Here is a 57,671-nt window from a genome sequence, read left to right on the forward strand (position 1 = left end):
CGACATAGCGAATCCATCACCCGTTTCCTAGACTGTCAGAAAAAAAATTTGTTCTGAATGATTATTTAATCCCCGTCCCGAAATTGAACCGCCCCCTCATTTCTTGGACATTAGAAATGGGGGGCTTCTTTATGGACGGGAAAGTCGGACACGACGCCACGCCGAGGACTCTTGCAGCAGAGTTTTGCGACAGGGGATACGGGCGCACCGAAGGCCGAAGGGCGCCCGGACCCGGCCGGGGCCGGCGGCGCGCGAGGGCGAGCTCTTGCGACGGAGCTGCTGCCCGGGCGCCTGAAGGACGAGTTCTACAGGAACCGGACGTGGCGGAGCTTCGAGGAGTTCAAGCGGGACCTCCACGCCTACACCGTTCACTGGAACAAGAGGAGGCAGGTTAAGCAAAAGGGACTGACCCCGGAGGAGTTCCGGAATCAGTCCCCATGTGCGGCATAGGCCGCTAATTGACCCGTCTAAGTTTCGGGGCGCAGTTCATTTCAGCGCCGCCCGAGAAAGCTAAACGCCTTCTGACAGGTTGTCCCGGGCCGAGGGCGGCCACCTTGATCGCCCTCGGCCCTCACCCACCTCAACTGCTCCTCAATTACATAGAGCTGATTGAGGAGGGCGCAAGCTAGTGGGCGCCTTCCTCCTCGTCGTTGGGTCGGTAGGTGATGAACTCGATAACAAAGGCCAGGACGGCGGAGATGAGCGAGGCGATGATCGCGAAGATCATGTGGGAGATCCCGGCGCCACCAGGGGTCCCGTCGATGAAGTTGAGCAGGTTGAAGACGCCGAGGCCGCCCGAGATGTACATGAGAGCGCCAGTCATTCCCACGATAGCGCCGCCCACGGCGGAGCTCAGGCATGCCACGACGAACGCGCGCTTGTTGGGGAGGGCGATGCCGTAGATGCCCGGCTCGGTGACGCCGAAGAAGAAGGCGGAGATCATCGCGGGAAGGGCGATGCCGCGGAAGCGCTCGTCCTTGTTTCTGAGGTACATGGCAAAGATGACCGCTCCGAGTGCGAACCCGTGGCCGATGGTGGCGGCGAGCACGCTATCGTGGCCGAGGGTGTTCAGGTTCATGATGGAGATGGGGATGAGGCTCCAGTGGAAGCCGAAGATGACGAGGCACATCCACAGTCCGCCGACTAGGGCGCTGCCCAGGACGGAACCAACCACGGGGAGCTGGAAGATGAACGAGAACGCCGCGCTCAGCAGGTTGGTGATGAGGGTGGCCACCGGGCCGATGATGAGGTAGCCCAAGACGATGGAGACCGTCATCGTGGCGAGCGGGACAAGGAACATCTTGAGCGCAGCCGGCATCCAGCTCTTGAGCCAGCGCTCAAGGATAGAGCCGAACCACACCATGAGAAGGACGGGGATCACCGAGCTCACGTAGCCGGACACGGGCATGATGATGGGGAGCCCGAGGGCGGTGGCGTACCACGAGAACGTGCCGGCCACGCCGAGGTCGATGCTGCCGAGCGCCTCGCCCGAGGTCAGGGCGACCATCGTCGGGTAGAGGAGCGCCACGCCGATTGCCACGCCGGTGAACTCGTTCATGCGGAACCTGCGCGCGGCACTGAACGCCAGGGCGACGGGAAGGAAGTAGAAGAAGCCGTCAGCCACGGTGTAGAGCAGCGTGTAGAGGCCGTCGTTTGCAAAGGCCGGGACGAAGTAGGTGATGAGGGCAAGCAGTCCCTTCATGATACCTGCGGCGGCAAGCGGTCCCAGGATGGGCTGGAAGATGCCAGAGATGAGGTCGATGATGACGGAGGCAACGGTCTTATCGCCCTGGGGCTCGTCGTCGGCGCTTGCGCCGCCCGAGAAGTTGCCGGCCTCCAGGACCGCGTCGTAGACGTCCTCGACGATGTTGCCCACAACCACCTGGTATTGGCCGTTGGCCTGGATGACCTGGATGACGCCCTTGAGGGCCTCGATCTTGGCCGTGTTGGCGCGGGACTCGTCCTTGAGTTTGAAGCGCACGCGCGTGATGCAGTGCGCGACGCTGGCGACGTTCTCGGCGCCGCCTACGTTCTCGAGTATGGATCTGGCCAGGTCGTCGTATTTTTCTGCCATTATTTTCTCCTTAGTGATATTGCCCGGGTGGTTAGCCCAGGTCGCCTCCGTTGGTGGCGATGGCATGTTGATACCAGTAGAAGCTCTTCTTGCGCCTGCGCTCGAGCGTGCCGTTGCCCAGGTTGTCGCGGTCCACGTAGATGAAGCCGTAGCGCTTCTCCATCTCGCCGGAGCCCGCGCTCACGAGGTCGATCGGCCCCCAGGTGGTGTAGCCGAGCATCTCGACGCCGTCCTGCTCGATAGCGTCGCGCATGGCCTCGATGTGCTCGCGCAGGTAGGCGATGCGGTAGTCATCCTCGATCGTGCCGTCGGGAAGCACCTCGTCATAGGCGCCGAGGCCGTTCTCCACCACAAAGAGCGGCTTCTGGTAGCGGTCCCAGAGGTCGTTGATCGTGATGCGGAACCCCAGCGGGTCGATGACCCAGCCCCAGTCGCTCGTGCGCACGTAGGGGTTCTCTACGCCGGCGAAGGCGTTGCCCTCGGCGACGCCGCCCACGGAATCGGGGTCGCCCGCGGTACAGCGCGAGGAGTAGTAGCTAAACGAGATGAAGTCGACGGTGTTCTCCGCAAGGATGCGCTCGTCCTCGGCGGTCATGCCCACGTCGATGCCCTCGCGCTCGAGCATCTTGAGCGCGTAGCCGGGGTAGTGTCCGCGTGCCTGCACGTCCACGAAGAAGAGGTCCTCCTGGTTCTTGACCTGCGCTGCACGGACGTCCTCGGGACGACAGGAGTAGGGGTAGTAGCTTCCCGCGGCGAGCATGCAGCCAACCTTGTTCTCCGGGTCGACCTCGTGGGCGATCTTGGTGGCCCAGGCGCTCGCCACGAGCTCGTTGTGCGCGGCGCGGTACTCGGCCTCGCGGGCATTCTCCCCGGGCTCGAGGACGATGCCGGCACCCATGAAGGGACGGTGCAAGATCATGTTCATCTCGTTGAACGTGATCCACCAATGCACGAGGCCGCGGTAGCGGTTGAAGAGCACCTTCACGAGCCGCTTGTAGAGCTCGATGAGGGCGCGGTTTCGCCAGGCGCCGTACTTCTTGACGAGGTGGATGGGGCAGTCGAAGTGCGTGATGGTCACGAGGGGCTCGATCCTGTGCTCGCGGCAGCAGCGGAACACGTCCTCGTAGAAGGCGAGCCCGGCCTCGTTGGGCTCCTCCTCGTCGCCATTGGGGAAGATGCGGCTCCAGGCGATGGAGAGGCGAAAGACCTTAAAGCCCATCTCCGCGAAGAGGGCTATGTCCTCGCGGTAGTGGTGGTAGAAGTCGATGCCCGTCTGGGCCGGGTAGTAGTACCCGGGCTCAAAGTCGAGCATGCGCCTCAGGCCGCGACTTACGTCGTTGCGCTCCGACCCGTGTGGGATGACGTCGACATTGGCAAGGCCGCGGCCGCCCTCGTCATAACCTCCCTCGCATTGGTTAGCAGCGGTGGCTCCTCCCCAAAGGAACCCTTTTGGAAATGGCATGGTGCCTCCTTCTCTCTGGCGCCCCCACCTCTGCGGGGACGCTTTATAACGTCCTTGCGACCTCACGCGCCGGGCCCGTGGCCCTTTCCCTGATGCGCGCGGGCCGCCCGTGAATGGGTGACTAGCTGACGGCTTGTCCTGCGGCGGCGCGACGTGCCTCCCGGCCTCCAAGCAGGGAGGGGACCTGTGCCAGGCACACGCCGGCGAGGATGATGGCGACGCCCAGCCACTCGACGACGCCGAGCGGCTCGCCGAGGACGATCATGGCGATGAGCAGGCCGGCGGGGAGTTCCGCGGCGGCCATGACAGTGGAGAGACCCGCGGGCAGGTGCGGAGAGCCCATGCCGAAGAGCAAGACCGGGCAGAGCATGCCAAAGAAGCCGGCGATGACGGCAAAGGGCAGGATGCCCTGGGCGAGGACGCCCGAGACGACGTAGTCCGGGCACACCGTGAGCGACATGACCACGGAGCCCGCGCACACGATGACGCCGCGCTGCTCGGACGAGCAGGGGGCCTCGACCTTGCCGGAGAGGGTGACAAAGAGGGAGCAGGACACGGCCGCCCCCAGCGCGCAGAGCAGGGCCACGGGGTCGTACCCGGTGATGCCGGTCTTGTAAACGCCGCTCGCGAACACCGTCCCGAAGACGATGGCCAGGGCGGAGGCCACTTGGAGGGGCCTCGGCGGCCGGCGCGTCATGACGGTCTGCCACACGAGCCCCAGCCACGTGAACTGGAAGAGGAGCGTGAGCGCCACAGGGGCGGGCAGCACGCTCATGGCGTAGCAGTAGAGGATTGAGGTGAGGCAGGTGAGGGCTCCCAGGCCCATGAGCTTAAGGGCGAGCTTCCAGCCCACGCGCTGCCAGCGGTGCCCGAGTGCGTGCCCTGCGAGCGTGGCGAGGGCGAAGAAGAGGCAGCCGAGCCACGCTTGGCTCGCCACCACCTGTGCCGAGGTGAAGCCCGCGGCGTAGGCGAGCTTGTAGGTCGTGGCCATCGCGCCGTAGCAGGCGCCGCCCGCAAAGACCCGGAGCGCCGCCTTGGCCTGCCCCGCGCCCGTGGCTCCCGCCCCGGCGGCCTGTTGCTTGATTGTGTTTGTTCCTGCCATTATGCTCCCTTCCGCCTGCTGTCTTGCAGACGCACGTCTCGTGCGTCTGTTCCCTGCAGTCGGAAGGTGGGCTCGTGCGGTCTTCTGGCGGTGCATGTGGCACCTGCTGCCAAGACGAAAAAAGCCACGCAACCGACTGCTCGGTTGCGTGGCAAAAAGGTGGCTAGCGCCCAGAAAAGTCCACGCGTTTTTAGACTGGGACAATGTACTACAACAGGTGAGATTCCGTCAAGAAAAACCGAGGAAAAAAGTGAGCCTCTGCCCGCGTACCCGTGGCGGTCGTTCCCCGAACGGGGCGGTGCTGTTGGGGACTGTCTCGATCTGTAACAGTTGGGGCTAGTTTTGGTCGATGGATGTTACAGATTGAGATTGTTGAGGATGGGTGGGGGTAGCTAATTCGGACGGGGCTATTTTAAACATTGGGAAATCGAGCGTGGCAAGCACGAGTCTTCGGGGTATAAGACGGCTAATTGTATGCCGCCCTATGAAAGGAACCCTCATGCCCAGCGTTGCCGTTCTCGCCGCCGATGGCTTTGAAACTATTGAATGCCTGACCATGGTCGATGTCATGCGTCGCGGCGGTGTGCGTGCCACGCTCGTCTCGATCATGCCCACGCGTGAGGTCGTAAGCTCGCTGCAGATCCCCGTGACCTGCGATGCGCTCTTTGATGAGATCAATTTTGACGAGTACGACTGCGTCGTGCTGCCCGGCGGCCTGCCCGGTGCCACCAACCTGCGCGCCGATCAGCGCGTCTGCGACGTGGTCTGCGAGTTCGCCGCGACCAAGCACGTCGCTGCCATCTGCGCCGCCCCGTTTATCCTGGGTGAGCTCGACCTGCTCGAGGGGCGCCACGCCACTTGCTTCCCTGGCTTTGAGAAAAGCTTCCCCGAAGGCGCCTATACCGGCGAGAAGGTTACGCAAGACGGCAACATCATCACCGCCAGCGGCATGGCCCAGTCGCTCCCCTTTGCGCTTGAGCTGCTGCGCACGCTCGCCGGCGACAAGGCCGTCGAGAAGGTTGCCGAGGGCATTCAGCTATGATTTTGGCTTCGCAATCACCGCGCCGCATCGAGTTGATGCGCGAAGCGGGCTATGACATTCGCGTGATTCCAGCAGATATCGACGAGACGCCTTTTGATGGCGAAGCTCCGCTTACGCTCGTCGAGCGCCTGGCACGTGCCAAAGCCGCAGCCGTCGCCGCTGAACACGCCGAGCCCAACGAGCTGACCGTCGCTGCCGATACTATCGTCACGTTTGACGGTAGAATTTTGGGCAAGCCCGCAAATGAGGACGAGGCGCGCACCATGCTCCGCGAGCTTTCGGGCCGCACGCACCAGGTGGCGACCGGCGTCTGCATCGTCAAGGCCGGCGACGCCACGGCTCCGCACGCCGCCGAGAGCCTGTCCTTTGTCGATGTGACCGACGTGACGTTCTACGAGCTCAACGACGAACAGATCGAGCACTACGTCGCCTCGGGTGAGCCCATGGACAAGGCCGGCGCCTACGGCATTCAGGGCACAGGAGGACGCATGCTCGTGCATGATATATCGGGCGACTTCTATAACGTGGTGGGCCTACCCATCGCTCGCGTCGCGCGCGCGATTCAAAAACTCTCGTAATTGCACCTGGCGCTGGGTATCCCCCAGCGCCTACAATTTTGGCGTACCGTACGGATCCCGACCGGGCACATGGCGCGGCGGAAAACCGATAGGAGTTAAACATGGATACACTGCTCGAGGCCATTGACGTCTGCGATGTCGATGGCTTTTGCTATGGCAACTATACGGACGAGGAGGCCGGCACCGGTTGCACCGTAATCGTGGCACCCGAGGGCGCCACCGGCGGCGTTGACGTTCGCGGCGGTGCTCCAGCATCGCGCGAAACCGACCTGCTGCGACCCGAGAACACCGTCGACAAGGTCCACGCCGTCTGCCTTTCGGGCGGATCGGCCTTTGGTCTGGAGGCCGCAAGCGGCGTCGCCCGCGAGCTCGAGAGCCGCGGCATCGGCCTTCCCGTCGGCCCCACGCAGGTGCCTATCGTGTGCTCCAGCTGCATCTTCGACCTCGCCTTTGGCGATCCCACCGTGCGCCCCGACATAGAGGCCGGCATCGCCGCCGTGCGCGAGGCACTCGACAACACCCCCACCACACTCGAGCAGGGCAATGTGGGAGCCGGCACCGGCGCTACCGTAGGTAAGCTCATGGGCCCCGCCACCTGCATGAAGGCCGGCCTTGGCACTGCCGCCGTGGCGCTCGGTCCCGTTAAGGTAGGCGCCGTGGTTTCGGTCAACGCCTGCGGCAACGTCGTCGACCCGACCACGGGCGAGTGGGTGGCAGGCATGCGCGCAGCAGCCGATAGCGACCAGATCATCGATATGGAGCTCGCCGCTTTTGCCGCCGCCGGCTCTATGCAGATGCCGCTCGACCGCACCAACACCACTATCAGTTGCATCGTCACCAACGTGGAGCTCACCAAGGCCCAGGCCACCAAGGTCTCCCAGATGGCAGCAGACGCCTACGCGCACGCCATTCGCCCCACGCATACCACCAACGACGGCGACACCATCTACACCCTCGCCAGTGGCAAACTGGGCGCCCAGGCAAGCGCCGCCATTCCCCTAGACCTGCTGGGCATGCTCGCCGTAAGGGCGCTGGAAACCGCCATCGTAAACGGAGCCAAAACCGCCAAAACCTCCCACGGCATCCCCGGCGCCGCAAAGTAACCTCACCTGACCGGTTGCCCGGTAGGGCTTGGTTATGTTTGCTGCTCTACAGTCCTGGCTCGCACGAAGAGCACATTAAGTGCTCTTCGGCTCGTGCGGAACTCGCGACAAACATAACCAAGCCCCACCGGGCAACCTACTCAACCAGATCCCTTTCAGCCCAGGCCCCTGTGTACCGCGCGTCGAAGATCTTCAAATTCAAATCATCTGAAAATCGATACTTATAGCAGAGGTCCCTTGGCCTTTAGTTTGATACAAGTTCCGCACGAGCCGGAAAGCACTTAATGTGCTTTCCGTGCGAGCAGGACTGTCCGCAGTAGCAAACTAAAGGCCAAGGGGCCCAGTCAACCTAACAGAAGCGATTACTCGGCAGTTAGTTGAATTTGAAGATCTTTGAGGCAAGACGGTATAGGCCGAGTGTGGTTTTGTCCCCGGCCCGTCCGCGCAGGTTGGTAAAGAAGCCGACCACGCCGTAGCGAGCACGACGATACATGCGCTCGTCGTAGGACTTCAAATCGCCCCACAGCGTCTTCAGACGCTCATCGGCACAATCCTCATCGGAAAGCTTGGTAAGCACCGAGCAAATCGCCATCATCATGGTGAAATAGCCCATCATGTACGAGCGCAAACGCGACGACTCAACATCGCTGTACAGGTGGAACGATTCCATCATGATGCGCGTAACGCGGAACTGCTGGTCCAGGCGTTTAACCATCGTCGCCTCGTTGACGCTCTGGCCCTCGCGACCGATAAAGTAGCGGTAGAGGTCGATGTCGGCGTAATAGATAGTCTTGCAACGCGGCAGCGGCACGTAGGCGTAGATGTTGTCCACATAGAACGTGTGCGGCGGCATGGGAAGGTTGGACTCGCGCAGTACATCCGTGCGATAGCACAGGCTGTGCATGAGCAGGTTCTGGTCCAGGCGGAAATGACCGATCTGGTCCCAGGTAAAGATCTTTTTGCGCGGCAGGGCAAACTTGTAACCGATAGCGGTATGCGTGCCCTCGTAAACCTTCTCGTACACGTAGTTCGAGATAAACAGGTCCACGCGCTGGCGGCGCTCCTCAAAGCCGCGCAGGATCGAAAGCATGGTCGAAAGGGCTGCGCCGTCGAGCCAGTCGTCCGAGTCGACAACCTTGTAATAGGTGCCCTGTGCCTCGCGCAGGCCCGAAAGGACGGCGATACCGTGGCCGCCATTCTCCTGATGCACCGCGCGGATAATACCGGGGTAACGCGTCTCCCACTCGTCGGCCTTAGCGGCCGTCTCGTCCTTGGAACCGTCATCGACGATGATGATCTCGATATCGGTGGCGTAATTGCTCCCCTCCAGAATAGAGGTGATGCAATGGTCCATGTCCTTGGCGGCGTTATACGAGGGAATACCGAATGTAATAACTTTATGCATGGCAGGCGATAATCTCATCCGATAGGTCGAGGGCGGAGTTGGTCACAGCATCCATATCGTAGTAGCGATACTCGGCCAGGCGACCAACTGGATGGAAGTTCGTCAGGTTCTGGACGCGCTCAAGATAGCGCTCGTAGAGCTCACGGTTCTCGGGCTCCAGGATGGCGTAATACGGCGTCTCGCCCGAGCCGGGCGTATAGGCCTTGGAGTACTCCTGCATGATGGTGGTCTTGCCGGGCAGGACCTGACCGGTCATGTTCTTGAACTCGGTAATGCGCGTATAGTCCTCGCTCGTGGTGTAGTTGACGGTGCCCACGGGCTGGAACTGATCCAGATCGAGCGTCTCGAACTTCATGTCGAGTGTGCGGTACGGCAGCGCGCCCAGGTCGAGGTTGAACAGCTCGTCGAGCGGACCGGTGTAGACGATCTCGCCACCATAGACCTTGCCGTCAATCTTGACGGTGGTCTCGTCGATTTCAAAGAGGTCACGGGCGTCTACGTCACAGAACACGTCGATCAGATCGTGATCGAGCATATGCTCGAACAGCGCGGTATAGCCGTCCTGCGGCATGCCCTGGAAAGGAGCCTGCGGGAAGTAGCGGTCATCGTCGCCCACAAAGACGGGAACGCGGCCGGTGATCGAGGGATCGATCTGGTCGGGTGTCTGGCCCCACTGCTTCATGGTGTAATGCAAAAAGACGTTCTCGTAGACGTAATCAGCGACCTCGGCCAAGTCGGGGTCGTTCTTCTTACGCAGCTCCATAATGGGCACCTTGACATCCTTGCCAAAGGTCTCCACGAGCTTCTGATACAGCTCCTCGCCCCGCTCGTCACCAAAGGCGAGCTTGAGACTCGCATGGTTGAAGGGCACGGGCATAAGGGTACCGTTGATGTTGGCGAGCACCTTGTGCTGATAATCCGTCCACTTGGTAAAGCGCGACAGGAAATTGTGCACGCGCTCGTTAAAGGTGTGATAGATATGCGGACCGTACTCGTGGATCAGGATTCCGGCCTCGTCAGTGCAGTCATAGGCATTGCCCGCAATGTGGCTACGGCGCTCCAAAACGGCAACACGATAGCCGATGGTCTCGGCAAGACGGCGGGCGCAAACGGCACCGGCATATCCAGCACCGACGACAATCATGTCGTACGCGCCGGCGTTAAAGCCTTCAGGCAGGCCTGAGGTAATCTGCATCGATACTCCTTGTCAAAAGCCACGGGCTCGTTAGCTGGGCTTTTCTCGAACATTCTTCGAGACATATTTATCAGAGCGATTATAGCGCTAATGCGTCCTATAATGAGCTTGCCACACAAGGAAAGCTCAAGCACCGCGGCGTACATAATTGAAAGGTAAACCCGCTAGCAGCGGGTTTATTCGTGAACAGCCGGGCGCCTGGAGCTTAGCGAAACGCTTGTAAGGAGTAACATGAGCGATTTCCTAAACCGTATGAAGTCTGCCGCCAAGGCCGACCTTAAGACGATCGTCCTGCCCGAGGGCGAGGATCCGCGCACCATCGTCGCGGCCACCAAGATTATCGAGGAGGGCCTGGCAAAGATCGTCATCCTGGGCAACCCCGACGAGATCAACGTTCCCGGCGCCACCGTCATCGATCCGCGCAATGCCGAGAAGCACGAGGAGTATGCGCAGAAGTTTGCCGAGCTCCGTGCCAAGAAGGGTGTCACCATCGAGCAGGCTCGCGCCCAGGTGATGGACGCCACCTACTTTGGCACCATGATGGTCAAGATGGGCGACGCCGACGGCTTGGTCTCCGGCGCCTGCCACTCCACCGCCGACACCCTGCGCCCCGCGCTGCAGATCCTCAAGACCGCCCCGGGCACCAAGCTGGTCTCGGCCTTCTTCGTGATGTGCACCGACACCCCGCAGTTCGGCACCGACGGTACGCTGATCTTCGCCGACTGCGGCCTCAACATCAACCCGTCCTCCGACGAGCTCTCCGAGATCGCCATCGCCTCCGCTCACTCCTGGTCCACTTTTATGAGCAGCGTCGAGCCGCATGTGGCCATGCTCTCCTACTCCACCATGGGCTCCGCCGGCGGCGAGGTCGCCAAGAAGGTCCAAGAGGCCGTGAAGTTCTGCAAGGAGAAGGCCCCCGAGCTCGCCATCGATGGCGACCTTCAGCTTGACGCCGCCATCGTTCCCACCGTCGCCCAGCTCAAGGCTCCCGGCTCCTCCGTTGCCGGCAAGGCCAACGTGCTTGTGTTCCCCGACCTCGAGGCCGGCAACATCGGCTACAAGCTGGTCCAGCGCTTCGCCGGCGCCGACGCTTACGGCCCTATCCTGCAGGGCATCGCCAAGCCGGTTAACGACCTTTCGCGCGGCTGCTCTGCCGACGACATCGTGGGTGTCGTGGCCATCACCGCCGTCCAGGCTCAGATGGCTGAGTAGCGGACGTATCCCACCGAAGGCGGCAAAGCTTGGGTCGTCGTCCTTCTGCCAACAAAAAGGCCTCCGGAGCCGTTTGCTCTGGAGGCCTTTCATTCAATTGCAAATGAGCGCTAGTTGTTCGCGGTCAGGCGCTCGACGTCGTGGGCGATCATGTATTCCTCGTCGGTGGGGATGACCATAACCGTGACGGAAGAGCCGGCGGCGCTGATGACCTGCGGGCCGTTGCCCACGGCCTCGCGGTTCTTGTTGTTGTCGATACGCACGCCCAGCCACTCAAAGCAGTCGCAGAAGGCCTTGCGGATCGACCAGTCATTCTCGCCGATGCCGGCGGTAAAGGTAATGGTGTCCACGCCCGCCATGGAGGCGATCATGGAACCGGCCTGCTGCATGGCCTTATAGGCGAACATATCGAAGGCGAGCAGGCAGCGCTCGTCACCCTCGGAGGCGCGCGTACGGATGTCGCGGGCGTCGTTGGAGATGCCCGAGATGGCAAGCAGACCGGACTGCTTGTTCATCATGTCATCGACTTCCTGGTAGGTGTAGCCGCCCTCGCGCTGGAGGTAGCACACGGTGGCCGGGTCGATAGAACCGCAACGGGTGCCCATCATCAGACCGTCAAGCGGCGTGAGGCCCATCGTGGTATCGCGGCACACACCGTCCTCGATGGCGGCAAGCGAGGCGCCGTTGCCCAGATGGCATGAAAGCAGACGGTGGCAGCGCGCACCCAGGATCTCCTTGGCCATCATCCACTCGTAACGGTGGCTCGTACCGTGCGCGCCATATTTGCGCACGTGGTACTTGTCGCACACGTCCTTGGGCAGGGCGTAGGTGTAGGCGACCTCGGGCATGGTCATGTGGAACGAGGTGTCGAAGACGGCCACATTGGGCAGCTCCGGATACTTCTCGCGGCAATATTCGATTGCCGCGGCCTCGCCGTAATTGTGCAGCGGGGCGAGCGGGGCCACCTCAAGGATCTTAGCCATGACCTCATCGTCGACGACCGCGGAATCATCGAAATGCCAGCCACCCTGAACGATACGGTGGCCGATGCCATCGATCGTAAAGTCGGTCTTATCGAGCTCCTCGAGTACGCGCGCAATGGCCGAGCGATGATCGGGGAAGGGAACCTCTTCGGTCTGCTTGGCGCCACCGTTCTCGGCGTGACCAAAGATGCCCATGTCCGAGCCGATACGCTCGCAGTTGCCCTTGGCGAAAACCTCGCGGGTATCGGTATCCAAGAGCTGATATTTAAGGCTTGAGCTGCCGGCGTTAACAACAAGTACGTTCATGAGACTCCTTTGCAGTGCAATACGGTCGGCATGCCCCTTAAGTCGGCCGTATGTTAATAAGAAGTTATCACAGCTTGATAAATAGCTATCATGCATATCGCCCAACGAGCGCAAAAGAGGGGCCAAACGGCATGTTGCTGTCCAGCCCCTCCCCTCTTGCAATTACTTGGCGTTGACGATGCGCTCGACGTCGGAAGCGATCATGAACTCCTCGTCCGTGGGGATGACAAAAATCTTGACCTTAGAATCCTTGGCGGACAGGCACCAAGCGCCGTCGCCGCGCAGGGCATTGCGGGCATGATCCATCTTGACGCCCATAAAAGCCAGACGATCGGCCACGCCGGCGCGAACGGCCGGAGCGTGCTCACCGATGCCAGCAGTAAAGACCAGGGTGTCCATGCCACACATGGAGGTGGCCATCTCGGCGGCCTTGGCGGCAATCTTGTAGACGAACATATCGAAGGCGAGCTGAGCCTCGGGGTCGCCAGCGGCGGCGAGCTCCTCGACGTTACGGCAGTCGTTGGTCTTGCCGCCAGTCACGGCCATGAGGCCGGACTTCTTGTTCATCATCTCGTCGACCTCGTCAAAAGTGTAGCCACCCTCGCGCTGCAGGTAGCACACGGTAGCCGGGTCGATGGAACCGCATCGGGTACCCATCATGACGCCGTCGAGCGGCGTCAAGCCCATGGTGGTGTCCATGCACTTGCCGTCCTCGATGGCGCACAGAGAAGCGCCGGATCCAATGTGGCACACGACGACCTTGCGGGCCTCGCCGTTGGTCATCTCGGCGACCTTCTTGGAGATGTAGCGGTAGCTGGTGCCGTGGGCGCCGTACTTACGGATGTGCAGCTTGTCGCAGACGTCCTTGGGCAGGGCGTAAGTCTTGGCGACCTCGGGCATGTTGAAGTGGAAAGCGGTGTCGTAAACCGTGACGTTGGGCAGGTCGGGATACTGCTCCAGGCAGTACTCGATAACGTTGGCCTCGGGGTTGTTGTGCAGCGGGGCGAGCGGAGCGACCTCGCGGATCTTGGCGAGGACATCCTCGTCGACGAGGGAGGAATCGCCAAAGTACCAACCGCCCTGAACGATACGGTGGCCGATACCCTCAATCTTGACGCCGTTGGCCTCGAGGTCCTTCAGGACAACCTCGATGGCGACCTTGTGGTCGGGGAACTCGATGTTCTCGGTCACCTTCTTGGAGCCGTTGGCAGCATGGGTGAAAGTGCCGCCGGTAAAGCAGACGCGCTCGCAGGAGCCCTTTGCGGACACCTTATGGGACTTGGTATCGATGACCTGATACTTAAGGGTCGAAGATCCTGCGTTGACGACCAGAACGTTCATGTGTCTCCCTACTAACAGGCGGTGTGGCGCCGCCAGGTTACATACGCTTCAATAATAAACCCAAACGCCCTCGCGCTCGGGTTTATTGCGTTGATATATAAGTTATCGGTGCCCAAATACTCATGTCCTTTGGCTTGTAAGACGAAAGAGCGCGGGGATATACACCAAAGAAGAGGTTCCGAGTGCGACAAGCAATATGACTCGAATGCCCGCGATGCTGCTCAACACAGCATTGAACAGATAGAAAAGGATGGCGCCCACCGCCACCATCTGGCTTTGAACCGAAATCAGTGAACAGCGCATCGAAGAATCGGCTACTTTTTGAAAAATTGAGTATTTAATTGGAGCAAATAACGAGTACGCAACCGTCTGCAGCACATAGAACACGGGCAGCAAATTAGCCGGAGTAAGGGGAATCAAAAACAAAGCTGTCAGGAAAAGGCGCACGATGCCGCAAATACGCGCAAAGCGGCCCTTGTCGACATGAGCAATCGCGCAGGGCACAATAAGTCCCATGGAGGCCGAGGCAAGGAGCTGGACCGCAATGGTGACACCCGAAGCGACGGCATTCATTCCGCGACCCGCAAGCAGCAGTGAGAAAAAGTCTTCCAGGGCGACAAAAGCAAATGCCTGAGAACAGTCCATGATGAACGCTGAACGAAGAATGCCATTACCCGCAATAGCGGCACCGATCATCTTCGGGCTAATCCCATGTTCAGGTGTCGTCGCAATGCCCCCTCTTCGCATCTCAGGAATGCAGACAACGACAACCAACGTCAACACCATTGCGATGATATCTGCCGAAAGACCAATGAGATATGCACCGACGGACGAAATGAAACCGCCCACGCAAGCGGAGATGGCACAAGAGGCATAGAAAACAAATCGCTCAACGACATTAAGTCTTACGAGCTGGTCCTGAGAGACGCTGTCAATGTAAATCGCTTCTATGGATCCGCTCAGACATGCAACGGCAAAACCTTTGAGAGCGAACGCACCGATTAAAAGCAGAGGGGAACGGACGAGAAGCAGGGCGGCGTAGTATCCAAGCATCCCCACGCCGCCAACGAGACCGCTTGTCTTTCGTCCAAACCTATCAGCAATATAGCCAGTGGGAACTTCGAGGATGAACTTACTCACTTGATATGCAATCATCATGCTAGAAATCGCCACCATCGAGAATCCGACGAATTCAAGGTAAACCGTCAGAAAATACAAAATGGTGCTGAAGTTCGACAGAAAAACGAACGTCATATAAAGCAAAACCGTACGGTTTTTCATGCTCCGCCCTCCAAGAGTCAGCAATCTAAATCGGAATCTTGGAAAAGCATGAGGGCAAAGCTGTCAGCTATGCGTTGCAGGGCGTCAACATTCACTTGACGACACGAGGCCAAATGGCCTCACGAAGCGAGATGACGCAATAGGTGAAGAAATACCGTCTGGTGTCGATCGGTCCAGGCATTTTGTCGATAGCAAAAGTAGATGGGCAAGGCTACGTCATGTGAGGCTTCAATGGAGCACTCGCTCACTTCCGATCCATCCGATGCGAGAGAAGAGCCAGAAAAACCCAATATCAATCCCCCGGCTTGAAGAAACTCAGCCTGCGCCCTGTTTTCGTATTCGACATCTCGGAAGCGAAAATTGACGAGCTGGGCTTCAGGGCATTGGTTAATCGCATTGAGACAGGGTGACAAATTAATGGGAACAGCGAGCCTGCCGCCCAGTAACTCACGAATGGTCATAGCGTCAACAGATTGATGACCCGCTGGGTATGAAAGAACCTTGAGCTCCTTTTCACCCAAGTATTTAGAAGAAAGGACGCTGTCCCGTGGTTCCTCAAACGAGATAGCCGCGTCCGAAATGCCAAGCACAAGTGATTCAAAGCATGTTGCCGTTGGCTGATGCCACACATCAAGATGAATCTGAGGGTGCGAGCGTTCAAACGAGTCGTACCAGTTTTCGGCAAAAAGGCGCCCCCGTCCATGAAGGCAGGGGGCGTAAAGACGGAAGTGGCCGTCGGGCGAGACGCCGTCGCCCCTCGATTGTGCGTACTTTTTGAGATCGTCGACTTGTGCCAGGATCACGCGTGCACGACGCGCAAATTCTCTGCCCGCCGGAGACAAAACAGCCTCCCCCGCCGATCGGTCGAGCAAAACAATCTGATACTCAGATTCCAACTTTTTGATTGCCGACGAAACGGCTTGCGGACTCACATGAACGGCGCGAGCCGCTTTGCGCACGCCGCCATAGTTCGCTACCGCTTGAAGGTATTCGAGTTGAGAAAGCTGCATAGATTACTCCAAAGGCAGCCAAGTCGACGGGCTACGCGCCCTCAGATGAGGTTCTCGCCCAGGTTTTTGCCGCCGAGGACGTGCATGTGGAAGTGCATGACGGTCTGGCCGGCGTTGACGCCCTTGTTGGAGATGACGCGGAAACCGTCCTCCAGACCCTTGGCCTTGGCGACCTCCTGGATGGCGTGAGCCATGGCGCCCATGGTCTCGGCAGGCACGTTGTCGGCGATATCGCTGTAATGCTTCTTGGGGATCACGAGCGTGTGGACCGGCGCCTGGGGGTTGAGGTCGTCGAACGCGATGACCTGGTCGTCCTCATAGACAACGGTCGAGGGGATCTCGTGGTTGGCAATTTTGCAGAAGATGCAATCACACATGGTTGGTTCCTTTCTCACAGACCAAAGTAGTCTTTTTGGGACGGGGCTTTTTTGACTACTTTTTCGCAAACGCAAACGCTCGACGAGCCGTCGCGCAAGGGTAGTCAAAAAAGCCCCGTCCCAAAAAGACTAAAAAAAGCCCCGTCCCAAAAAGACTACCCCAAAGCAGGCTGTAAGTTGGCTAGAACGAAAGGTTGTCGTCGGTGTTGGCGGCTTCGCCGTCGGCGAGCACGTCGTTGCCATCAACGTCCTTAAGAAGCACCGAGACCTTCTGCTCGGCATCGGACAGGCGGGTGCGCAGGCTCTTGAGGAGCTCGACGCCGCGGGTGTAGCTCTCGAGCGACTCCTCGAGCTCCATATCGCCCGACTCAAGGCTGCGGATGATGAGCTCCAGCTCCTGCGAAGCCTGCTTGTACGTAAGCTGCTCCACCGGGGTCTTCTCTGCCATATCTGTTTCCTTTCCTAAAGGTTTATCACTATGAAACGCGGTCTACTCGACCGCATCGACCGTTGCCGCCACGTTGCCGTCTGCCATGCGTACGCGGATGGCGTCGCCGGGCTTAAAGGTCTTGGCGCTCGTAGCCACGCCGTCTTCGCTGTAGGCGATGGAATAGCCGCGGGCAAGCACCTTGAGCGGCGACAGGGCATCGAGCGACGCGGCCGCTCGGCCCAAGTCGGACGCGGGCTTGCTGAGCATCGTGCGCCCCTGATGCTCTAGACGGGAGCTTGCGAGCATGAGCGCATGGCGCTTGCCATCAAGCCCTGAGGTGCTTGCGATCAAGCGCTCGGGCAGACGCTCGAAGTTGGAACGAAAGGACCCGACCGAACGCGTTATGGCGCCAGACAGACGATCGGCCGTCAGGGCAAGCTCGGACTCGCGACGCTCGACCATAAACGTCGGATCGTTCAGGCACGGGCGGCACGCGGCCGCATCGAGCGCATCGCCCAAGCGCGCCGTATAGGTATCCCAGGCACGCCGACCACGCTGATCGAGCATCTCCAGATCGACCTGATCCGACCCGATCATCGAAGCCATCGCAGCACCTAGGCGCTGACGGCGCGTCTCGAGCACATCCGCCAGCTCTGTCATAGCCGGTGCCACGGATTCTGCCGCCGCTGTGGGCGTGGAAGCGCGACGGTCGCTCACCATGTCGCAGATCGAGGTATCGGGCTCATGGCCAATGCCCGTCACCACAGGCACGGGGCAAGCCGCTACCGCACGGGCAAGGTCCTCGTCGTTGAAGGTCATGAGGTCCTCGAAGGAACCGCCGCCACGCACGAGCAAAATGCAATCGGGCGCCGGCGTAATGGCAGCGGCGCGGCGCAAGCCTTCAATAAGCTCTGCCGGCGCACCCTCGCCCTGGACCTTTGCGCCCACGCAGACGAGCTCAACAAGCGGGTTGCGGCGGCGCAGCGTACGCTTGACGTCGTCGATTACGGCACCCGAAAGCGAAGTGACGACTGCCACACGCGAGCAGAACACTGGGATGCGACGCTTGCGTGCCTCGTCCATCAGGCCCTCGCGACGTAGCTTTTCGGCCAACTGCGCAACCTGCTGACGCAGCAAGCCCTCCCCCGCCAACGAGAACGAGCGGGCGACAAAGCTCATGCGACCCGTAGGCTTGTAGAGATTGAAGCTGCCCTTAAAGCTCACCTGCATACCGTCGCGCAAATCGAAGGTGCGCTTGAGATAGGCGCCCTTCCAGATGATGCAGTCAACGGCTGCCGAGTCGTCCTTAATCTGGAAGTAGCAGTGACCGCTTCGGGCATTGGGGCCACGGAAGCCCGTGACCTCGCCCAGGACGCTCAGCTGCGGAATAGCATCGAGCGCACCAGCGGCGATCTCCACCGCCTGGCTCACGCTGAGCTCTTTGCGCTCCTGCTCGTCCGAACCGTCGAACTCGGCGGAAACGGCATTGCCGGTCAGATTCCAGCCTGCCACGCAGCCTCCTTTCGTCATCGTGCACAAGGGCTCCGGCCCTGCGCAAATTCAAGTCCAACACATAGTACAGCGCCGCGGGGACACAAATCTCCGCGGCGCCCGTCAAGCCAATTTGTTATCGGTTGGAGTTTCTGTTGTAGCGAGCCATCAGGTAGAGCAGCTGAATGATCGAAGTGAGCGCTGCAGCAACGTAGGTAAGCGCGGCTGCCGTCAGGACCTTCTTGGCACCATTGACCTGCTTGGAGCTCATGCCCGACTGCTCGATGTACGCCACGGCGCGGCGGCTGGCATCGATCTCGACCGGCAGCGTAACCAACTGGAACAACACACTAAACGAGAAGAAGACCAGCGCGAGGGTCGTGAGTCCCGCAATGTTCATAAACAGGCCCATGAGTAGCACGATGGTCCAGGTGTTCTGGGTAAAGTTGACGACCGGGACCAGGGCGGTGCGCACCTTCATCATGGCATAACCACTTTGACGCTGGGCGGCATGGCCCGCCTCGTGGCAGGCCACGGCAACGCTTGCGACCGATCCGCCCGAGCGGTTTGCTTCCGAGAGATACAGGTTGTTATCCTGCGGGTTGTAATGGTCGGTGAGCTCACCGGCGACACCCTTGATACCCACGGCGCTACAACCGTTGGCATCGAGCATGTGGCGCGCGACCGTGGCACCCGTGTCGCCGTCCGAGCGAACCTTGGACCAGGTTTTGTACGTCGAGTTGATATAGCTCTGCGCGGCAAGACCGAGCACTGTACAAACAAGGACAACCAGCAGGTACAGCGGATCGATGCCAAAGCCGTATCCATAGTAATAGGGCATGCAAATTCCTCCGAATCGAGTTACACGTTGGAGGCATTCTACCCACTCAGCAGACTAGGCTTCCCTATAACAACTCAATCTTTCCGTCCTTCACGGTGAGTCCCATATTGCCGGAAAGCAAATCGTCCAGGCGCGAGCCCACAAGCTCAAAGCGCCAACCTTCGCGCAGGGGGCTCTGCTCGGGATGCTCAATGTAGTCGGCCAGGTCATCGCGCGAGGCAATGACCGAGGTCGCCACGCCCGAGCGCTCGGCAACCAGGCGAATAAGCGCATACATAAGATCGGTCACGCTCTCCAGCTCCGGAGAGATCTGACGATGTCCGCGCACCATAAGCGGCAGGCGATCGTGCGGACAGCTCGCACCGCGCTTGATGGCCATGAGTGCGCCGTCCACGTCGCGCTCCCCCAGCTGGTCGGTACCGCGGATGCTGCGGAACTCCTCAACACGCACGGGATTGCGCTTAACCAGAGCCAGCAGCGTATCGTCGGACATAACCCACTTGCGCGGGATATTGCGACGCTCGGCCCGATCCTCACGCCAGGCGGCAAGCTCGCGCGCAATGCCCAACTGATGGCGGCTGCACGAGTTGATGCGCTTGACCTTGCGGAACGCTTCGTGGCGGTCGGCGCGGTAGTGCGACTCATCGGCCAGCGGGCGCAGCTCATCGAGCACCCAATCCACACGGCCCAGCTCGCGCAGGCGGCTCATCATCTCGGTATAGGCAACAATCAGGTACTTGACGTCATCGATCGCGTACTCAATCTGCTTATCGGTCAGCGGGCGGCGCGACCAGTCGGTCAGCGACTCGGTCTTAGGCAACGAAACGCCGCAGAACGTCTGCACGAGCGCACCGTAGGAAATCTGCTGGCGCTCGCCCAAAAAGGCGGCGGCGACCTGCGTGTCAAAAATCGGACGCGGCAGCGCGCCCACGGTATGCAGCATAACCTCCATATCCTGCGAGCAGGCGTGAAACACCTTGGTCACGCTCTCATCGCCCATAAGCTCGGCGAGCGGCGACAGGTCGTCGATCACCAGGGGATCGACGGCGACGCTCTCGGCAGGGGTGGCAATCTGAACCAGGCACAGGCGCGGATGGAACGTGCGCTCGCGCAAAAACTCGGTGTCGACGGCGATCGCGTCGAACTTGCGGGCGCGCTGGCAAAAGTCGAGCAGAGCCTGATGTGTGGAAATGTACATATCAACCCATCGAATAAGGTTAGGCCCGAAAAACACGGGTAGGATATCGGCATTGCCCTACAACTATACTCGGTTAGTCACAGAACGGGAACGTAAGTATGCGCTGCCTTATCATCCACAACCCGGCATCGGGCCCCAGCTCAGATGAAATCTACGCATTCACGCACGCCCTTGCACAGGGCGGCGACGAGGTCGTGATGCGCTTTATCGGCGATGGCATGGAGCCCGAGGACGCCGTGGCAGACGTTCGCGAGTTCGACCGCGTGGTCGTCTCGGGCGGCGACGGCACCGTCTCCAATGTGCTCGACCAGATGCGCGGCTGCGGCGTTCCCACGCTCGTTTTCCCCTCCGGCACGGCCTGCCTATTCTTTAACAACATCGGCAATGCCCCCGAGGCAGCGGCGCTCGCCAAGGCATGCCGCGCCGGCCGCACGGTCAAAGTCGACATGGGCGAGCTCTTTTGGCTCGACGAGAACGGCAACGAAAAGCGCCATGGCTTTATCATCATCGCCGGCTCGGGCTTTGACGCTGAGATTATGATGAAAGCCGCTCCCACTAAAAACGACATCGGCGAGATCGCCTACTTCCTCTCCGCGCTCGCAACGCCCAACCCCACGGTGGCGCACTTTACCATTGAGCATGACGGCATTGTCGAGGAGCTCGACGGCATCTGCTGCATGGCGGGCAACACGTCTGTCATCCAAAACGACATCAACCTGTTCCCCAACTGCCGCATGAACGACGGCATGGTCGACATCGCGGTCATCGAACCCGTACGCACGGTACAGCTGCTTCCCACGGTAATCACCGCCGCGCTCGATCCCGCCGGCAAGGTGCTCGGCCGCCCGCAGTTTAAGATCATCCAGACCAAAGAAGCCAAGATCACCTGCACGCCGTCGCTGGGCATGCAGTTCGATGGCGAGATCATCTCCAGCAACTCGGGCGTCTTTGGTGCCCGCGCGCTTCCGCAATGCCTCGACCTCATCGTCGACGAATTCTCCCCGCTCGGAAAATAGGAGGACCCCATGAACGACAATCCCCTGCTCGGCTTTATCGTCATTGTTCTGGCCATGCTCGTCGGCTATGCGATTAACGTGATCCACCGTCGGAAGAAGTAATTCCACATTGGTATGATATTCATCCAATTATCGTCTCCCCCGTTGTTTATGCATTTGCCAAACAGCGGGGGATTTTTCTTTGCGGCCCGTGCAAGGCGCTTTATTCGGATACAGTAATTGCAGGGTGCCTTTATTTAACTAAAGCTACAAAATGAGTACAATTAACCGCTCATCGCATATTTTATGACGCTCATCGAGTATTTCACCGAATATAGTGAATACTTTTTAGACTTCCGATAGGCTAATAGATGTATTTATTAGCTGAAATCCTGCACGGTTCCGCGGGGTTTCAACGGTTGGGAGGGATCATGAGGTTTACTCATCCCGTCAACACGCTCAAGAAGCTTGGCTGCGGCCTTGCATTCGGAGCTGCGGCCATTACGGCCATGCCGACCTCGGCACTCGCTTGCACCCAGATCTACATGGGCAGCAAACTCACGGCGGACGGCAACACGTACTACGGCCGCGCAGAGGACTTTAGCACACGCTATATCAAGCACTTTGGCATTGAGCCTGCGCACAAGGACGGTAGCAAGTACACCTCGCTCGAATCCGGCTTTGAGTACAAGTCCACGGGCCCCACGTATCGCTACACCTTCGTTCGCGACAACCCCTCTCAGTGGGAAGATCGCTATGACGCTTATTCCGAGGCTGGCATCAACGAGAAGGGCGTCTCCTGCTCCGCCACGCTGAGCACCTCCTACAACGAGAAGGCCGAGGAGGCCGACCCCCTCACCGAGGAGACCGGCATCGGTGAATACAACTACGCCAGCGTCATCCTGGGCGAGAGCGCCACGGCCCGCGAGGGCGTCGAGCTCCTCGGAAGTCTGGTCGACGAGCAGGGCATCTGCACCAACGACCAGATCATCATCGCCGACAACAACGAGACCTGGCTGTTCGCCGGACTTTCTGGCCATCAGTGGATTGCCATGAAGCTCACCGACGACATCGCCTCGGTCAACCCCAACATCGGCAACCTTAACTACAAGGTTAACCTCGACGACACCGAGAACTGCCTCCACTCCAAGGACATTCAGACCATGCCCGAAGAAAAGGGCTTTGCCAAGTACTTCGATGACGGCCAGTTCGACGTTGCCCAGACCTACGGTGAGGAAATTAGCGAGCAGGCCATGCATTCTTGGTCGCGCTATATCCAGGGCCGCGATTACTTCATGGCTCCGCTTGCCGAGGGCACCGACTACGAGATCGTTAAGGACGAGCGCGAAGATGCTCGCGCCACGACCGGCGCCCTGGTCCACGAGATGCAGCCGCTGTTCTTCCAGCCCGGCAAGTCCGACTGGAACACCTTTGAGATGATCCGCAGCTTTGCTACTCGTGGCGAGAATGTCGCCGGCCTCAACGCCAACACCGACGGCGCCTATGCCATTGGTTCCAACCGCAACACCGAGATCCACACCTTCCAGATCCGTCAGGGCATGGACCCCGAGATCGCGACCATTCAGTGGGAGATGCTCTCCAACGCCGAATTCTCCGTCGCCATCCCCTTCTACTCCGCACTGCTCACCGAGGTCAGCCCCTACTTCAGCGATCAGGATGTCTCCTTTGATCACTGCGAAGAGGAAGACGTCGTGAACAACGAGGAGCCCAAGAACTCCATCAACTACGTCCTCATGGACATCAACACACTCGCCTATGAGAACCGCGACCACTGCGCCACCGGCGTCCGCGCCTATCTCGACGCCCTGCAGAAGGAACTCATCGAGCAGAACCTGACCGTCGACGATGCCATGCAGGCCACCGAGGACACCGAGGCCCGCACCGCCCTGGCCAACAAGGCCGGCAAGGCTGCCACCAAGAACACCTACCTCAAGTGCAAGGCTATGCTCGAGGAGATGCGTGACTACCTCAAGGAGGAGGATTTCTCCGAGGAGTTCGTCCCGAGTGACTACGATGCCGACAACGACTGCCTGGTCGAGTCCATCACCTACGCCGACGAGGCCCTCTCCGATGAGGATGTAGCCGAGCCCGAGGTCAAAGAGGCAGAGGCCACCGAGGAGAAGTCCGAGGGCAACAACATGGCTGCCATGGCCGTTGGCGCCGTCGTCATCATCGGCGTCTGCGCCTACGTGATCTATCGTCGCAAGAAGGCCTAAGGCCCTCATGTCCTAGCTGAGCGGGCAAGGCAGCGATGGCAGCCTCGTTCGCTCAGCCCGCTCTTTTGACCGGTGGGAAACCCGCCTGAAATCTTTTTAAAAAAGATTTCCCCGCACACACTTCGCTGTGCTATAGTGCAGCGCAACAGCAACAAGGTACGACCGCGCCACGGCATCACGAAAGGAGCCACCAACATGAAGAACACGATGAACTCTCTCAACAACTGGTGGTGGCGTGATGCGAATTCGATCGGTCGACAGTGAGTCCCTCACGCCTGTTTTTGCGCTCTAGGTGATTGGAAGGCCTCCGGTTTCGACCGGGGGCCTTTTTCTATCTCGAGCCCGATCGCATTCGCATCACGCGTCTCCGCTTTTCTCTTGCACTCCCATTCCGAAAGGATTTTCACCATGTCTCAGAACACCACCGCCGCCCAGCCCCGCACCGTCCAGACCGCCGACCGCGGCAAGCTCGATGTCCGCGCCCTCGTCCTGCTCGCCATCCTGCTCGCCGCCGGCTTCATCCTCAACTTCACCGTCGGCAAGGCAATCTCGGGCATCTCGGGCGGCATGATCAGCCCCGAGTTCATCATCTCGGCCTTCTGCCTCACCATCCTGGTCGTTCGCCCCAACATCGGCCAGGCGCTCGTCATTGGCCTCATCTCGGCTGCCGTGATCCAGATCACCACCACCTCGCCGTTCGTCGATTTTGCCGCCGAGGGCATCGCCGCCATGCTCATGGCCGTCATCGTCAACGCTGCTGCCAAGGACGGACAGGTCAAGTCTGCCGTCGCCATCGTCGCAACGTTCGTGACCACCTTTGTCTCGGGCGTCATCTTCATGGTCATCAAGATGGCCATGCTCGGCGTGGTGGGCGAGCTCGCCGCCGCTATGCTGCCCGTCGTCGCCATGACCGCCGTCTTTAACGCCATTCTGGTCGGTGCCCTCTACTTGCCCATCCAGAAGGCCCTTAGGCTCCATTAACCCGCTCGGCTTTACGAGCCACCCCATCTTGGCGTTCATTTGTCGCTCGCGTACCCAAGTACGCTTCGCTCCTCTTTCGCGCCAACCTGGGGCCCCTCGTAAAGCCGTCTCCGCACTCCACCAACAAAGACTGTCCCAAACAACTAGCTCTTGGGGACGTTCTTAAACGACTAGTCATGTAAGAACGTCCCCAATGACTATGAAAGGTATCCATGGAAACGATCATCAACGTCGACGATGTCTCGTTCTCCTATGGCACGCAGACCGAGCAGGCGCTTAGCCACATCTCGCTCAGCGTGAACAAGGGAGATTTCATCGGCATCATCGGGCCCTCGGGCGCCGGCAAGTCCACGCTTTCCGCCTGCCTGTCGGGCGCCGTGCCCCACCACTACACCGGCACGTTCTTTGGGTCCGTCATGGTTGACGGACACGACACCTGCGAAGTCTCGCTCACCGACGTGTCGCAAATCGCCGGCAGTGTGCTGCAGGATATCGACACGCAGATGGTCGCTTCGGTCGTCGAGGACGAGATGCTCTTTGGACTCGAGAACTTTGGCGTTCCCCACGACCAGATCGAGCAGCGCGTGAGCGAAACGCTCGAGACCGTCGGCATCAGCGACCTGCGCGACCGCGAGATCGCCACCCTCTCGGGCGGACAGAAGCAAAAGGTAGCCATCGCCGCCATCCTCGCCATGCGTCCGCGCGTCTTGGTTCTCGACGAGCCCACCGCGGCACTCGACCCCGCCAGCTCCACGCTGGTCTTCGAGACGCTACGTGAGGCAAACCGCGCACTTGGAATCACCATCGTCGTCGTTGAGCAAAAGGTCGCCCTGCTCTCGGAGTACTGCAACCGCGTGCTCGTGCTCAACCATGGCGAAATCGCGCTGCAGGGCGAGCCACACGAGGTCTTCGCGCATACCGACGAGCTCCGTGCCATCGGCGTCGACTGCCCTCGCGTCACGCGTATCTTCAATAGCCTCCATGCCGATGGCCTGGTAAGCGGTACCCCTTGCTTGGATGTCGATGAGGCCGAGCGCCTGATTTCGGGCATCGTCGACCCCGCACACGCAAGCAGCGACATACAGGCACCCGCCGGCTCACCGCACGCACCGTCGTTGCGCCCGCACGCCAAGGACGCCGAGCCCGTGCTCACCTTCGATCATGTTGAGTTTGCCTATCCCAATGGTGGCGCCGCCGTCCACGACCTCAACCTGACCCTCTATCCCGGCGAGCTCGTGGGCATCGTCGGCCAAAACGGTGCCGGCAAGACCACGCTCACCAAGCTGCTCACAGGCCTGCTTAAGCCCGCCTCGGGCAGCGTGCGCGTCACGGGACTGGATACCGCAGCCGTTCCCACGAGCCGTATCGCCCGCGAAGTCGCAACCCTCTTCCAAAACCCTGACCGTCAGATCTGCAAGGACACTGTGCTCGACGAGGTCGCCTTTGGCTTGGAGCTTGGCGGCATGGACCGCGCCGAGGCTCTGCGTCGTGCTCAACTCGTCATCGACCGCTTTGGCCTGCCTGCCGATGAGGCACCTTTCTCGCTTTCGCGCGGTCAGCGCCAGATGGTGGCACTCGCCTCTGTCGTAGTCGTAGAGCCCAAGATCGTCGTGCTCGACGAGCCCACGAGCGGCCTTGATTACCGCGAGTGCATGACCGTCATGGAAACGGTGCGCACCATGGCCGAGCGCGGTTGCGCCGTTATCATGGTCTGCCACGATATGGAAGTCGTTTCGGATTTTGCCGAGCGCATCGTGGTGATGGCAAACGGCCGCATCCTCGACCGCGGCCGCACGCACGAGCTATTCTCGAGCATCGATCTCATGCGGCGTGCCTACGTGGAGCCTCCCCAGGTTATTGAACTCTCGCGCCGTCTGGCATCTTCCGTCTCGCCCGCTTTTGCGCAGGTGAGCGAGGTCACCGATGTCGTTCGAATTACCAAGGAGATGGTCCACCGTGGTTAACGTCATCGACTACATGCCGGGCGATACGCTGCTGCATCGCCTGAACCCCGTTGTCAAGCTGGGCCTCGCCGCCGCCATCATCGTCGGCATCTTCTTATCCGACACCTATGTGGCGCTGCTGGGCTTTTTGGCACTCACCCTTGCTCTGGGTGCCTATGCCGGCGTCGTCAACCGTCTGTTCTCGCTACTCAAGTTGCTGATTCCGCTCGCGCTTATCATGCTGGTGCTCCAGCTGGCCTTTATGCGCGATGGCAACGTGGTGTGGGGCTTTATCACCGACACGGGCCTCATCACAGGATCGAAGGCCTGTCTGCGCCTGCTGGGCGTGGCGTTACCACTCATCCTCATGCTCATGGTGACCAAGCTCAACGACCTTGCCAACGCCTGCGTCGAGGTGCTGCACGTGCCGTATCGCTATGCCTTCACCTTTACCACGGCGCTGCGCTTTGTGCCGGTGTTTGGTCAGGAGATGAACGCCATCATGGAGGCGCAGACCGCACGCGGCGTCGAGTACGACACCAAGAACCCCATCAAGAAGCTTAAGCTCATGCTGCCACTGTGCGTGCCACTGCTCATCTCGAGCGTGGGCAAAACCGATGCCACGGCCTTGGCGGCAGAACAGCGCGGCTTCTATCTGCGTACGCGCGCCAGCTCGTACAAGCGCTACCCCATCAAGGGCCTGGACATCGCCGTGCTCATCGCCAGCATCGCCCTCATCGCCATCGGCTTCCTGTTCTAGTTCACCACTGACAGCAACCGCCCAACGCAAAAGGCCTCGGCTCGCACCAAACGAGCCGAGGCCTTTACTGTTTCAACAGATAAAACCTACCAAAATAAACCTGTCCCTTTTTGGCAGGTCGGAAGCTACAGGCGATAGAGTGCGCCGCTGCGGATGATGGATTCGCGCACCAGGACATCCATGGCGTCGAGGGTAATCTCGGGCATCTCTCGGTACTTCTGCAGCACCGATAGCTCGGTGCAGGCCAGAATGACGCGGTCGCAGCCGCTACGGGCGAACTCCCACATCACGCGATCGAACTTATCCATATCGGGCTCACGTCCGGCCTTCACATCATCGTAGATAAGCGACATCACATCGTTCTGACGTTTCTCGCTGGGATAGACAACCTCGACACCTGCCGCCTCGCACTCGCGCCCGTAGACGCCGGCACCCACGGTGCCGTCGGTTCCCATAATGCCAATCTTGCGAACCGGCTCGGCCGGCATGCTCAGATTGGGATCGAACTCGCACTCCCCCATCACCGCACCCGCAAGGGCATAGCGAACCGACTCGCGCGGCATGTGAATGATCGGCACCCTGGTAAACGACTGGATCTGGTCGTAGAAGTAGTGTGACGTGTTGCAGGGAATGGCAATGTGCGCACAGCCCAGCGACTCGAGTGCCTGGGCACACTCTTTCATGGTCGCCAGCAGCTTGGCATGCTCGCCGGTCTTAATGGCCAGCGTGCGGTCGGGCATGGTCGACTTGGAGAGCACCACCATGTCGATATGTTCTTGATCGCAGGCAGCAGCCGTATGACGCACCACCTGGTCGTAGTAATACGACGTGGCCTCGGCGCCCATGCCGCCGATAACTCCCAGCTTTTCCATAGCCGCCTCCTTGGTGACGCTCGCGCAATTGCGCGTATCATACCCGCGCCCGCCCGATGTAAACCGGACGGGCGCCGCACTCATCTACTTGTAATACGTCTTGAACAGCTTAAAGTGGCGCAGCTTGGTGTGCCACATGCGCAGCCAGCGGTTAAAGACAAAGTCGCCCTTCATAAACGAAGGGTCGGCGCCCTTGCCTTCCTTGTCCAGGCGATGCACCTTCGCGCGCAACTCGGGATCCTTGACGTACTTGTCGACGACGCCCATGGGAACGACCATCCACAGGGCCTCGTCCTGCGCCGTCACAAACTCCGGCTCAAACGGGCGGTTGAACACATACTCGTCCACCACATACTTGGCAACGTTAAAGCCGCTGTTGGTGACGTAGTAGTTGCTGCGACCCTGGCGCGTGTTGAAATCGAAGAACTTAAACGAGCCGTCGCGCTCGTCGTACTTAACGTCAAAGTTGGAATAGCCCACAAAGTGAAGGTCCTCGAGCAACTTGCGCACGCCACCCATAAGCTCGTCATTGGGCTCGGTGATGATGCAGGCGTGATTACCGACGCCATGGGGCTGATGCTCCTCGAGCAGCACGTGGCCCAGGCACATCATGCGGACCTTGCCGTTGCGGTCGGAATAGCTGGTGAGCACGCGCATGTACTCGTCGTTGCCGGGCACGCGATCCTGCAAGATCAGGTCGTCGGTGTAGCCGCTGGCATACGAGTCGCGAATGACCTGTTCCAGCTCAGCACGGTCGGCAATCTCATAGGCCTTTTTCTGGCCCTCGAACTCGTGCTGCCACCACATGATGCCGTCGGAAGGCTTCAGGATCATCGGGTAAGGAAAATCGATCTGGTCGAGCACTTCGGCAGGTGCCTCGCCTTGGGCATTCAGCATCGCCATGGTGAAGGTAAAGGTATGCGGATAGGGCACGCCATGCTTCTCGCACAGCTCGTAGAAGATCTCCTTCTTCTGACACTGCTCAAGCATGCTATAGGGAGCGTAAGGCGCGACGATGTTATCCGCCAACTCATGGGCATCCTTGGCCTGAGCCACGAGGGCAACATAGTTATCTCCACAGCCCACAAGGACAATCGTCTTATCGGCATGCGCTTGGGCAATGCCGTTGACGGTCCTGAGCATCACGGGCATGGTATCGATATCCACGTTGGGCGTGTAGTCGATAATCTGACTGCGGTACGCGGGACCCGTCTGATACTTGCCAAAGACCAGACTCTTGACCTGGTACTCCTCGTAGAAGGCGCGCGCCACCGAATAGGCGTTGATGTCGCCACCGAGCAGCACGGGGATAAACTCACGCTCTGTAAACTGCAATGCCATGGATACTTCCTATCATCAACTGCCCATACGCTGAGCGGTCTTTATGCAACCTGTTTATTCTAACGTGCCGGGCCGTCTCCTCCTAAAGCTCCACCGTATCTATGGCAATCAACGCAATTATCTAGTATGAAAGCCGCGCTCACCGCGATAGGGCCCTGTAGTTGCAAAACCCCACGTTAAGAGAGCTTTCACAGCCCAAAACTCGCCCACAAACAGGTCCTCGTAACGTTAAAGTTGAACTCTATGGTTTCTCAACAATTCGATATAACTGCAGGTCAAAGCCAAAGCCTCAAGTTCAACTTGACCCTTTAGAACCTTTAAGGTTCAAGTTGAGGTCGAAAGCAGTAGTAGAATACTTTTCGAACCATAACCTACGATTGATTGCAGAGGGACTGGATGCAGCATTCGAACCATCGCACCGCAGCGCTCATCGCGTCGAAGCCGGCTCGTATCATCACGAGCGCCGCGCTCGCCGTTGCACTGACGGCCACGCCGATGCTCTCCCCCGTCGCGGCATATGCCGCCTCGCAGGCAACGCAGGATCAGCTTTCCGCCGCCCAGCAGAAGATCGAAGCCGCCACGGGCGCCTACAACGAGGCCCGCACCAAGCTCGAGGACCTTCAGAAGCAAATCGACACCAACGAGGCCAGCATCGAGCAAATCGAAGCCGAGCTTCCCGATCAGCAGGCCAAGGCGAGCTCCGCCATGCGCGATCTGTATAAATACCAGAAGGGCACCAACCCCATCGTGAGCTTCCTGGTCAATGCGCAGAGCCTGGGTGAGTTCATCACGACCTGCAAATACACCAACCAGATCACGAGCTCGAGCGTCGACGAGATCGAAGAGCTCAACAATATGCAAACCGAACTCGAGCAGAACAAGGCCGAGCTCCAGCAGGCCAAGTCACAGCTTGAGGCAGAGCAGAAAAGCGCCGAGGATGCGCTGGCGCAGGCCCAGCAGCTCCGCAGCGAGGCACAGGCAAAAGCCGAGCAGGAAAATGCCGCCGAGCTTGCCAAGCTTGAGGCCGATAAGGCCGCTGCCGCCGAGAAGCTCTCGGGCGAGGGCGTAAGCGGCAGCAATTCCAGCAGCCAGGCCACCAACACCAACACCACCATCGACACCACGGTGAACAACTCCAATATCGGTAGCTCCGATTACGATTCGTTCATTAATGAGTGGACAAGCCGCATCGACAATTATCTCGCCGGCTCCCCCATGGCAGGCCAGGGCTATAACTTTGCCGTCGCCGCCTGGAATACCGGTGTCGACCCCCGTTGGTCCCCCGCCATCGCCTGTATCGAGAGCACCAAGGGTGCTTATTGCGCCAATTCTTACAACGCCTGGGGCTGGAGCGCCGTTGGCGGCGGTTGGCGCAGTTTCGGCAGCTGGAGCGAGGGCATCTCAGCCCACGTTGCCTATCTTGGTCGCAATTACGGCTCCACGCTTACCCCGGCAGCCGCCAAAAAGTACTGCCCGCCCACGTGGCAGGACTGGTATAACAAAGTCGCCGCTCAGATGAACCGCATCTAAGTGCGACTGCAAAGGGCCCCAATGGGGCCCTTTTCTTTTAGGTAGCGGAGGTATCGACGACGCCGGTCGCATTGGCAACCGCGACTATGACGATCATGCATAGGAGCAGCACACCCAATGCCTTGAGCCAGAGTTTCGCGAGTTTCTTGCCGCGATAGCTGTCGAGCAGTACGAATCGCCGACGAAGACGGCGCTTATCGAGCAGCGCAAAATGCATAAGCACCATAAGGCCATCGACAAAGAAAAAATACTCGATTATGAGAAGCCACGTCGGGTAGCCTTGGTTTGCTCCCGTGGGGTGGAAGACGGCAAAGTGACTTCCGGCAAAGAACACAAGTAGCGAGAAGCAGACAAGCGTATTCCAAATGCGCCCCAGAGACTCCGGAACGCGAGAGAGCAGACCGCATGCAGCGGAGGCGGCAGGCCTAGGAAGCCCTGCGGGGTTCTGGAGCCCTTGGAGCGTCAACACCGTCTCCGAGGCCGGAGTACGGACAGGCGCAGGTGTAGGAGGCCGCACGGGGCGGCTCAGATCGTATGCCGAGCGCGTCGCCCGTCCCAACGCTTCCGCACTCGCAAAACGCTTGGCCGGGTCGAGCGCCATCGACATGCAGACGGCATCGGCAAGTGGAGTGGGAATGCCACGCGCCTCGCATTGCTCGCGCATGTCGAGCCCTGGTTTAGGGTCGACTCCCGTCAAGCAGAAGAACAACAGGGCGCCAAGTGCGTAGACGTCGCTGCGCACACTCGTCTGCCCAAACCCATACTGCTCGGGTGGCGCATAGGGTCGCGTGCCGAACTTGACGGTGTCTGCATCGGCGCCATCGCGCCACACGCGCGCGATCCCCAAGTCGATAATCACCAGCGATGAAAACGCCAGGCCCTCATCAGGCGTATAGTTGGCACCTGTCACGATGATATTCGACGGCTTGAGGTCGCGATGGATCACCGGCGCCGACGTCTCCCCCGCCATTGCAAAACCGGCGTGGAGCTCGCCCACGGCATCGCATAGGGCAGGATACAATTCACGCGCATAATCGGGGGTGGCTCCCAGACGGTCCACCAGCACCCCGAGCGTCTCCCCTTCGATGTATTCCATAACCACGTTAAGCTCGTCGCCCACACGACGACAATCGACGATTCTGGGCAGGTGCTCAAAACGCCCACCTGCCCGCTGGGCGGCAAACAGACGCTCGTATGCCCCGCCGATTTGAGCCGAAGCATCGATGCGTTTACGGACAAAGGGGCCGAGCGAACCACCGCCGGTTCCTTCAAAGTACACGAGCTCGGTTGTTTCAACGGACGAGCGCTTAAGCACTCGCTCCACGCGATAGCTGTCGTCGCGATCGAGCGACGCCAGGTGCTCGGCAAGCGCTGCGGTCAGCTCGTCATCAGAATATGTTGGGGTCTGAGTATCCATAGCCTCCATCATAGCGCAGGGCGCAGACACCCCATGGCATCCGCGCCCCGTTCGTTTGCATGGTTGTTCTGGTGACACCGCCGGCTCAGCCATCGGCCACTAACTCACCGTTTCCTCGCCAAAGCGATACAGCTCCTCATTGACCTTTTGCAGGCTGCAGCCACGATCGATGCAGAAAATGATAATCGCATCACGGCGATCTTTGCAGTTGAGGACATTGGCACCTGCCGCTGTCAAGGCGCGGTTGGCCTCCTTGAGCGTCAGCGCCATGGCAAAGGCAATCTGCAGCACCTTATTGCGGCTCGGATGCCGCGCTCCGGTAAAAATCTGATAGCCAAACGTCTCGTTGAGGTCGGCCATACGGACCACGCGCGAACGCTCCAGTCCCTTTTCCTGCAGCAGCTGCTTTAGATAATCCGAAAGCGACGGGGCGGCAAAGTCGTGTTCCTTTATGTAACCATCGATACTTGGCGCATCAAGGAGCTCGTTGAGCAGCTCCTCGGTCAGTTTCTTATCGGGCATACGACTTCACCTCCCCCAGTGCATGCAGCATGCTAGAAACCGCTTACGTCCGAACGCTCCCAGCTAGCAACCTGGTCGGGAGACACCGTACCCAGCGCCTCGAACTTCCAGGAGCCGCCCGCCTTCAGATGATTGGTGTTTGCAAGAGCCGTTCCAACCTGGTTGCCATCGGCATCATACAGAACATACTCAATCTGGATGTAGCTCTTTTCCTTGTCCGTGTTATTGGTCAGCGTGCCCGTGATCTTGTAGGCAAACTGATTGGAGGTGTCTTCAGCCTCATCAGCAATGGTATACGGTTCTTGCGGTTCGTTTTGCTCCTCAGCCTGCTGTGTCACCTCGGCAGGTTTTGCCGAATCGCTCGCAGACGAATCGGTTGAATTACCACCCATAGAGCCCACGGCACCGACGATAACCAGCACCACGATGACGCCTAGGACAATCTTGCCGATCGGCTTCTTTCCCTCTTTTGCCATTGTTCATCCTTCCTACGATCCGGCTACCGTGCCGGCACACAGCACATCGTAGAAAGGATTGAACTTGGATTCATTAGCTGAGAGCTAAGGCTGTGGTAAACGGCCAATGCAGTTATCCAAACGCCGAGCAAACGCACTTTACGCGACCGTCTGCTGGCAGTGCATCAACCCACCGTGACGGATTCCCCGGTAAAGGTGCTCACAACCAACAGGATAAAGAAGGCCAAATAGCTGATGCTCAGCAGGTAGGCAATAACCAAAAAGATGGTCCATCCAACATTGCTCTTGCCTTCGGCACGGCGCTGTTCGCGAGAACGACACAGCCAGATCGTCACGCCAATAGCGACAATCAGCAGCACGAGCGCCGCTGCGGCTAGCCCGGCAAGCGCAAACATCACGCCAATGCCCACAGCAATAACCGGGAGCAGCAGCAAGCCGCACCCGCACCCACCAGGACTGTACACGACAGATTGTCGGCGTCGCCTCATCGTCACTCCATCACAAGCAATCGTTTGTAGACATTGAGGCCTTTGAGTAGGATTTCCTCGTCAAAGAGCATGGTATCGGTATGCAGAGCGCTCATCGTATAGGCTGGGCAGCCATCAGCATCGATCGGGTTTTCTTGTCCCTCTGGCACGCCCGTGCCCAGCAAAAAGAACACGCCCGGCAGATGGCGCTGATAGAACGCGAAATCCTCGGCGATTAGCAGCGGCTCGTCCACAAGTTGCAGCTCGGACAAGGCGGGCGCAATGTGGGCGAACAGCTCGGGGTCGTTATCGACTGGCGGATAGCCCTCGGCAAAATTGAGATCGTACGTGCAGCCCGTTGCGGTGCACGCCTCGTCGAGCACACGGCGTACGCCCTCGCGCGCACGGTCGAACATGGCGTCCGTAAACACACGCAAGCTACCGGCAACATGGGCCTCCCCCGCCACCGCATTGCAGACGGTGCCTGCCTGCAGCAGGCCGAACTTGCCAATGCAGGGCTCATCGGCACCCAGCTCGTCCATCAGCTCGCGCTCGGCAACCAAGAACTTGGCAGCCGCCAGTGCCGCATCGTGCGATTCCTCGACCGGAACCCCATAGGTCTTGGCGATATGGATACTCTGGCCATGAATATGGATGTGCGTCTCGCTCGAACGTGCCAGCAGCGGACCGGGGCAGCTCGCCAGCGTGCCGGCGGAAAGGTCGGGCCACACGTGAAAGCCAAAGATCCGGTCGGCGCCATAGCGCTCGAATACACCGCTCTCGCACACCGTCTTGGCGCCACCGGTCGTCTCCTCGGCCGGCTGGAACACAAAGAGCACGTTACGTTTAATGGTGCCCGGCTGCTCGCGAATCGTACGGTCGACATACGTCGCGGCGGCAAGCGCCATGGCCATGTGCCCGTCGTGCCCGCAAGCGTGCATCTTACCGGGATGAGACGAGGCGAAGGCAGCGCCCGTGGCCTCTGCAATGGGCAGCGCATCCATGTCGGCGCGAATCGCCGTGGCATGCGCGGCACCAACGCCAGCGTCAAAGAAAGCGCAGACGCAGCTGGGGCATGGATGGGTCAGCTCGCAGTCGAGCGGCGCCAACACGCCCTCGATATAGGCGATAGTCTGCGGAAGATCGAAATCGAGCTCCGGAATGCGATGGAGATCGCGGCGATAGCGACGGAGTTCTTGGAGCTCGGTCATAGAAAATCCCTTCGTAAGGCACATCTGTTGCAACTTATTGTGATACAGGATTGTGGCACACATGTTTCCAGCATATCCCTGCATTTTTTAAACGTTATATACGAATACTCTTGTTTGGTAAAGTGCAACGTGGTAGGGTCTTTACCACTTGATAGAGGCGCGGGCACGAAGAGCCGCGGGCGAGTCGGCAGACTTTGACCCCGTGGGGAGGCGAAACCCGCCGAACTGGGTTTTTCGGGCACGAACAGCCTGGTGGGCCTGCGGGAAACACCCGCAGGACTGTCTGCAGCAATGCGGGAGCGCTATCCGGACATTGGGTCCACGCTATGCGGATTCGATGCGCAGGTAGCGCCGTCTGGATAGCGAGGTTTACGGGACATGTCATTGACTCCCAACGAGGCATATGCGGCAAAGAAGCCGTTTGTGGACAAGGAAACGCTCGAGCATATCGTTGAGCAGTTCCCCACGCCGTTTCATCTATACGACGAGGCGGGCATCCGCCGCAACATGCAAGAAGTACGCGACGCCTTTGCATGGAACCCGGGCTTTAAGGAATACTTTGCCGTCAAGGCCAACCCTAACCCGGCACTTATCTCCATCCTCAACGAATACGGCTGCGGCTGCGATTGCTCGAGCTATACCGAGCTCATGATCGCCCGCTCACTGGGCATCACCGGCCACGACATCATGCTCTCGTCCAACGACACGCCGGCGGCCGACTTTGAGCTCGCCGACAAGCTGGGTGCCATCGTCAACTTTGACGACATCAGCCACATCGAGTTCTTTGAGCACGTTGCGGGGCCAATCCCCAAGACGGTCAGCTGCCGCTTTAATCCGGGCGGTCTGTTCCAGCTCTCCAACGGCATCATGGACAACCCGGGCGACTCCAAATATGGCATGACCACCGAGCAGCTTTTCGAGGCCTTCCGCATGCTCAAGGCCAAGGGCGCCGAGGACTTTGGTATCCACGCATTCCTTGCCAGCAACACCGTCACCAACGACTACTACCCCAAGCTTGCGCGCATCCTCTTTGAGCTTGCCGTGCGCCTGGAGAGCGAGACCGGCGCACACGTCGCCTTCATCAATCTGTCCGGCGGCGTCGGTATCCCCTATCTGCCCGAGCAGCAGGCCAACGACATCCACGCCATCGGTGAAGGGGTACACACGGCCTACGACGAGATTCTGGTTCCCGCCGGCATGGGCGATGTGGCGATCTGTACCGAGATGGGCCGCTTTATGATGGGCCCCTATGGGTGCCTGGTCACCAAGGCCATCCACGAGAAGCAAATCTACAAGGACTATATCGGCGTGGACGCCAGTGCCGTCGACCTCATTCGTCCCGCCATGTATGGCGCTTACCACCACATCACGGTGATGGGCCAGCCGGGTGGCGACGACAAGACCACAACGCCCGTTACGGACACCTACGACATCACGGGCAATCTGTGCGAGAACAATGACAAGTTCGCCATCGACCGCGAGCTGCCGCATATCGACATGGGCGACCTGCTCGTGATTCACGACACCGGCGCGCATGGCTACTCCATGGGCTACAACTACAACGGCCGTCTGCGCTCCGCCGAGGTGCTGCTGCGCCCCGACGGCTCGGCCGACCTTATCCGCCGCGCCGAGCGCCCGGGCGATTATTTTGCCACGCTCGACGTGCTGCCGTGCGGCCGTGAGCTGCTGGCCAAATCGCGCGCCGATGCCGCCCGCCGTCGCGCTCAGGACGAGCGCCTAGCAGTCGCCGCCCAATGGAACAAACGCATCCAGATCGCGGAAGCGAAGGAGAAGAACATGGATATCCGCAATCTCGAGGGCTCAATCGTCGCCCTTGTCACGCCGTTTAAAAAAGACGGCAGTGTCGACTTTGACGCGCTTGAGCGCCTTATCGATTTCCACCTGCAAAATGGCACTGACGCCATCCTCACCCTGGGCACCACCGGAGAGAGTGCCACGATGACCGACGACGAGGACAACTCCGTTGTCGCCGCAGTGGTCAAGCAGGTTGCGGGCCGCGTCCCCGTTATTGCCGGCTCGGGCTCTAACTCCACGCAAACCATGCTCACTAAGTCGCTCACTTACCAGGGCTTGGGTGCCGATGGTCTGCTGCTCATTACCCCCTACTACAACAAGTCTAACGAAGAGGGCATCTACCAGCACTTTAAGACCGTGGCCGACGCCGTGGACATCCCCTGCATTCTGTACAACATCCCCGGCCGCTGTGGCTGCGGTATCAGCGAGCGCAACGTAGAGCGCTTGGCCGCGCACCCCAACATCATGGGCATCAAGGAGGCCTCGGGCAACGTCGCCTACGCGGCCAAGATCGCCCACCTGCTGTCCGATGACTTCCGCATGTACTCGGGCGAGGATGCACTCACCGTGCCGCTCATGAGCCTAGGCGCTTCGGGTACCATCAGCGTGTGGGCCGACGTACAGCCGCAGCTCGTGCACGACATGTGCCGCGCCTATCTGGACGGCGACGTAGCGCGCGCCCGCGATATCCAGATTGCCGGCCAGCCGCTCATCAACGCCCTCTTTAGCGAGGTCAACCCCATCCCCGTTAAGGAAGCGCTCGCCCAGATGGGCATGATCGAGGCAAACTACCGTATGCCGCTATGCCCCATGGCAGACGACACGCGAGCCGCACTTACCGATACTCTGAAGGGAGCTGGTCTGCTTGATTAAGACCGTCATTATGGGAACGGGCCGCATGGGCTCGCTCATCCGCACTACCGCCGAAGGAATTGTCGACGCCGCCGGGAAGCCCGTTTTTGATATCGTGGCCCAGATTGGCTTCGATTTGAGCGAGCTCGAGAACGCACCGGCTGCCGATGTGATTATCGACTTCTCGAACGTCGTGACCTTCGACGCCGTCGTCGCCTATGTCGAGCGCACGGGTACGGCGTTGGTCTCGGGCACCACAGGCTACACTCCCGAGCAGATGGACCGCCTGCGTGAGCTGGGCCAGAACGCCCGCGTTATGCACTCGGGCAATTACTCCATCGGCATCGCCGCCCTGCGTCATCTAGTGGCCCAGGCCACGCGCGAGCTGCCCGGCTTTGACTGCGAGATTGTCGAGACGCACCACAACCAAAAGGTTGACGCCCCCAGCGGCACCGCCAAGCTGCTGCTCGACGCCGTAGTCGAGGCCGAGCCCGAGGCAGGCTACCACCCCGTCTACGGACGCGAGGGCATGTGCGGCGCGCGCGACCCCAAGGAAATCGGTATGCACTCGTTGCGCGGCGGCACCGTCGCCGGCGTGCACGAGGTGAGCTTCTTTGGCCAGGACGAGGAGGTCACGCTCACGCACCGTGCCACGAGCCGCCAGATCTTCGTCAACGGCGCCCTGGCCGCCGCCCAGAAGCTCGTCACCCGCGAGCCCGGCTTCTACACGTTCGACCAGATCATGTTTGCCTAACCAGGTATCAACCGGATCCACCCAAAGGAGAGACAGCATATGAGCAACGCAGCCGAGATGGATGCACAGGAGATTATCAACTACATCGCCACCGCGCCCAAGAAGACGCCCGTCAAACTGTACGTGCGCGAAAAGCCCGGCATGGAGGTCCAGTGGGGCAACGCACGCGTCTACGGCGATTGCCGCGGCAAGACCGTCATTGGCGACTGGGATGAGCTCAAGGCAATCCTCTACGCTAACGACGATTCTATCGATTACTACGATGTGGAGAACGACTGCCGCAACTCCGCCGTGCCCATGCTCGACCTTAAGGGCATCAACGCCCGCATCGAGCCGGGCGCGATCATCCGTGACCGCGTCGAGATCGGCGATCGCGCCGTCATCATGATGGGCGCCATCATCAACATCGGCTCCGTCATTGGCGAGGGCTCCATGATCGACATGGGCGCCGTGCTGGGCGGCCGCGCCACCGTGGGCAAGAACTGCCACATCGGCGCTGGAACCGTGTTGGCAGGCGTCGTTGAACCCGCAAGCGCCACGCCCGTCATCATCGAAGACGACGTCATGATCGGCGCCAACGCCGTGGTCCTGGAGGGCGTGCGCGTGGGCAAGGGCGCCGTCGTGGCCGCCGGTGCCGTATGCGTCGAGGACGTCCCCGCCGGTGCCGTCGTGGCCGGTGTCCCCGCCCGCGTCATCAAGATGCGCGACGAGAAGACCGACAGCAAGACCGGCCTCGAGGAAGGCCTGCGCCAGCTTTAAAAGTTACGCGGTTTTGACAAACCGCGTTTTCGCTGACGTATGCTCAACCTGCGGCGCAGTGTCAGCAACCAAGCCGAAAACAAAAAAAGGCCGAAGCACCATCGGGGCTTCGGCCTTCATCATCTCAGAGTTCCGTCGTATTCAACCATGGCAGACTGCTTCAACAGACGCGCCGTGGCCGTCTTATAGACCTCGGAACGGTCACGCCGCCCAATTGCTACAATCTCGGCAATCTCAACTGTTCCGTCCTCTCGAATTCGAAAAATCATTCGGAGTCCCGCGTTTCGCCATTTGATCTTCTTGCAGCCGGCAAGCTCACCGTGAAGCGGCGTTCCGATTTCATCGGCGCGCGTCTTTAATTTTTCTATTGCAATGCGCACGAGTCTTCGCTGAGAACCATCAAGCTTTTGATATTCCTTCTCGACATCTCGATTCAAAAAGCCGATGACAAAATGCCCACTCATTCGAAAAGGTCCTCGTCGGAAATCGCGTCGGGATCCATTGACTCAAACTCTGCGAGCTCATCAGGAGTTAAGGCGTCCTCAAACGGAATAAACTCGTGCGGACCGTTCTTGATTCGGTCCGCCGCGATGCGATCAATCTCAAGTTCGCGCAGGTACTGCAGCGCACCGTACATTTCCTCATAGGCGGCATAATCGACAATCACGGTATCGATATCGTTATGGTCTGCAATGAATTGCGGGGCACGCTTGGCGCGCTTGCGTATGGCGGATAAAGACTTGCTTGCTTCGGTAGCAGAAACAACCTGGTCTTTCGTAAACACCGGTTTTTCCAGAACAAGTGGGGACATTTTTGACCTCCAAAAAAATAGTCTGGATTATATTTCCAAGTATACATCGAAATATAATCCAGACTTTTATTCAAAAGTAAAAAGCTTTATCGATTCTCGATGCTGCCAATATTCTTGAGCTCGATGGAGATGAGGCCGTTGGGTTCGTTGACGAACTCGATGTACTCGGAGTTCGAACCCATCTCGGCCGGAAAGCTGATCTCGATGCCCGTGTCGGTACGAATCTTGTGATTGCGCACCGCCGCGCGTTCTACCTGCTTGCGCTCCACGGGCACGCGCTCGGGCACCTTCTCTTCGGTCAGTGCCGCGCGTACGCTTTCCTTGATGACCGGCTCGTCCTCAAAGACCTCGTCGACGATATCCCAAGGCGGCAGTTCCTCGTCATCCTCGACCTTCTCGGCAACGGCAGCTTTGACCTTAGCCAGTGCCACAGCTGTGTTAGCACCGTGCTCCTCGGCGACTTCCTCGACCACACGCGTCACGGTGTCGATGACCTCCTTGCCCGATACGCCCGTGTCGCACTGCAGCAGGCCATCGGGGATAAGCATACGGTCCTCACCGGCAATCTTGCGCTTCTTGTCCACATAACCGATCTCCATGGTGCTCGCGCGCACGATGGCATAGCTTGGCACCTTTTGTGAAGGATTCGGCAGGATAGCATAGTGGCGCGTGATGTCGTTGCGCACCTCGCCCTCCTCGCGGCCCACTTCGTGCATAAAAGCCTGCTTGGAGCCCAGCAACATCACGGCAAACCAGCGGGCATCCTCGTCGTCGTCAAAGTCGGCCACGAGCACATCGGTGGACTCGGCTTTTTCGGCCTTGGTGAGCTCGGAGGAAATGAACTCCGCAATCTGCTGCGACAGGTCCACGAACTCGCGCTCGCCAAAGAAATAGCCCTTGAGCTCGCCGCCGAATGCGGAGTTCTCGGCAAACGTGGCGCGCTTGTTATCGGCCGATGTACGGGCACGGCGCAAATGTGTGGTCACAAAGTTGCGCACGGTGCGGCTCTCGATATCGAGCTCTCGCTGGCTCATGACGTTGACGGCAGAGTCAAAGTCCAGGATATGCAGAATCGCGTGATTGATTTTCATATACGGCATTCCGTTCTAGATCGAATTGAGCACGAACCAGTATAGCGGTCGAGCCCGCCCCAGGCGCATCGAAGATTGGTGCATCGGGGACAGGTTGCTTTGCACCAATGGCTAGCGCAGGAGCTCGGACTGCCAAGCCTCGAGCTGTTCTGCCAAACTCTTGCCGGCAGCGGGCATGTCGATCTGGGGTCGTTTGGGCAGCAGTGCGCATTTAAGGATTGCCGCGATGGTCTGCGAGACAAAGCGTCGCGTATCCTTGTCAAAGCCTTGCGCAGTCTGGAGCATCACGGGCAGGCTCTCGCGCAGATTCCCGGCGATATCCGCAAACCGCTCAGCACCCGTAGCCTCAAGCACGGAGAACAACGCATCTACAAAACGCTCGCGCTCGCTAGGCGACACCGCAAGCAGCATCTCGCGAATGGAGCCATCAACGTATCGAGCACCGGCGGACAGGCGCTCACAGTACACGAAGTCGCGACCATCAACCACCCAGCTAAAGGGATTGTGCTGCAGCAGGCTGAACTCGGTGCTCTCAACGATGGCATAGTCCTCCTGCGTCTCGAACATCATGCCAAAAATCGACGACCGAGGTAGCGTCTTGTCGATTCGACTGGATAGATCAGCGAAGGCGCTGCCGTTCAGAAACTCCTCGACGAAGCCCGGACCATCATGGGAATACGCCCGTTCGATTCGCTCTCGGGCGACATCGGAGCACATCGCCGCACCGTACACCGCAAGGTTTCCACCCTTGGAATGACCTCCGCACAAAAGCGGCCCGTCAATCGTATCCGCTGCCTCGTCCACATAACGCGCCGCGGATTCCTGGGCCGGCACAGGACACCGGAACGCCATGTTAAAGTCCTCTTTCCAGCCCACAATCGTGCTGTCGGTCCCCCGGAAGGAAAGATAGCTAAACCCCGCCGGAAATCGGAACGTCATAGCCGCAAACTGCTCTGTCACCACCACATCGCTCACGGCACGATAGCCGCAAACGTGCACGCCACGGTAGCGAGGGCTTGCTGCCACGGCCTCCAACAAGGCCCTGCTCCCCTCCGGATCCCACAGGTCGCCAATCATGTCCCGGTAGCACTCGGCACGCAGCAGCTCGCGTACGTCAAGACCCTGCCAGCCGGTAAGCTCCGGCATATCCCCCGGCAAACGCAAATAGGACAGCCACGCAAAGACCAGGCTATCCACAGCGCAGAACGACCGTTCCTCAAACGGATCAAACGCCGTCTGGGCATAGGTCAAAAAATTAGGCGAATCCGACATGGCTCTCCCATCAACAATGGCGCAAAGCAACCTGTCCCCCTTGCACCAAAAAGGCGCCCGGGTCGTGTGGACCCAGGCGCCTTCATTGTAGCTTGCTGGCAAACGAGCCTAATTTAGCAGGAGAAGTCGACGCTGTCGATGATGTCCTTGAGGGCCTTGGCGGAGACGGTGAGCTCATGCTGCTCGTCATCGTTCAGCGGCACGGGGACGCGGCAGACAACGCCGTCGCGGCCAACGACGGTCGGCATGGAGATGGCAAGATCGGACAGGCCGTACTCGCCCACCATGAGCGAGGAGACGGGCAGAACGGTCTGTTCATCGCGCATGACGGCAGTGCAGATGCGCTTAACGGCCATGGCGACGCCGTAGTAGGTGGCGTGCTTCTTCTCGATGATGGTGTAGGCGGAGTTCTTGACGTCCTCGGCGATGCGCTTCTCGGCAGCCTCATGCTCCAGATGGCCGTGAAGCTCGCAGAAGGTGTTCAGCGGAACGCCGGCAACCTGAGCGCTGGACCAAGCGACAAACTCGGAGTCGCCGTGCTCACCCATGACGTAGGCCTGAACGTCGCGCGGATCGACCTCGACGTGAGCGCCGAGCATCTGCTGCAGACGGCCGGTGTCGAGCACGGTGCCGGATCCGATGACGTGGCCCTCGGGCAGACCGGACATCTTGATGGCGGCATAGGTCAGAACGTCGACCGGGTTGGAGACGATTAGTAGAATGCCGTCGAAGCCGGACTTCTTAATCTCGGGAATAATGGACTTAAAGATGCTGACGTTCTTGTTGACCAGGTCCAGGCGAGTCTCACCGGGCTTCTGGGCAGCGCCAGCGGTGACGACGATCATGGCAGCATCGGCGACATCGGAATAATCGCCGGCGTAGATCTTCATCGGCTCGGCAAACGTCATGCCGTGCGCGATATCCAGTGCCTCACCCTCGGCGCGGTTCTTGTCCACGTCGATGAGGACCATCTCGGAGAACAGACCACTCTGCATCAGTGCGAACGCCGACGACGAACCGACGAAACCGCAGCCGACAATAGCGACCTTCTTCTCGTTAACCATTAGAAACTCCCATCTCTCTCCACAAACAGGCCGCCCGGGAACGACCCAAGCGGCTTGCCGTAATCCCAATATAGCCAATCGGGACTTTGATTATGCGCCTATTCGCAGCCAAAAATCGACCGTTTACCGAAATTGTTTGCAGAATTCGTAAGATAACTGCCCGAAATCGGTTTCGAACTATTGACGCGCCTAAATGTCTTTTTAATACAGACCCGCCTCGCGAATAGCCTCGACGGCCAGAGCGATCTGATCGGGCGGCAAGACCAGCGCCATGCGCACGTGCCCCTCGCCCGAAGGCCCAAAGCTCGCACCCGGCGTCACCACAACGCCGGCCTTCTCCATGAGCTCCTCGCAAAACGCCATGGAATCGGTACGGCCGCCGGGAAGTTTGGCCCACACAAACATCGAACCATGCGCGTTGGGACGCTCCCAGCCCAAGCCCTCAAGGCCGTCGCACAGGGCATCGCGGCGCTCCTGGTACTTCAGACGCTGTGCCTCAACCTCATCGCGCGGACCGTTCAGGCAGGCGATGGCAGCCTTTTGGATCGGGAAGAACATGCCAAAGTCAATCTGGCTGCGCAGCTTGGCAAAGGCCGAGACCACGTCCTCGCGACCGACCAAAAAGCCGATGCGGGCACCGGTGACGTTAAACGACTTGGAAAGCGAGAAGAATTCCACGCCCACCTCGAGCGCGCCGGGATACTGCAAAAAGCTTCCGCCCGGCTCGCCGTCAAACACGATATCGGAGTACGCGTTGTCATGGACGATGAGCAGGTCATGCTCACGGGCAAAGGCGATAATCTCCTCGTAGACTTCGGGCGTGCCCACCGAGCCCACCGGGTTGGCGGGCAGCGACACGATCATGTACTTGGCACGATCGGCCACTTCGGGATCGATGCCCGCCACATAGGGCAGGTAATTATGCTCGGCAACCAGCGGATAGTATTCGAGCTTGGCATCGGCGATCTTGGCACCCGCCTCAAAGACCGGGTAGCACGGATCGGGAACCAGAATGGTGTCACCCGGATCGAGCAGCGCCAGGCCCAAATGGCCCACGCCCTCCTGCGTGCCGTTGCACGACTGCACCATGGACGGCGTGATGCCCGAAACGCCAAAGCGGCGCTCGTAGTAATCGCACACGGCCTGCTTAAGCTCGGGCAGATCGCGCAGGGCATACTTCCACATCTCGGGGTCCTGGGCGGCCTGGACCAGCGCCTCGACCACGTGGTCGTACGGCTTAAAGTCAGGCGTGCCCACGCTCATGTTGTAAATGGTCTTGCCCTGGGCCTTAAGCACAAGAAGCTTGTTATTGAGCGAGGCAAATACCTCCGCGCCAAAGCGGTCGAGACGCTGCGATGCCTGCATGGTGCCACCTTTCGATATAAAAAACGCGGCGCTCCGACAAGAGCGCCGCGCGATACGGGCCATCAGATTGCAAAAGTGTAACGCTTGCAACCCCCGTATTGGTTCAATTTAGCCAACCTTAGTCAATCGGATTGAGCGCATCGATCTGCGCAAGCCACAGACGCGAGCTGGCGTCACTCGGCATACGCCAATCGCCACGCGGGCTGAGCGTCACCGAGCCCACCTTGGGGCCGTCGGGCAGGCAGCTTCGCTTAAACTGCTGGGCAAAGAAGCGGCGGTAGAACGTACGCAGCCACGTGTGGACGGTCTTGGCGTCGTAGACGCCCTCGAAGCTCTTGAGCGCCATGCGGTAGATCTTGCCTGGCTCAAAACCAAAACGCAGCAGGTAGTAGAGGAAATAGTCGTGCAGCTCGTAGGGACCCACCAGGTCCTCGGTCTTCTGGGCAATCTCGCCGTCACCCGTGGGCGGCAGAAGTTCGGGAGACACCGGCGTATCGAGGATATCGAGCAGCACCTCGGCGATGCGCCCGCCAAAGACATCGGCCGCATAGCGCACCAGATGGCGCACAAGCGTCTTGGGCACGCTCGCGTTGACGGCGTACATGCTCATGTGGTCGCCATTATAGGTAGCCCAGCCGAGCGCCAGCTCACTGAGGTCGCCCGTACCGATGACAAAACCGCCAGCCTGATTGGCCAGGTCCATCAGAATCTGCGTACGCTCGCGGGCCTGGCAGTTCTCGTAGGTCACGTCCTGCACGGCCGGATCGTGCTCAATGTCCTTGAAGTGCTGTTCCACGGCCGCGTGAATCGAAACCTCACGGAAGCTCACGCCCAAGTTGCGGGCGAGCGACTCGGCATTCGACTTGGTGCGGTGCGTCGTGCCAAAGCCGGGCATGGACACGGCCGTGATACCGGTGCGCGGCAGGCCCAAGGCGTCGAACGCACGCACGGTCACGAGGAGCGCCAGCGTGGAATCGAGGCCGCCCGAAAGGCCGATGACGGCCGCCTTGGTGCCCGTATGGGCAAGGCGGGTCTTGAGGCCCGCGGTCTGCAGATCGAGGATGGTCTCGCAGCGCTCGGCCAGATCGCCATGGTCGGCCGGCACAAAGGGCGCACGGGGGAAGACACGGTCGATGTCGCAGGCGTTGCGCAGGACGGGAGCCTCGGAGAGCGCGCCCTCAAAAGAGAACTCAACGGTCGTGGCCTCCGGCGCATCGTCCGCGCGCGACCACGTCGTCGAGCGGCGGCGCTCGGCAACCAGACGGTCGAGGTCGACATCGGCAACCGCCATGTCGCAGGTGAGAAGCCTGGTCGCAGCAAGCTTGGAGCCGTTCTCGTAGACGAGGTTCTCGCCCGCAAAAACCATGTCGGTCGTGGACTCGCCCTCGCTTGCGTCCGCGTAGGCATAGGCGCAGTACAGGCGCGCGCTCTGATTGGAGATGAGGCTGCGGCGGTAATCTGCCTTGCCGATGATTTCGTCCGAGGCCGACGGGTTGAGGATCACCGTTGCACCAGCGAGCGCCATCTCGGTCGAGGGAGGCGCCGGCACCCACAGGTCCTCACAAACCTCGACGCCCAGCACCAGGTCCTCGGTACCCTCATCGCAGCAGCGGTAGACAAGCCCCGAGCCAAGCGGCACCGGACCCTGACCGGCAAATTCAATCCACACGGGATCGGCCGGCGCCGGAGCAAACCAGCGGCACTCATAAAACTCGCCGTAGTTGGGCAGATACTTTTTGGCCGTAAGGCCCAAAAGCTCGCCCGCACAGCACACGGCCGCGCAGTTGTAGATATTCTCGGCAACTGCAACGGGAAGCCCGATGGTAAAGACAATCGGCAACTCACGAGTCTCGTCGAGGATATGCACCAGAGCAGCCTCGCAGGCATGCAGCAGCGTGCGGTTATGGAACAGATCGGCCGCGGTATAGCCGCACAAGTTAAGCTCGGGCAACACCAACGCGCGAACGCCACGCCCGGCAGCATCGCGAACAGCCGCCAGCGCAACCTCGGCATTGCCCTCGACATCGGCCACGCGAATCTGCGGCGACGCCGCCGCCACACGCAAAAAGCCATCAGACTGAGAAAGGTGAAGATTCATAAGAATGCTCCCGTGCGTAAACGCTATTCAACACAATTAGCAAGCCCTATTGTAGTTCAACCGCCGGGTGGAACCGCATCCCACCAACTTGGTGAGCAATTGATGAGTTGATGGTATCTGTTAAATGTCACGTACGATTCACATCTGGTGGGTACCCTGATGGCTACACGAAACGAAGCAGATTTACACCGGGAGGGCCCCGTATGACAACCAAGTACACCGACGCGCCGCGCACGCGCGTCATGACGCCGGCATCGCTCAACAACGGCGTACACGAGAACCATTCCATTGGACAGACCATGGCCATCGCGCCCAAAAAGGGCCTGTTCGACGACATTTCCATTCCCCAGATCATCGCCGGCGCCGCAGCTGCCGCCACGAGCGTGGCGCTTGCTTCAAAGATCGGCATTGCCGGCTCGGTGATTGGTGCCGCTGTGAGCTCAGTCATCACTGTTGTGTCCTCGCAGGTCTATCGCCACTTTATCTCCGCCAGCGCCGAAGCAATCAAGGGCACGCACGCCGACGTCGACTACCCCGCCGGCGCCTATGAGCCCGTTGAGCCCAATGTCGAGGAGCACCTAGGTGGCGCCGCGACCACGCAGGAGATGCGCCAGGTTGCGGGACGCGCGACCACGGCGCGCGTCGCCCCCAACAGCCTGCGCGCCAAGGCGGCGGCAGAGCGCAGCCAGACACAAAAGAAGGTCATCGTCTTCTCGATCGCCATCGCCATCGTCGCGGTCATCGCCTGCGCCGGCGCCATCCTTATCACCACTGCCGGTGAGGGTCTGGGCGAGCGTCCCGAGCCAATCCTGTCGTCGCGCACGACCGAGAGCGATGCAAATGGCAACACTCAGCCGCAGGATCAGCAGGCACAGACGGACGACACGCAAGACAGTCCTACCTCTGCCAATTCGTCCTCGAACACCCAAAACCAATCGCAGGGCACCGATTCCTCTACGGCCAACAGTGGCACGCCGTCCGGCACGACCGACTCAAGCCAAACGACTGACGGTTCACAGCCGAACACGGGAGGCCAGACGAGCGACACCACGTCGGGAACGGGCGCAGCAGACAGCAGCAACACCAACAGCTCGAACAGCTCGAGCGGAACCGCGTCCGGCACGGCATCCGACAACTCGAGCCAAGGCACGGCATCGGGCAACTAAGCACATTTGCCTCTCATAGATAACCGACCTGTATAACGGGCGCGAATCGACAGCGGTTCGCGCCCGTTTGCCTTGGGCGCCGCCATGGCGAACGCTATGCGATGGTAAGATGCTTTACATGTGTAAAGAGGAGATTTGCCATGAGCAAGACAATAGTTAGGCCCACGCTTTCGCTGGGCAACCACATCTATCTGTATCGACTGCTACGCGATGCGATTGGATGCGGCAAGCAAACGTTTATGACGCAGGTCGAGGAGGCACTCGCCGCGGGCGATATGACGGCCTACGACCTGGGCTTTGAGTCCACGCGCGAGTTGCTCGAGGAGCTTGACGACTGCATTAAGCTGACCGTCTTTAAGGGCGGTCGCCTGTATGCCACGGTCATCGCAAACGAGGCCTGGGATGCCGCACTTGCCAAGGGCGAGGACAAGCCCAAGGCAGTCAAGGGCGCCAAGCAGTCCTACAAAAAGAAAAAGCGCGGTGAGAAGGACCTCAAGGCCGTGCGCCCCAAGCACGTAAAGCGCACCGAGCCAGAAGCCATGGTTGAAGCCGTGCCGGAACCCGAGCCCGAGACAGAGATCGAAGTCGCTATCGAGGTGACGGCAGAAGCCGAAACCGAAATCGCCACCACAACTGATTCCGAAGCCATGTCTGATCAGGAAGCCACTGTTGAGCTCAACGAGACTCCCACGTCGACAATCGAAGAGACGGCTGGCCAACCCGAGGCGCCCGTGTTCCAGAATAGCGATGTCTTTGGCGACAATGCCGAGGACGGTCAGTCTGACGAGCCCGCAGATCAAAACGCTACCGAGGCGACACCGGAGCCCGAGACGCCGCAGCCCGCCATCTCGCTCACGGTCGTCTATGACCCCGAGAACGCCAACGCAGGTATCACCACCATGGCTTCCACGCCCATCGAGGCAAAGCCGAGCGTCGAGCATGAGAACGCTCCGCAAGTCGAGGTCGACACCATGCCCACAGATGCACCCGCTACCGTCGAGTCCACAGATTCCGCGGCGATGCCGAAAGCGGACCCCGAACCCGTGTCCGCTGCCGAACCCGCGTCCGCGCCCGGGATGGCGCCCGTCGATGGGCGGGCCCCTGCACCGGCCACGCCACCAGCCCCCGCACCCACAGCACCGACCATCCCCGAGGACTTCCCCATCGATATCGCAACCGAGGTCTTCTGCCCCGGTCCGTTGCTGCACCAGCTGTCGACCTATCTCCCCTACGGCGCCGATACCCTCGGCATTGTCGGCGAGTACTACTGGATCGCCCGCGAGCGCGGCACCATCGACGTCGCGCGCAACCGAGCGAGTTTCCCGCTGCGCTACACGCAGGACGGCGAGCGCCGCGAGGTTACCGTACGCATCCGCCGCAACACCACCGGCGGTCTCGGAGCCGCCTGGACCATCGATAAAATCGAAGAACCCGAGCAGTAACGACAAACGGCTCAAATCCAAATCAGGATTTGAGCCGTTTAATTGTGCCAATCAGGCCGCACTCAGCTGCAAATGGACACAATACCCATGCGCTTATTTACGAATGAGCGCATATCCCTCAAAGGGGCGAAGCGTCTGCAGGTCCTCAACATCCCCATACGAGTGCAGCAGCACGTCCCACTCCCCTTGAGCCAGCAGTTCCCGGACTTCCGGGCCCACTTCGCTCATACCATCGAAGAAATTGGCAACCACAAGCATCGATCCAGGCGCGGACATGTCTTCGATCGTCGCCACCGACGCATCATAGGGCTCTCCGACAGTAAGATTGCCAAATCGCCCATACGCGAGCACGGGCGCACTGTCCGCGTCAACAAAACGGACCTTGCCCGTCGCCACCACAGGCAACTCGTGCCGCAGCTCATTCACCTGACGATAGAACTCAAAAATTGAATTCGAAACGCCCACTTCGAGCTCCGCCGTTATCTCATCTTGGCTACAATCCTTCGCATCGCGAGCCATCGGAACCCAAGGCTCAGCGATCGAAAAACCATGGTGCACCTCGCCATTCCACTGCATAGGCAGGCGGCCGTTATCGCGCGAATGCATGTTGATGATCGCGAGCGCCTCTTCGGGTGCCTTTCCCTGCTCGAGCAAGATGCGGTAATAGTTGCGGCTCTCGACATCGTTGAACTCTTCGATGCTCGTAAAGTGTGCGTTGGTCGAGCCCAGCTCGTCACCTTGATAGATATAGGGCGTGCCGCGCAACAGGTCCATAAAGAGCGCGAGCATCTTTGCCGCGGGAATGCGCAGGGAACCGTCGGTCCCAAAACGCGAAAGGGCACGTGGCTGGTCGTGATTGTCCCAGAACACGGCATTCCAACCACCGCCCGCCTGCATACCCTCCTGCCAGGCGGCAAGAGTCTTTTGCAACAGCGCAAAGTCAGGAGCCTTGTTTACCCACTTCCTCCCGTTCTCAAAATCGACCTTAAGATGATGGAAGTTGAAGGTCATAGCGAGCTCGTGGTTTTGAGGCTGCGTATATCGAATGCAAGCCTCAAGGCCCGTCGAATTCATCTCTCCGACCGTCATCATGCCCTCGATGCCGCCCTCACGCACCAGCTCCTGGATGTAGCTGTCCACACGCGCACCGTCCGTGTAAAAGCGGCGACCATCGCCCTCGTAGTCGTCTTCCCATGAATCTGGCTTATCGATTAGATTGATTACGTCGAAGCGAAAGCCGTCAACGCCCTTCTCGCGCCAAAAACGCAAGACATCGGCAACCTCATGCCTCACTTCAGGATTTTTCCAGTTGAGGTCGGGTTGGCCCGGATCGAATAGGTGCAGGTACCATTTGCCAACATGAGGTTCCCAGGTCCAGGCGGGACCGCCAAACTTCGATTCCCAGTTGCAGGGAAGCTCACGCGGTGTCCCCTCTTCAAAAATAAAGTAGTCCTGATAGCGCTTGTCGCCCGCGATGGCTCGCTGAAACCACTCATGCTCGCTCGAAACATGGTTAAATACCATGTCGAGCATAAGGCCGATGCCGCGCGCATGCGCCTCGCGCGAAAGCTCTTCGAACTCCTCCATGGTTCCAAATCGCGGATCGATGCTTCGGTAATCGGCCACGTCGTAGCCGTTATCCTTTTGCGGCGAGACAAAAAATGGGGTTATCCAGAGGTAATCGATACCAAGCTGCTTGAGGTAGTCGAGCTTTTGCGTGATGCCGGGCAGATCGCCCCAGCCGTCACCATTAGAATCGTTAAAGCTCTTGGGATAGATTTGGTACACGACCTTATTGCTGATATCAAGCATCGCTCGTCCTCCCTCCAACAGGAAATGTGAAATTCGCGAGCACCGCTGACGAACAAAGCCGCCGCGGCGCTCGTAGGGTTACTGCTCGTAGGGTTACTTATCCTGAGCGGCCAACTCCGCGCGAATCTCGGCGGCACTGGCCTCGGCCTCCTCGCGAATGCCTTTCTTGGAGCCCACGATAACCGTCAGGACAAAAGGAACGACCAGCACGATGAGCATACAAACCGCAAACATCGCCCAGCTGTCAGGCTGCATCGAAAGGATTCCCGGCAGGCCACCGACGCCAACGGCGTTTGCGGTGCAGTTTGTCACCACGCTCAAAAGACCAGCAAGGGAGGAGCCGATCATGGCACACACAAACGGGAACGTGTACTTAAGGTTGACGCCGAACATGGCAGGCTCGGTAACACCCAGGTAGCAAGAGATGATGGCGGGGATATTTACCTGCTGGTCACGATCGTTGGAACGCTGCAGGTACGCCATGCCCAATACAGCCGAGCCTTGTGCGATATTGGAAAGCGCGATCATGGGCCAAAGCATAGTGCCACCAAAATCGGCAATCAGCTGCAGGTCGATGGCGTTAGACATGTGGTGCAGGCCGGTAATAACCAGCGGCGCATAAAACGCACCAAAGAGAGCGCCGAACAGGGCGCGGAACGGGCCGGTGATGCCGGCGTAAATGATGGCGGAGACACCGCTACCGAGCCACCAGCCAATGGGTCCAAGGACAAAGTGGGCGGCCATGACGGCAAGCAGCAGGCTGCAGAATGGAACGACGATCATCGAGACGACCTCGGGCGTGATCTTGCGGAAGAAACGCTCCAAGAAGCCAAGTGTAACTGCGGCGAGAATCGCGGGAATGACCTGCGCCTGATAGCCGATCATATTGACCTGGGCAAAGCCAAAGTCCCACTGCGGAATCTGATCAGCCGGCGTGCCGGCAACGGAATAGGCGTTAAGAAGCTGCCCGGAGATAAGCGTCAAACCCAAAACGATACCGAGCATAGGCGTGCCACCCATCTTTTTGGTGACCGACCAACAGATGCCTACTGGAATGCCAGTATGGAAGACCGCCTCGCCAATCAACCATAAAAAGCTGTCGACGCCAGCCCAAAATTGACTCAGCTGCACGAGCGTCTGCGTACCGTCGCCAAACACATACAGCGAATCGATGCAATTGCGGAAACCGAGAATGAGGCCGCCGACGATAACAGCGGGAATGATGGGTGCAAATACCTCGGCGATAACCGTCATGGCGCGCTGAATGGGATTCTGGTTTTGGACGGCGGCGGCCTTGGCTGCGTCCTTGCTCACGCCCTCGATTCCGGCGATCTCAGTAAACTCCGAATAGTAGGCTTTGACGTCGTTACCAATGATGACCTGGAACTGCCCAGCCTGCGTAAAGCTGCCCTTGGTATAGGGAAGCGCCTCGATACCCGGCACGTCGGCCTTCGATTCATCGTTGAGGACAAACCTCATACGCGTCATACAGTGGCTCACAGCGGCAATATTGTCCTTGCCTCCCACCAGCTCGAGCAGCTTGGTCGCGTCGTCCGCATACTTACCCATGCGTTCCTCCTTCTGCGCTTTTCGACAGAACACTGTAGGTGGCCCACCCGCCTTTAAATGACAACTTATTTGAATAAGTTGTTTGACAGCAACTAGTTTAGCCAGATTGATTCTACGTTTCTTGACTTATTTGAATAAGTTGCTGAACGGTCGATTTTTCACTGCGAACGGAGAGCATCGGATTCGAACGGTATACTGAAATACAACTTATTTAAATGATTCAAAGGACAGCTATGAAGGCCATCTGGCAAGGCATCTACACCGATATCAAAGGCGACATTCTTGAGGGAACGTATCCTTTTCAGTCGTTTCTCCCCTCCGAGGCCCAACTCGTCCAAAAATACGAGTGCTCGCACAACACACTTCGACGCGCCCTCACGGCTCTCGCCGACGAGGGGTTGGTGCAGCCGATCCATGGCAAGGGTGTCCGCGTCATCTGGCGCCCGCGAAGCCGCGCCCTCTTTGAAGTTGGCGGCATCGAGACATACGACGAATCCATCAGGCGCCTGGAGCTTGATTCCGAAACAAAGGTGACGCTCTTTGAGCAAGTCAAAGCCACCGAAAAGGCAGCCCACAGAACGGGGTTTGAAGTCGGGTCAGTTCTCATTCATCTCGAGCGTGTTCGTTCCATAGCCGGTTGCCCAGTCATTCGCGATGAAAGCTATTTTTTGGCAAGCGACGTACAGGGGCTCGATGCCGATAAGGCCTCAAGCTCCATTTATCGATATCTCGAGCAGGACCTTGGCCTTAAGATTGCCCAAAGCCGTCGCGAAATAACCGTCGAACCCGCCACCAAGCGCGACTATGAGCTGTTGGACCTTCCCGAAGGCTGCTACATGGCCGTTATGTCCAACCAAGTCTTTACCGCCGCCGGAGAAATGTTCGAATACACCTGTTCGCGACACCGCCCCGACTACTTTGTCTTTCACGACATCGCTCGACGCAAGTAGCAGCGAAAAACGGCTCAAATCCAAACCCGGATTTGAGCCGTTTTTATTTGTTGATGTCGCGTAATCAACAGCGAGCGGGTCGCAAGTGCCCCAGGTTGCCGTGAAAGAGGAGCGACGCGTACTTCGGTACGCGAGCGACGGCTTGAACGGCAAGATGGGGTGCTTGCGGCCCGCGCAGCGTCGAGCAGTTACGCGGTTTGGTAAAACCGCGTAACAAAACTAGTCACGCGTCAGCTTGCGGTGGATGCGATGCGGCTGAGCTGCGTCCTCGCCCAGGCGCTCGATGCGGTTGGCCTGATAGGCCTCGAAGTTGCCCTCGAACCAATACCAGTTGCCCGGATTCTCGTCGGTGCCCTCCCACGCCAGAATGTGCGTGGCGACGCGGTCCAGGAACATACGGTCGTGGCTAATGACCACCGAGCAGCCCGGGAACTCGAGCAGCGCTGCCTCGAGCGAGGACAGCGTCTCGACGTCGAGGTCGTTCGTGGGCTCGTCGAGGAGCAGCAGGTTGCCGCCCTGCTTGAGCGTAAGCGCCAAGTTCAGACGATTGCGCTCGCCACCGGAGAGCACACCGGCGCGCTTCTGCTGGTCCTGGCCCTTAAAGCCAAAACTCGCCACATAAGCGCGGCTCGGAACCTCGGTCTCGCCGACCATCATGTGGTCCAGGCCGTCCGAGACGACCTCCCATAGGTTCTTATCGGGATCGATGCCGGAACGGTTCTGGTCGACGTAGGAAATCTTGACGGTCTCGCCCACCTCGAGCTCGCCCGAAGTCAGCGGCTCCAGACCCACAATCGTCTTGAACAGCGTGGTCTTACCGACGCCGTTGGGGCCGATCACACCCACGATGCCGTTGCGCGGCAGGGTGAACGAAAGATCGTCGATGAGCACGCGGCCGTCGAACTCTTTGTGCAGGTGATGGGCCTCGAGCACCTTGTTGCCCAGACGCGGACCCACAGGGATGCGGATGTCGGTCCAGTCGAGCTTCTGGCTTGCGCGGGCCTCGGCCTCCATCTCCTCGTAGCGAGCCAGACGGGCCTTGTTCTTGGCCTGGCGGGCCTTGGGCGAGCTGCGCACCCACTCGAGCTCGGCCTCCATGCGCTTGGCGAGCTTGGCATCGCGGTTGCCCTGAGCCTCGATACGCGCGGCCTTGGTCTCCAGATACGTGGAGTAGTTGCCCTTGTAGGGGTAGAGGTGGCCGCGGTCGACCTCGCAGATCCACTCGGCGACGTTATCCAGGAAGTAGCGGTCATGCGTGACGGCAAGCACAGCGCCCTGATAGTTATGCAGGAAGTGCTCGAGCCACAGGATCGACTCGGCGTCCAGGTGGTTCGTGGGCTCGTCAAGCAGCAGCAGGTCGGGAGCCTCGAGCAGCAGCTTGCACAGGGCCACGCGGCGGCGCTCGCCGCCGGAAAGCACGTTAACCGGCATGTCAGAATCGGGCAGCTGCAGGGCGTCCATGGCCTGGCCGAGCTTGGAATCGATATCCCAACCGTCGGCGGCGTCGATCTCGTCCTGGAGCTTGCCCATCTCGGCCATGAGGGCGTCCATGTCGCAATCCGGGTCGCACATCTCCTCGCCGATCTTGTTGAAGCGATCGACTTTGGCGATCATGTCACCAAACGCCATGCGCACGTTCTCGATGACGGTCTTGTCGTCGTCGAGCGGCGGCTCCTGCTGCAGGATTCCTACGGTGTAGCCGGGGGTGAGCCTGGCATCGCCGTTGGAAACTTCCTCGATGCCAGCCATAATCTTGAGCAGGGTCGACTTGCCCATGCCGTTGGGGCCCACGACGCCGATCTTGGCACCGGGATAGAAGCTCAGGGTCACGTCGTCAAGGATCACCTTGTCGCCATGGGCCTTGCGAGCCTGATACATGCTGTAAATGAACTCAGCCAATGTCCGTTTCTCCTTATCTAGCTGCGGAAATCTTCTCCCCCTGTCCGTTTTGGAAAAGCGGGGGGCAATCCGCGCGTTCTAATAAAAGGGGGCATGGTCGCCCACACCCCCTAATACTACCTGGGAAAAGTCCCCCGGAACAAAATATGAACTGCGTACGCTAGTTTTCCGCAACCTTAGCGAACAGCCCGCTGAGACTTGCGCCACAGCAGATACGAGTAGACGTAGGCAGCTCCGGCCAATCCAAACGCCAGCACCGCGATCACTGTGGCGACGACTTCACTCGATAGCACGCTGCCCGCTACACCCATCACAATCAGACCAACGCCCAGCACCATAAAGCAGGCGCCACCAAAACGCTGCGTACGGCGCCAGTTCTCGGGGTCGGCAAGCGCCCAAGGCGTCTTGATGCCCAGCGTGTAGTTTTGCTTCACACGCGGCAGGTAGTTGCCCATTCCAATAAAGAGCAAACCGATAGCGCCCGATACCAGCAAATTGACCGTGCCAGCAGCAGGCACCACACCCCATACGGTAAGCTCCCCCAGCCAGCTTATGGCACACATGGCCAGCGTGAAGGCGATTACGAAACCCTGATAGAACTTGCCCGAAGTCCGATACGCCTCGCCCTTGGGGTCGATGCGCGGCACCACGTAGAACACCGCCAAAAGCACCAGCGGCAGTGCGCCGAGCGCAGAGGCCATCCAACTGGGACCCCAACCGTTAACGGCGCCGCTCGCTCCCCAGTGCGTGGGAATCTGCGCAGGCAAGCTCGGCATCACCATAAGGTGTGCCGCGACATTGGCAACGCACAGCACCACGAGCACGGCCCACACGCGCGGCGATACCCCCGTGGCGTGAATGCCCTTGTTTTCGTTATTCATCCTTACCACCTTCAGTGTTTCTAAAGCTCATAAACCAGCCAATCAAGTCCTGCATGACAGTGGTGTTTAAGCTGTATACGATGTTTTGACCATGACGCTCGTCGGTCACCAACCCAGCGTTTTTAAGCGTCGCCAAATGATGGCTCAATGACGGTTTGCTGATGTCAAAATGCTCGGCAAGCTCTCCGGCCGTACAATTGCCCTCGCGCAACAGTTCCAAAATGTGACGCCGTGTAGGATCGGCCAGCGCTTTAAAACCCTCTCCCGGCATAGGACCTCCTCTCAGTATTTCGTTCGACGCGCACACTATACTCAATATTTAGATATTTGTCTAACTATCTAATCTTATACTCAAAAAAATAGCCGCCCCCGCGTAATGCGAAGACGGCCACTTCTCACGCTACAAACGTGTTTGGGAGTTGGCCAACCCGCGGCAACGGGTGCCACCTGCTTCATCTTATGCGAATCCCGGTCTCGTTTCAACAAACCCCTAGGGCTCAAATGGAATCGCGATAATACCTATAATGGCGATAGCCAAAACACGACCCGCTTCCCCATCGGAGGATATCTATGACCGAAACCGCAGCTGCAGCTCCCGTCGAGACACGCGACACCAAGCTCGAGATTATCATGGGCCGCGAGGCGCTCGATAAACTCGCCAACGCCACGGTGCTGGTGCTTGGCTGCGGCGGCGTGGGCTCCAACTGCTGCGAGGCACTTGCCCGTGGCGGCATCGGTCATTTTGTGATCTTGGACAAGGACATCATCGCGCCCAGCAACATCAACCGCCAGGCTATCGCCTTTCACAGCACCATCGGCAAGCGCAAAGTGGATGTAATGGAAGCCATGATCAACGACATCAACCCCGCCGCCGCTGTCATCAAACGT

At 59.5% G+C, this 57,671-nt stretch carries 51 protein-coding genes and 1 riboswitch (1 of these 52 running past the window's edge); of the genes, 18 read left to right on the top strand and 33 right to left on the bottom strand.

Going from position 1 to position 57,671, the window contains the following annotated elements:
• Positions 1–171: 171 nt before the first annotated feature.
• Complete coding sequence (locus DXB98_RS10550) at positions 172–450, top strand: IS3 family transposase (RefSeq protein ID WP_199407134.1); 279 nt, start codon at positions 172–174, stop codon at positions 448–450.
• A gap of 175 nt (positions 451–625) precedes the next feature.
• Here DXB98_RS10550 and DXB98_RS05900 read toward each other — a convergent pair whose 3' ends face one another.
• From DXB98_RS05900 to DXB98_RS05910, 3 genes are all read right to left on the bottom strand, one after another.
• Positions 626–2,074, bottom strand: a complete 1,449-nt coding sequence (locus tag DXB98_RS05900) for a PTS transporter subunit EIIC (RefSeq protein WP_117743469.1) — start codon at positions 2,072–2,074, stop codon at positions 626–628.
• Positions 2,075–2,105: 31 nt separating this feature from the next.
• Positions 2,106–3,536, bottom strand: coding sequence for a 6-phospho-beta-glucosidase (locus DXB98_RS05905; protein ID WP_117743470.1), 1,431 nt, complete (start codon positions 3,534–3,536; stop codon positions 2,106–2,108).
• A gap of 121 nt (positions 3,537–3,657) precedes the next feature.
• Positions 3,658–4,473: an EamA family transporter gene (locus DXB98_RS05910; protein ID WP_233505107.1), complete on the bottom strand. Its 816-nt coding sequence runs from the start codon at positions 4,471–4,473 to the stop codon at positions 3,658–3,660.
• 664 nt (positions 4,474–5,137) lie between these two features.
• Between DXB98_RS05910 and DXB98_RS05915 the strand changes: the two genes are divergently transcribed.
• The 3 genes from DXB98_RS05915 to DXB98_RS05925 all read left to right on the top strand — a co-directional run bounded on the left by DXB98_RS05915 (position 5,138) and on the right by DXB98_RS05925 (position 7,361).
• The gene (locus tag DXB98_RS05915) at positions 5,138–5,680 is read left to right on the top strand and encodes a DJ-1 family glyoxalase III (RefSeq protein ID WP_055287259.1); all 543 of its coding nucleotides are present in this window, start codon (positions 5,138–5,140) and stop codon (positions 5,678–5,680) included.
• Positions 5,677–6,258, top strand: coding sequence for a nucleoside triphosphate pyrophosphatase (locus DXB98_RS05920; RefSeq protein ID WP_117743472.1), 582 nt, complete (start codon positions 5,677–5,679; stop codon positions 6,256–6,258). Before DXB98_RS05915 ends, DXB98_RS05920 begins: the two co-directional genes overlap by 4 nt.
• 101 nt (positions 6,259–6,359) lie before the next feature.
• Positions 6,360–7,361, top strand: a complete 1,002-nt coding sequence (locus DXB98_RS05925) for a P1 family peptidase (protein ID WP_117743473.1) — start codon at positions 6,360–6,362, stop codon at positions 7,359–7,361.
• 373 nt (positions 7,362–7,734) lie between these two features.
• On the opposite strand, the gene DXB98_RS05930 is transcribed toward DXB98_RS05925, so the two are convergent.
• Together DXB98_RS05930 and glf are read right to left on the bottom strand one after the other, a co-directional pair.
• Positions 7,735–8,766 (bottom strand): glycosyltransferase family 2 protein, encoded by a 1,032-nt coding sequence (locus DXB98_RS05930; RefSeq protein ID WP_117743474.1) that lies wholly within the window; start codon positions 8,764–8,766, stop codon positions 7,735–7,737.
• Positions 8,759–9,961, bottom strand: a complete 1,203-nt coding sequence (gene glf / locus DXB98_RS05935; protein ID WP_117743475.1) for a UDP-galactopyranose mutase — start codon at positions 9,959–9,961, stop codon at positions 8,759–8,761. Before glf ends, DXB98_RS05930 begins: the two co-directional genes overlap by 8 nt.
• A 231-nt stretch (positions 9,962–10,192) precedes the next feature.
• Here glf and pta point away from each other — a divergent pair, with 231 nt between their 5' ends.
• Positions 10,193–11,173, top strand: coding sequence for a phosphate acetyltransferase (gene pta, locus DXB98_RS05940; RefSeq protein WP_117735246.1), 981 nt, complete (start codon positions 10,193–10,195; stop codon positions 11,171–11,173).
• Between the two features lie 110 nt (positions 11,174–11,283).
• On the opposite strand, the gene DXB98_RS05945 is transcribed toward pta, so the two are convergent.
• The 9 genes from DXB98_RS05945 to rnd all read right to left on the bottom strand — a co-directional run bounded on the left by DXB98_RS05945 (position 11,284) and on the right by rnd (position 20,431).
• Positions 11,284–12,462 carry an acetate/propionate family kinase gene (locus DXB98_RS05945; protein WP_117743476.1) on the bottom strand — a complete coding sequence of 393 codons (1,179 nt, stop codon included), beginning with the start codon at positions 12,460–12,462 and terminating at the stop codon, positions 11,284–11,286.
• 162 nt (positions 12,463–12,624) lie between these two features.
• Entirely contained in the window at positions 12,625–13,803 is a 1,179-nt protein-coding gene (locus DXB98_RS05950; RefSeq protein WP_117743477.1) for an acetate/propionate family kinase, read from the bottom strand.
• A 120-nt stretch (positions 13,804–13,923) separates the two neighbouring features.
• Positions 13,924–15,084 (bottom strand): MFS transporter, encoded by a 1,161-nt coding sequence (locus DXB98_RS05955; RefSeq protein ID WP_117743478.1) that lies wholly within the window; start codon positions 15,082–15,084, stop codon positions 13,924–13,926.
• 119 nt (positions 15,085–15,203) lie between these two features.
• Positions 15,204–16,094, bottom strand: a complete 891-nt coding sequence (locus tag DXB98_RS05960; RefSeq protein WP_117743479.1) for a LysR family transcriptional regulator — start codon at positions 16,092–16,094, stop codon at positions 15,204–15,206.
• Between the two features lie 41 nt (positions 16,095–16,135).
• Entirely contained in the window at positions 16,136–16,471 is a 336-nt protein-coding gene (locus DXB98_RS05965) for a histidine triad nucleotide-binding protein (RefSeq protein WP_035137921.1), read from the bottom strand.
• Positions 16,472–16,652: 181 nt separating this feature from the next.
• Positions 16,653–16,919 (bottom strand): exodeoxyribonuclease VII small subunit, encoded by a 267-nt coding sequence (xseB, locus tag DXB98_RS05970; RefSeq protein ID WP_006234311.1) that lies wholly within the window; start codon positions 16,917–16,919, stop codon positions 16,653–16,655.
• A gap of 42 nt (positions 16,920–16,961) precedes the next feature.
• Positions 16,962–18,413: an exodeoxyribonuclease VII large subunit gene (gene xseA, locus DXB98_RS05975; RefSeq protein ID WP_369831386.1), complete on the bottom strand. Its 1,452-nt coding sequence runs from the start codon at positions 18,411–18,413 to the stop codon at positions 16,962–16,964.
• Between the two features lie 115 nt (positions 18,414–18,528).
• Complete coding sequence (locus DXB98_RS05980) at positions 18,529–19,233, bottom strand: zinc metallopeptidase (protein WP_117743480.1); 705 nt, start codon at positions 19,231–19,233, stop codon at positions 18,529–18,531.
• Positions 19,234–19,297: 64 nt separating this feature from the next.
• Positions 19,298–20,431, bottom strand: a complete 1,134-nt coding sequence (rnd, locus tag DXB98_RS05985; RefSeq protein ID WP_117743481.1) for a ribonuclease D — start codon at positions 20,429–20,431, stop codon at positions 19,298–19,300.
• Positions 20,432–20,529: 98 nt separating this feature from the next.
• On the opposite strand from rnd, the gene DXB98_RS05990 reads away from it, so the two are divergent.
• The 5 genes from DXB98_RS05990 to DXB98_RS06010 all read left to right on the top strand — a co-directional run bounded on the left by DXB98_RS05990 (position 20,530) and on the right by DXB98_RS06010 (position 27,347).
• The gene (locus DXB98_RS05990) at positions 20,530–21,447 is read left to right on the top strand and encodes a diacylglycerol kinase family protein (RefSeq protein WP_117735253.1); all 918 of its coding nucleotides are present in this window, start codon (positions 20,530–20,532) and stop codon (positions 21,445–21,447) included.
• 410 nt (positions 21,448–21,857) lie between these two features.
• Complete coding sequence (locus DXB98_RS05995) at positions 21,858–23,663, top strand: C69 family dipeptidase (protein WP_158553156.1); 1,806 nt, start codon at positions 21,858–21,860, stop codon at positions 23,661–23,663.
• A gap of 408 nt (positions 23,664–24,071) precedes the next feature.
• Positions 24,072–24,644 carry a hypothetical protein gene (locus DXB98_RS06000; RefSeq protein ID WP_117743483.1) on the top strand — a complete coding sequence of 191 codons (573 nt, stop codon included), beginning with the start codon at positions 24,072–24,074 and terminating at the stop codon, positions 24,642–24,644.
• A gap of 212 nt (positions 24,645–24,856) precedes the next feature.
• Complete coding sequence (locus DXB98_RS06005; protein WP_117743484.1) at positions 24,857–26,608, top strand: ABC transporter ATP-binding protein; 1,752 nt, start codon at positions 24,857–24,859, stop codon at positions 26,606–26,608.
• On the top strand, positions 26,601–27,347 hold the full coding sequence (locus DXB98_RS06010) for an energy-coupling factor transporter transmembrane protein EcfT (RefSeq protein WP_117743485.1): 747 nt from the start codon (positions 26,601–26,603) through the stop codon (positions 27,345–27,347). Before DXB98_RS06005 ends, DXB98_RS06010 begins: the two co-directional genes overlap by 8 nt.
• A 125-nt stretch (positions 27,348–27,472) precedes the next feature.
• Here DXB98_RS06010 and DXB98_RS06015 read toward each other — a convergent pair whose 3' ends face one another.
• Positions 27,473–28,219: an aspartate/glutamate racemase family protein gene (locus tag DXB98_RS06015; protein ID WP_233502225.1), complete on the bottom strand. Its 747-nt coding sequence runs from the start codon at positions 28,217–28,219 to the stop codon at positions 27,473–27,475.
• Between the two features lie 84 nt (positions 28,220–28,303).
• Positions 28,304–29,560 carry an ATP-grasp domain-containing protein gene (locus DXB98_RS06020; protein WP_099431498.1) on the bottom strand — a complete coding sequence of 419 codons (1,257 nt, stop codon included), beginning with the start codon at positions 29,558–29,560 and terminating at the stop codon, positions 28,304–28,306.
• Between the two features lie 396 nt (positions 29,561–29,956).
• Here DXB98_RS06020 and DXB98_RS06025 point away from each other — a divergent pair, with 396 nt between their 5' ends.
• Positions 29,957–31,090 carry a glucosaminidase domain-containing protein gene (locus DXB98_RS06025; RefSeq protein WP_117743486.1) on the top strand — a complete coding sequence of 378 codons (1,134 nt, stop codon included), beginning with the start codon at positions 29,957–29,959 and terminating at the stop codon, positions 31,088–31,090.
• A gap of 37 nt (positions 31,091–31,127) precedes the next feature.
• Here the strand turns inward: DXB98_RS06025 and DXB98_RS06030 are convergent, their stop codons facing one another.
• The 5 genes from DXB98_RS06030 to DXB98_RS06050 form a co-directional block, all read right to left on the bottom strand.
• Positions 31,128–32,507: a protein kinase gene (locus DXB98_RS06030; protein WP_158553157.1), complete on the bottom strand. Its 1,380-nt coding sequence runs from the start codon at positions 32,505–32,507 to the stop codon at positions 31,128–31,130.
• A 99-nt stretch (positions 32,508–32,606) separates the two neighbouring features.
• Positions 32,607–33,029: an XRE family transcriptional regulator gene (locus tag DXB98_RS06035; RefSeq protein ID WP_117743488.1), complete on the bottom strand. Its 423-nt coding sequence runs from the start codon at positions 33,027–33,029 to the stop codon at positions 32,607–32,609.
• Positions 33,030–33,061: 32 nt separating this feature from the next.
• Positions 33,062–33,505 (bottom strand): FxLYD domain-containing protein, encoded by a 444-nt coding sequence (locus tag DXB98_RS06040; protein WP_117743489.1) that lies wholly within the window; start codon positions 33,503–33,505, stop codon positions 33,062–33,064.
• Positions 33,506–33,669: 164 nt separating this feature from the next.
• Positions 33,670–33,993, bottom strand: a complete 324-nt coding sequence (locus tag DXB98_RS06045; protein WP_147351606.1) for a hypothetical protein — start codon at positions 33,991–33,993, stop codon at positions 33,670–33,672.
• Positions 33,994–33,995: 2 nt separating this feature from the next.
• Positions 33,996–35,183 carry an N-acetyldiaminopimelate deacetylase gene (locus tag DXB98_RS06050; RefSeq protein WP_233505108.1) on the bottom strand — a complete coding sequence of 396 codons (1,188 nt, stop codon included), beginning with the start codon at positions 35,181–35,183 and terminating at the stop codon, positions 33,996–33,998.
• A gap of 144 nt (positions 35,184–35,327) precedes the next feature.
• Positions 35,328–35,496: riboswitch (Lysine riboswitch) on the top strand.
• A 65-nt stretch (positions 35,497–35,561) separates the two neighbouring features.
• Here DXB98_RS06050 and dapA point away from each other — a divergent pair.
• From dapA to dapD, 3 genes are read left to right on the top strand one after another with little or no spacing between them, the layout of a single operon-like run.
• Entirely contained in the window at positions 35,562–37,871 is a 2,310-nt protein-coding gene (dapA, locus tag DXB98_RS10415) for a 4-hydroxy-tetrahydrodipicolinate synthase (RefSeq protein WP_117743491.1), read from the top strand.
• Positions 37,864–38,604 (top strand): 4-hydroxy-tetrahydrodipicolinate reductase, encoded by a 741-nt coding sequence (gene dapB / locus DXB98_RS06060; protein WP_199407136.1) that lies wholly within the window; start codon positions 37,864–37,866, stop codon positions 38,602–38,604. The genes dapA and dapB overlap by 8 nt, the downstream gene beginning before the upstream one ends.
• 39 nt (positions 38,605–38,643) lie before the next feature.
• On the top strand, positions 38,644–39,363 hold the full coding sequence (dapD, locus tag DXB98_RS06065) for a 2,3,4,5-tetrahydropyridine-2,6-dicarboxylate N-acetyltransferase (protein ID WP_117735265.1): 720 nt from the start codon (positions 38,644–38,646) through the stop codon (positions 39,361–39,363).
• A gap of 119 nt (positions 39,364–39,482) precedes the next feature.
• On the opposite strand, the gene DXB98_RS06070 is transcribed toward dapD, so the two are convergent.
• The 7 genes from DXB98_RS06070 to DXB98_RS06100 form a co-directional block, all read right to left on the bottom strand.
• Complete coding sequence (locus tag DXB98_RS06070; protein ID WP_117735266.1) at positions 39,483–39,827, bottom strand: type II toxin-antitoxin system RelE/ParE family toxin; 345 nt, start codon at positions 39,825–39,827, stop codon at positions 39,483–39,485.
• Complete coding sequence (locus DXB98_RS06075; protein ID WP_117735267.1) at positions 39,824–40,174, bottom strand: hypothetical protein; 351 nt, start codon at positions 40,172–40,174, stop codon at positions 39,824–39,826. The genes DXB98_RS06070 and DXB98_RS06075 overlap by 4 nt, the downstream gene beginning before the upstream one ends.
• An 86-nt stretch (positions 40,175–40,260) precedes the next feature.
• Positions 40,261–41,265 carry a nucleoid-associated protein gene (locus DXB98_RS06080; RefSeq protein ID WP_117743492.1) on the bottom strand — a complete coding sequence of 335 codons (1,005 nt, stop codon included), beginning with the start codon at positions 41,263–41,265 and terminating at the stop codon, positions 40,261–40,263.
• Positions 41,266–41,376: 111 nt separating this feature from the next.
• Positions 41,377–42,537 carry a DUF2974 domain-containing protein gene (locus DXB98_RS06085; RefSeq protein WP_117735269.1) on the bottom strand — a complete coding sequence of 387 codons (1,161 nt, stop codon included), beginning with the start codon at positions 42,535–42,537 and terminating at the stop codon, positions 41,377–41,379.
• Between the two features lie 113 nt (positions 42,538–42,650).
• Positions 42,651–43,601 (bottom strand): L-lactate dehydrogenase, encoded by a 951-nt coding sequence (locus tag DXB98_RS06090; RefSeq protein ID WP_022094138.1) that lies wholly within the window; start codon positions 43,599–43,601, stop codon positions 42,651–42,653.
• Positions 43,602–43,802: 201 nt separating this feature from the next.
• A complete protein-coding gene (locus DXB98_RS06095; protein WP_117743493.1) occupies positions 43,803–44,966 on the bottom strand; it encodes a pyridoxal phosphate-dependent aminotransferase in 1,164 nt (387 codons plus the stop codon).
• A gap of 118 nt (positions 44,967–45,084) precedes the next feature.
• A complete protein-coding gene (locus DXB98_RS06100; RefSeq protein WP_117743494.1) occupies positions 45,085–47,064 on the bottom strand; it encodes an NAD(+) synthase in 1,980 nt (659 codons plus the stop codon).
• Between the two features lie 203 nt (positions 47,065–47,267).
• On the opposite strand from DXB98_RS06100, the gene DXB98_RS06105 reads away from it, so the two are divergent.
• Both DXB98_RS06105 and DXB98_RS06110 read left to right on the top strand, forming a co-directional pair.
• Positions 47,268–48,230: a hypothetical protein gene (locus DXB98_RS06105; protein ID WP_117743495.1), complete on the top strand. Its 963-nt coding sequence runs from the start codon at positions 47,268–47,270 to the stop codon at positions 48,228–48,230.
• 140 nt (positions 48,231–48,370) lie between these two features.
• Complete coding sequence (locus tag DXB98_RS06110) at positions 48,371–49,672, top strand: hypothetical protein (RefSeq protein ID WP_117743496.1); 1,302 nt, start codon at positions 48,371–48,373, stop codon at positions 49,670–49,672.
• Between the two features lie 93 nt (positions 49,673–49,765).
• On the opposite strand, the gene DXB98_RS06115 is transcribed toward DXB98_RS06110, so the two are convergent.
• Together DXB98_RS06115 and treP are read right to left on the bottom strand one after the other, a co-directional pair.
• Positions 49,766–51,484 (bottom strand): alpha,alpha-phosphotrehalase, encoded by a 1,719-nt coding sequence (locus DXB98_RS06115; protein WP_117743497.1) that lies wholly within the window; start codon positions 51,482–51,484, stop codon positions 49,766–49,768.
• A gap of 93 nt (positions 51,485–51,577) precedes the next feature.
• The gene (treP, locus tag DXB98_RS06120; RefSeq protein ID WP_117743498.1) at positions 51,578–53,053 is read right to left on the bottom strand and encodes a PTS system trehalose-specific EIIBC component; all 1,476 of its coding nucleotides are present in this window, start codon (positions 53,051–53,053) and stop codon (positions 51,578–51,580) included.
• 233 nt (positions 53,054–53,286) lie between these two features.
• Here treP and DXB98_RS06125 point away from each other — a divergent pair, with 233 nt between their 5' ends.
• Positions 53,287–54,003, top strand: a complete 717-nt coding sequence (locus DXB98_RS06125) for a UTRA domain-containing protein (protein WP_117743499.1) — start codon at positions 53,287–53,289, stop codon at positions 54,001–54,003.
• 219 nt (positions 54,004–54,222) lie between these two features.
• Here DXB98_RS06125 and ettA read toward each other — a convergent pair whose 3' ends face one another.
• The 3 genes from ettA to DXB98_RS06140 form a co-directional block, all read right to left on the bottom strand.
• The gene (gene ettA / locus DXB98_RS06130) at positions 54,223–55,902 is read right to left on the bottom strand and encodes an energy-dependent translational throttle protein EttA (RefSeq protein WP_117735284.1); all 1,680 of its coding nucleotides are present in this window, start codon (positions 55,900–55,902) and stop codon (positions 54,223–54,225) included.
• A gap of 176 nt (positions 55,903–56,078) precedes the next feature.
• On the bottom strand, positions 56,079–56,783 hold the full coding sequence (locus tag DXB98_RS06135) for an SdpI family protein (RefSeq protein ID WP_117743500.1): 705 nt from the start codon (positions 56,781–56,783) through the stop codon (positions 56,079–56,081).
• Entirely contained in the window at positions 56,776–57,054 is a 279-nt protein-coding gene (locus tag DXB98_RS06140; protein WP_117735286.1) for an autorepressor SdpR family transcription factor, read from the bottom strand. The genes DXB98_RS06135 and DXB98_RS06140 overlap by 8 nt, the downstream gene beginning before the upstream one ends.
• A gap of 299 nt (positions 57,055–57,353) precedes the next feature.
• Here DXB98_RS06140 and DXB98_RS06145 point away from each other — a divergent pair, with 299 nt between their 5' ends.
• On the top strand, positions 57,354–57,671 hold the start of the coding sequence (locus tag DXB98_RS06145; RefSeq protein WP_117743501.1) for a ThiF family adenylyltransferase. The gene runs 480 nt beyond the window's last position; only the first 318 of its 798 coding nucleotides appear in the window; its start codon is at positions 57,354–57,356; its stop codon lies beyond the right edge, outside the window.

It is taken from the genome of Collinsella sp. OM07-12, from assembly GCF_003438275.1.
Taxonomy (GTDB): Bacteria; Actinomycetota; Coriobacteriia; order Coriobacteriales; family Coriobacteriaceae; genus Collinsella.

Bases quoted from the DNA above. Each gene is read 5' to 3' on its own strand.
- DXB98_RS06050 (WP_233505108.1), bottom strand. From the start codon at position 35,183: ATGACCGAGCTCCAAGAACTCCGTCGCTATCGCCGCGATCTCCATCGC.
- DXB98_RS06090 (WP_022094138.1), bottom strand. From the start codon at position 43,601: ATGGTTAACGAGAAGAAGGTCGCTATTGTCGGCTGCGGTTTCGTCGGT.
- DXB98_RS06005 (WP_117743484.1), top strand. From the start codon at position 24,857: ATGGAAACGATCATCAACGTCGACGATGTCTCGTTCTCCTATGGCACG.
- DXB98_RS05965 (WP_035137921.1), bottom strand. From the start codon at position 16,471: ATGTGTGATTGCATCTTCTGCAAAATTGCCAACCACGAGATCCCCTCG.
- DXB98_RS05995 (WP_158553156.1), top strand. From the start codon at position 21,858: ATGAGGTTTACTCATCCCGTCAACACGCTCAAGAAGCTTGGCTGCGGC.
- treP (WP_117743498.1), bottom strand. From the start codon at position 53,053: ATGGGTAAGTATGCGGACGACGCGACCAAGCTGCTCGAGCTGGTGGGA.
- DXB98_RS06095 (WP_117743493.1), bottom strand. From the start codon at position 44,966: ATGCAGGCATCGCAGCGTCTCGACCGCTTTGGCGCGGAGGTATTTGCC.
- DXB98_RS06080 (WP_117743492.1), bottom strand. From the start codon at position 41,265: ATGAAAATCAATCACGCGATTCTGCATATCCTGGACTTTGACTCTGCC.
- glf (WP_117743475.1), bottom strand. From the start codon at position 9,961: ATGCAGATTACCTCAGGCCTGCCTGAAGGCTTTAACGCCGGCGCGTAC.
- DXB98_RS05955 (WP_117743478.1), bottom strand. From the start codon at position 15,084: ATGAAAAACCGTACGGTTTTGCTTTATATGACGTTCGTTTTTCTGTCG.
- pta (WP_117735246.1), top strand. From the start codon at position 10,193: ATGAGCGATTTCCTAAACCGTATGAAGTCTGCCGCCAAGGCCGACCTT.
- DXB98_RS05990 (WP_117735253.1), top strand. From the start codon at position 20,530: ATGCGCTGCCTTATCATCCACAACCCGGCATCGGGCCCCAGCTCAGAT.
- DXB98_RS06135 (WP_117743500.1), bottom strand. From the start codon at position 56,783: ATGAATAACGAAAACAAGGGCATTCACGCCACGGGGGTATCGCCGCGC.
- DXB98_RS06100 (WP_117743494.1), bottom strand. From the start codon at position 47,064: ATGAATCTTCACCTTTCTCAGTCTGATGGCTTTTTGCGTGTGGCGGCG.
- DXB98_RS06030 (WP_158553157.1), bottom strand. From the start codon at position 32,507: ATGGATACTCAGACCCCAACATATTCTGATGACGAGCTGACCGCAGCG.
- DXB98_RS06140 (WP_117735286.1), bottom strand. From the start codon at position 57,054: ATGCCGGGAGAGGGTTTTAAAGCGCTGGCCGATCCTACACGGCGTCAC.
- DXB98_RS06035 (WP_117743488.1), bottom strand. From the start codon at position 33,029: ATGCCCGATAAGAAACTGACCGAGGAGCTGCTCAACGAGCTCCTTGAT.
- DXB98_RS05900 (WP_117743469.1), bottom strand. From the start codon at position 2,074: ATGGCAGAAAAATACGACGACCTGGCCAGATCCATACTCGAGAACGTA.
- DXB98_RS05905 (WP_117743470.1), bottom strand. From the start codon at position 3,536: ATGCCATTTCCAAAAGGGTTCCTTTGGGGAGGAGCCACCGCTGCTAAC.
- DXB98_RS05980 (WP_117743480.1), bottom strand. From the start codon at position 19,233: ATGCCCTATTACTATGGATACGGCTTTGGCATCGATCCGCTGTACCTG.
- DXB98_RS06015 (WP_233502225.1), bottom strand. From the start codon at position 28,219: ATGGAAAAGCTGGGAGTTATCGGCGGCATGGGCGCCGAGGCCACGTCG.
- DXB98_RS05945 (WP_117743476.1), bottom strand. From the start codon at position 12,462: ATGAACGTACTTGTTGTTAACGCCGGCAGCTCAAGCCTTAAATATCAG.
- xseB (WP_006234311.1), bottom strand. From the start codon at position 16,919: ATGGCAGAGAAGACCCCGGTGGAGCAGCTTACGTACAAGCAGGCTTCG.
- DXB98_RS05915 (WP_055287259.1), top strand. From the start codon at position 5,138: ATGCCCAGCGTTGCCGTTCTCGCCGCCGATGGCTTTGAAACTATTGAA.
- DXB98_RS06070 (WP_117735266.1), bottom strand. From the start codon at position 39,827: ATGAGTGGGCATTTTGTCATCGGCTTTTTGAATCGAGATGTCGAGAAG.
- DXB98_RS06125 (WP_117743499.1), top strand. From the start codon at position 53,287: ATGAAGGCCATCTGGCAAGGCATCTACACCGATATCAAAGGCGACATT.
- DXB98_RS05920 (WP_117743472.1), top strand. From the start codon at position 5,677: ATGATTTTGGCTTCGCAATCACCGCGCCGCATCGAGTTGATGCGCGAA.
- DXB98_RS06045 (WP_147351606.1), bottom strand. From the start codon at position 33,993: ATGAGGCGACGCCGACAATCTGTCGTGTACAGTCCTGGTGGGTGCGGG.
- DXB98_RS06000 (WP_117743483.1), top strand. From the start codon at position 24,072: ATGTCTCAGAACACCACCGCCGCCCAGCCCCGCACCGTCCAGACCGCC.
- DXB98_RS06075 (WP_117735267.1), bottom strand. From the start codon at position 40,174: ATGTCCCCACTTGTTCTGGAAAAACCGGTGTTTACGAAAGACCAGGTT.
- DXB98_RS06085 (WP_117735269.1), bottom strand. From the start codon at position 42,537: ATGTCGGATTCGCCTAATTTTTTGACCTATGCCCAGACGGCGTTTGAT.
- dapA (WP_117743491.1), top strand. From the start codon at position 35,562: ATGTCATTGACTCCCAACGAGGCATATGCGGCAAAGAAGCCGTTTGTG.
- DXB98_RS05930 (WP_117743474.1), bottom strand. From the start codon at position 8,766: ATGCATAAAGTTATTACATTCGGTATTCCCTCGTATAACGCCGCCAAG.
- DXB98_RS05960 (WP_117743479.1), bottom strand. From the start codon at position 16,094: ATGCAGCTTTCTCAACTCGAATACCTTCAAGCGGTAGCGAACTATGGC.
- DXB98_RS06020 (WP_099431498.1), bottom strand. From the start codon at position 29,560: ATGGCATTGCAGTTTACAGAGCGTGAGTTTATCCCCGTGCTGCTCGGT.
- dapD (WP_117735265.1), top strand. From the start codon at position 38,644: ATGAGCAACGCAGCCGAGATGGATGCACAGGAGATTATCAACTACATC.
- DXB98_RS05950 (WP_117743477.1), bottom strand. From the start codon at position 13,803: ATGAACGTTCTGGTCGTCAACGCAGGATCTTCGACCCTTAAGTATCAG.
- DXB98_RS06110 (WP_117743496.1), top strand. From the start codon at position 48,371: ATGAGCAAGACAATAGTTAGGCCCACGCTTTCGCTGGGCAACCACATC.
- rnd (WP_117743481.1), bottom strand. From the start codon at position 20,431: ATGTACATTTCCACACATCAGGCTCTGCTCGACTTTTGCCAGCGCGCC.
- DXB98_RS06115 (WP_117743497.1), bottom strand. From the start codon at position 51,484: ATGCTTGATATCAGCAATAAGGTCGTGTACCAAATCTATCCCAAGAGC.
- DXB98_RS06105 (WP_117743495.1), top strand. From the start codon at position 47,268: ATGACAACCAAGTACACCGACGCGCCGCGCACGCGCGTCATGACGCCG.
- DXB98_RS05925 (WP_117743473.1), top strand. From the start codon at position 6,360: ATGGATACACTGCTCGAGGCCATTGACGTCTGCGATGTCGATGGCTTT.
- DXB98_RS06040 (WP_117743489.1), bottom strand. From the start codon at position 33,505: ATGGCAAAAGAGGGAAAGAAGCCGATCGGCAAGATTGTCCTAGGCGTC.
- DXB98_RS06025 (WP_117743486.1), top strand. From the start codon at position 29,957: ATGCAGCATTCGAACCATCGCACCGCAGCGCTCATCGCGTCGAAGCCG.